Origin of the sequence: Dermacoccus sp. Tok2021 (assembly GCF_019895135.1) — a bacterium.
Lineage (GTDB): Bacteria > Actinomycetota > Actinomycetes > Actinomycetales > Dermatophilaceae > Dermacoccus > Dermacoccus abyssi.
Map to the genome: position 1 here is coordinate 1 of NZ_JAGTHU010000023.1, position 53,271 is coordinate 53,271.

Sequence of the window (53,271 nt, forward strand, 5' to 3'; positions counted from 1 at the left end):
CCCTGAACCAAGACGGTCACGTCATGTGCAGTGTTCCTCGAAGCCCCCATCAATCGGGTTGGCTCGGAGCACACAACATGACCAGTCAGGTTCAGGGCCTTCCGCATACCCAAAAGCAAATCCTCGATCCGTGTACGTCGAGAACAGCTCCCGTCGACTTGCTCAGCTCGAGAAGTGGGTAGCAGAAAGGGGCTCTTCACAGATGAGGGTGTAGTGCCTATCGGCGCGTCGATGCCGGGATAGGCGTCGAGGCCTTCCGAAGATGGAAGTTCTTGAAGCTCACCATCTGGAAGACCTCGACGTGCCTGACGCTACCTTCACTGCCCCTGACCTGACGACCTTCGCCCGCCTGGACGAGCTCGGGTTGGAGGTGACCGGGCAGCGCCTCGAACCCGACCGTGCGGTGCTGGCCTGCCGCGTGCTCGAACCTGACGAGTGGTGCCGGCGATGCGGCTGCGAAGGCATCCCGCGTGACACCGTCACCCGCGAGCTGGCGCACGAACCGCTGGGCTGGCGCCCCACGACGCTGGCGGTCACAGTCCGCCGGTACCGGTGCACTGGATGCCCGCACGTGTGGCGCCAGGACACCACGCTGGCAGCCGAACCGCGGGCGAAGCTCTCCCGGCGGGGACTGCGGTGGGCCCTGGCCGGGATTGTCTGCCAACACCTGTCCATCGCCCGCGTCGCCGCCGGGCTCGGGGTCGCGTGGAACACCGCCAACGACGCCGTCCTCGCTGAGGGCAAGCGGATCCTGATCGACGACGAGCACCGCTTCGACGGCGTGGAAGTGATCGGCGTCGATGAGCACGTCTGGCGGCACACCCGCCGCGGGGACAAGTACGTCACCGTCATCATCGACCTGACCCCCATCCGCGACGGCAACGGCCCGGCACGACTGCTGGACATGATCGAAGGCCGCTCGAAGAAGACCTTCAAGACCTGGCTGGCGAGCCGGCCGAAGGACTGGCGCGAACGGGTCGACGTCGTCGCGATGGACGGCTTCACCGGCTACAAGTCCGCTGCCACCGAGGAACTGCCGGAGGCGACCACGGTCATGGACCCCTTCCACGTGGTGCGTCTGGGCGGTGAGGCACTCGACTCGTGCCGGCGGCGGGTCCAGCGGGCCACCAAGGCACGACGAGGCCGTAAGGGCGACCCGCTCTATCGCTCCCGGCGCACGCTGCACACCGGAACGAGTCTGCTCACCCACAAGCAAGCCCAGCGCCTGGATGACCTCTTCGCCGACGAGAGACACCTGCCTGTGGAGGTCACGTGGGATGTCTACCAGCGCATGATCGCCGCCTACCGCGAGTCCGACCGCAGCAAGGGGCGGGCGGTGATGGCCGAGCTGATCGACTCCCTCGCCCGGGGCGTACCCGACGGCCTGAGCGAGGTCGTCACCCTGGGCCGGACCCTGAACAAGCGCGCCGTGGACGTGCTGGCCTACTTCGAGCGTCCCGGCACATCGAATGGGCCTACCGAGGCGATCAACGGTCGACTGGAGCACCTGCGCGGACTGGCACTGGGCTTTCGGAACCTGACCAACTACATCGCCAGATCCCTGCTCGCGGCCGGCGGATTCAGACCCCAACTACACCCTCATCTGTGAAGAGCCCAGAAAGGCCCCCGTCGCCGACGGGGGCCTTTGCTGCGTTCCGGAGGGGGGAGCGTCAAGCAGATGTCACGCGTGGGCGTGCTGCGGGGGAGCGTCCGTCGACGTGCCCTGGACGAGAGTGAACGAATGCTCACGGTTCTCCCGCGTACCTGCCAGAGCGGATGTCACCATGTCCGCAATAGTGCGGCCCTTCTCCTGGCCACGCTGGTCGATCGTGGTAAGGGTGCCCACCAGCCAAGGAAGGTCGATGCCGTCGAAGCCGGCCACACTGATGTCGGCTGGTGTGGAGAGGCCGTGTGCGCCGATGCTTCGGATCGCTCCCACGGCCATGAGGTCGGACTGCGCCGCGATAGCTGTGAAGGGGTGAATGTCGGAGAACAGGCGTTCGCTGGCCTCGTAGCCACCCTCGATGGAACTCTCGCCCGCTGTGATGACGACGGCTTCGGGGAACACCTCGAGGAAGCCTGCAGTGCGATCGAGCGCCTCGGGGTTCATGACGTCCCGCTGAGCGTTGGGCCCCGCGCCGGGAAGCTGGAGGAGTGCGACGTCACGATGCCCGAGGTCATAGAGGTGCTGCGCGATCGCCCGAGCGGCTCCGCGCTCGTCCATGTGGAGGTGCAGGACGTCGTCTGCCTCGGGGTAACCGGTGCCCACGAGCGGGATGCGACGGTGACGCAGATGCTCGAGGAGCGCGGAGGAGACATACCCGCCGAGCGGGAAGACCACGGCGTCGAGCGGGATGCCCGCTGTGCGCCGCACGAGTTCGTCCTGGCCGGCGCCCTGTGCCGGCATGAGCAGGATGCCGGCGGAGTTCTGCCCGAGGTGCTGAGCCAGGCCGTCGAGGATGCTGACGGCGAAGGGGTCGCTGAAGGAGTTCATCAGACGTCCCTCGGCGAAGACGCCAATGATGCCCGAGCGTCCCTGTCGCAGTGACGACGTGAGCGCGAGGGGGTTGGGCCCGCCTTAGTCCAGGTCGGCCGCGGCCTTCAGCACACGCTCGCGCGTGGGCTCGGCCACGGGACGCTTACCGCTGAACACGAGCGAAGCCGTCGAGATGGCGACACCTGCGCGATCGGCGACATCTTTGAGCGTGTATCGAGGCTCGAGAGGGGCTGGCATACTCACGTTTCTTCAGGTTGGGAGCGGTGCTTCGCCCAGACGGACGTTCGGCAAGCGCATGTGTGGGGCTCGTCGTCCTCTGCAGTACCCGGCTATGGCAATTTCCATGAAGTTCGAGTACGCCGCTGCTTTGTTACTTCCGCGTAGGTAGGGTTTACGCCAGACCCCGACTCGAGGAACAAGGAAGTGATTTGCGTGTCGACGCGTCGCCGAGTGACTGTGCTGGACATGGCCCGCGGGATGGCCCGCATGACGCCCGAGCTGGGGCAGGTAGCTCGCAACGCCCCTGGTCTGCTCGTGCGGCGGCCGACGACGAAGTCCTCCATCGGTGCCGTCTTCCAGGATCTTGCGGGCAAGCAGCCCGAGCGCACCTTCGTCATCGCCGACGAGGGCCGCCTCACCTACGGCGAGGCCAACGAACGCGTCAACCGGTACGCGTCTGTGCTGCGCGACGCCGGGGTGAAGCGCGGGGACGTCGTGGGGCTGCTCTCCCACAACTCCATCGACATGCTGCTCGTCATGCTCGCGACGGTGAAGCTCGGCGCGGTGAGCGGCCTGCTCAACTACAACCAGCGCGGGGACGTACTCGACCACAGCCTCGGCATTCTCGACGCCCGCGTCGTCGTCCTTGAGGCGTCGCTGCGCGAGAGCCTCGAGACCGCGCCCTCCGCGGGGCAGCAGAACGTCATGACGCTCGACGAGATGCGCGCCGCCGCCGATGGTGCGCCCGCACCTGCCGCGCAGAACCCGTCCGAGTGCGCCGAGACGCGTGGCCACGAGAAGGCCTACTACATCTTCACGTCGGGCACGACGGGCATGCCCAAGGCCTCGATCATGAGCCACCACCGCTGGCTCAAGTCCTACTCCGGTCTCGGCGGTCTCGGCGTGCGCCTGCGACCGGACGACACGCTCTACTGCTGCCTCCCGCTGTACCACAACAACGCCGTGACGGTCGCGCTCGGTGCGGTGCTCAACGGCGGCGCGTCCATGGCCATTGCGAGCAAGTTCTCGGTCTCGAACTTCTGGAACGACATCGTCCGCTTCGACGCGAGCTCGTTCGTCTACATCGGTGAACTGTGTCGCTACCTGCTCGGCCAGCCCGAGCGTCCGATCGAGCGTCATCACCGCGTGCGTGTCATCGTCGGCAACGGTCTGCGCACCGACATCTGGCGCGAGTTCCAGGAACGGTTCGGCATCGAGCGCATCGCCGAGTTCTACGGCGCCAGCGAGTGCAACATCGCGTTCATCAACGCCTACAACCTCGACGAGACCGCCGGCACGTGCCCGCTGCCGCACAAGGTCGTCCGCTACGACCCGGACACCGGCGACGCGCTGCGCAACGCGAAGGGCCGCCTCGAGCAGGTCAAGACCGGCGAAGCCGGCCTCCTACTCGCCAAGGTGACCTCCGGCCAGCCGTTCGACGGCTACACCGACGAGGGTGAGACCGAGAAGAAGCTGCTGCGTGACGGCTTCCGCAAGGGTGACTGCTGGTTCGTCACCGGCGACCTCGTGCGCCGTCAGGGCTTCCAACACGTGGCCTTCGTCGACCGCCTCGGCGACACCTTCCGCTGGAAGGGTGAGAACGTCGCGACGACCGAGGTCGAGGCTGCGCTCGAGCGACTCCCGCAGGTGCAGGACTGTGCCGTCTACGGCGTCGAGGTTCCGGGGAGCGACGGCCGTGCGGGCATGGCTGCCGTCGTCCTGCGCGAGGACTTCGACTCCAGTGACGTGGCCGGCCGCCTCGCCGAGATGCTGCCCAAGTACGCCGTGCCATTGTTCGTGCGTGAGGTCGAGTCGCTCGAGCAGACGTCGACGTTCAAGTCGCGCAAGGTCGAACTGCGCGACGCGGGCTACGCCGGTGCGGGCGACGACCGCGTCTGGGTGCTGACGAAGGAGGGCTACGTGCCGTTCTACGAGGGCTACCCCGAGGACGTCGCCGGCGCGCGTCAGCCCTGAGGCACGTCCAGCGGCTGCGCCTGGGCGTGCTCCTGACGTAGGTCACGCTTGAGGATCTTGCCGCTCGCGTTCTTCGGTAGCGCATCGACGATGACGATGACGGTCGGGGTCTTGAAGCCCGCCAGCCGTTCGCGGCAGTAGGCGCGCAACTCCTCGACCGTCACGTCGTGGCCCTCCTTGGGCGTGACGGCAGCGGCGACGGTCTCGATCCACGTCGGGTGCGGCACACCGAACACCGCGACCTCCGCGACGGCCGGGTGGGTGTAGATGGCTTCCTCGACCTCGCGGCTCGCGACGTTCTCGCCGCCGGTCTTGATCATGTCCTTCTTGCGGTCGACGATCGTGATGTAGCCCTCGTCGTCACGCGTGCCGAGATCGCCCGAGTGGAACCAGTCGCCCTCGAAGGCTGCGGCCGTCTTCTCCTCGTCGTTCCAGTATCCCCACGTCGCGTGCGGGCTGCGGTGGACGATCTCGCCCACCTCTCCGGGGGCCACGTCGTCGCCGGCGTCGTCGATCAGGCGCGTCTCGACGTAGATCGCCGCACGACCGGCGGATCCCGGCTTGCGCAGTTGGTCCTCCGGGCCGAGGACGAGGGCGAGTGCACTCATCTCCGTCTGGCCGTAGAAATTGAACAGGTCGATGTTCGGCAGCCGCTTGCTCAGCTCCTTGACGATCTCAACCGGCATGATCGATGCGCCGTAGTACCCACGCTTGAGCGACGACAGGTCACGCGTGTCGAAATCCGGGTGACGCAGGAGCGAGATCCAGACGGTCGGCGGGCAGAACAGGCTCGTGGCGCCGTGCCGCTCGATCGCCTCGAGCAGCGCGCCCGGCTCCGGGCCGTCGAGGACGACGTTCGTCGCGCCGAGGGAGGCGTACGGCGTCAGCATGCAGTGCTGTGCGGCCACGTGGAAGAGCGGCAACGCGTGCAGGGCGACGTCGTCACGCGAGAAGCGCCCTTCGACGATGCAGCTCACGTACTGCGCAAGCAGGCTGCGGCTCGTCATGATCGTGCCCTTGGGGCGCGATTCGGTGCCGCTCGTGTACATGAGCTGCAGCGGGTCGTCGTCGGCGATGTCGACGACGGGTTCGCTCGTGTCCTCGTGGGCGAGCAGCGTGTCGCTCGCCTCCCAACCCTCGGGAGCCGCGGCGCCGATGACGACGCGTAGGCCGATGTCGGTGCTCGCCTTGCCCATGGCGCGCTCCGCCGTCCGCACGAGAGCGTCCTCGACGATGAGGCCGCGGGCGCCCGAGTGCTCGAGGATGTAGGCGACCTCGTCGGCGTTGAGCATGAAGTTGACCGGAACGCAGATGGCGCCGAGCTTGGCGAGCGCGAACGTCACGACGACGAACCCGGCGTTGTTGTGCGACAGCAGGGCGACGCGCTGGCCCTTCGTCACACCGCGTTCGGCCAAGGCGTTCGCGCACGCGTTGACACGCTCGTTCAGCTCGGCGTAGGTGTAGCTCGTGTCGCGGTGGACGAGCGCGAGCTTGTTCGGCTCACGCGCAGCGCTGCGCCGCAGCACGTCTCCGAGGGCGTTGCGACGGGCGGTGGCGACGGACTCGGACACGGCGGCGCTGAACATGGCGGACCTCTCCACGGGGACGTGACCCGAGTCACATTACCGAGCGGCCTCGCCGTGCGGGCACCCACGCCGCAACCGTCTCAGAACGAGGCGGAGGCCAGCTTGATGGCGAAGAGGCAGAAGGCCGTTCCGGCGACGAGGTGAGCGCCGATCACCAGGCCCGGGCGGCCGCTCGCGCGGTGACCCAGTCGCGCACTCACCGCGATGACGTTGGCGAGGTAGGCGGCGCTGATGCACTGCATGATGACGGCCAGCACGCCGAAGTTGCTCCACAGGTGCGGATCGTCGGGGTGGACGAACTGCACGAAGAACGCCGCGAAGAAAAGGATCGCCTTGGGGTTGAGCAGGCTCGTCGCGAGCGAACGGCGGAACGGGGAGTAGCGCGCGTCGTGCATCGTGAGCGTCGTCTCCGTCGGCTCTGCTCCTGTCGCCGCGGCAGAAGGGCGAGCTTCGCGGCGCAGGGCGATGCCCTGGCGGATGAGACCGAAACCCAGCCACGCGAGGTAGGCGCCACCTGCGAGCGTCAGGAGGCGGAAGAAGACCGACCCGCCGGCCAGCAGCGTGCCGGCGCCGAGCACGGCCAGCACCATGAGCACGCCGTCACCGATGAAGACGCCGAGAGCGGCACGCCATCCCGCGGCGCGGGAAACCTTTGCGGCCGTCGTCGCGACGAAAAGGGAGTTCGGGCCGGGCAGCAGGACGATGAGAACCGCCCCGAGCGTGAACTGTGCGAGCTGCGTCAGGGTGAGCGTCATGGACGCTCGAGCGACGCCTCGCCGGCGCCCAACTCCTGAATGGCCGCACGGCGTGCCAGGCGGTGCTCGCGACGCAGTTCGGCTGCGCGGTAGCGGCGGCGGTCCTCGTCGGTCTCCGGCACGAGTTCGGGCACGGTGCGCGGCGCTCCGTTCTCGTCGACCGCCACCATGACGAGGAAGGCCGTGGCGACGTGGACGGGTGCGGTGAGTTCGTCCCAGCGTGTCGTCTCGACGCGCACGCCCACCTCGACGGAGGTGCGGCCCGCCCAGTTGACCTGCGCCTTCACGGTAAGGAGATCACCGACGCGAACCGGCGCGAGGAACACCATCTCGTCCATCGCGGCCGTCACGGCGGGGCCGCCGCTGAACCGGGCCGCCGTGGAGCCAGCGGCCTCGTCGACGAACTTCATGACGTTGCCGCCGTGCACCGTTCCGAGAAGGTTCGTCTGCTGCGTCCCCATCATCTGGGTGAGCTGGAGCTGGGTCGTCGACGGTGCGGTCATGCCGCCATTGTCGCGCACCCGAACCTGGGCTCGGACAGGGCGTTCACCGCTCAGCGGTTCGTCACGAGATCCGGGCCGTCGAGGTGGGTGAACTCGTTGAACGTGAGCACGTGCGGGCCGTGACGGTCGATCGTGATGCGGGTGACGCCGGTGTTGACCGCCGCGAGGGTGAACTGCTTCCACGCGTCGAGGCTGTCGGCCGCAGCGAGGTGCGCCATCGTCCAGCACACCGGACCCGCCGACGTCACGACGACGACGTGCTCTTCGGTGCCGTCGACGATCGAGCCGAGAGCATCGTTGATGCGCGTCGCGAACTCGGTGAAGCTCTCCGGGTAGTCGTGGTCGAAGTCGCCGCTGCTCCAGCGGTCGACGGCCTTGGCGAAGGTGTCCTCGAAGGCGATGCGGGGGCGCAGCGTGCGCACCATGTCGGCCTTGAGCACGAGCATGTTCTTGTACGCCGGCTTGTAGGCCGTGAGCAGTGCGCGGTGGTCGAGCTCGTTCCACCGCTCGTCGAGGCGCCGACGAAGAACGGGCGGGGCGTGCGTGACGCTGATGTCGGCACCGAGGTCGGGAACGTCCGTCGTGGCGGACTTGGCCCTGTCGGCTTTGTCCTTCTTGGTCGTGTCACCCTTGGCCGATGCTTCGGCCGTCTCGGTGTCGTCCGTGACGTCGGTGAGCGTCCACCCTGCGCCGGCGGCGATCTCCGCGAGCGTCTGGCGATGTCTCTTCATGGATCCGCTCACGAGCAGGGACGGCGTGATGCCGCGGCGGGCGAAGTCCTTGCCGAGCAGGTAGGCCTGCTCGTGCCCGGCCTCGGAGAGGTTGTCGTAGTCGGACTTGCCGAACGACGCCTGCCCGTGGCGCACGAGCCACAACGAACGCGTTTCCATGACCCAATCTTGTCTCATGCCATGTGACTCGTCGGTAATGTTCGGCGAGTGAAGCTGGAATGGGCGCCCGGAGAGCACGTCGAGGTCACGTTCACCCCCGCCGAGGACGAGGCCGCACCGCTGCTCGTCGTCTGGCCGGCGTTCGGAACGCCCGCTCGCTTCTACCGTCATCTGGCGCCGGCGCTTGCCGCCGCGGGCCTCGCGAACGTCGTTGTCGAGTACCCGGGCCGGGAGACTCCGCGCGGCGTCGGGCGTCATTCCTCGTACGGGTACGACGCGCTCGCGACGAAGGTTCACGAAGCAGTGATGACGTACGCGCACCGGGAGCGCCCCGAGGCACCCGTCTACATCCTCGGTCATAGCCTGGGTGCCCACATCGCACTGTTCGCAGCGGCGATACACGCCGGCGACGACGCCACCCGGGCCGGCTTCTCGCCGCGTGGCCTCGCCCTGGTCGCGACGGGCAGCCCCTACTGGCGAGGCTTCGAGCGCAACGGGTTTCTGCGCTCCTACCTGGGCACGGGTTTCATGGCGTTCGTGGCGCGCACCGTGGGGTACTGGCCCGGCGACCGACTCAAGTTCTGGGGGCGCCAGTCGGGCGTTCTCGTCGCGGATTGGGCCCGGCTGGCCCGAACGGGGCACGTGCGGCCCAAGGGCGCCGAGCGCAGCTACGACGATGCCCTCGCCGCCTACACCGGTGACGTGCTGGCCATCTCGTTGCCCGAGGACCCACTCGCGCCCGTCACGGCGCTCGAGGAATTGTTGAAACTCGTGCCGCGAGCCCGGGTGACGCGCCGTCACGCCGCCATCCGCGTCGGGCACATCCAGTGGGTGCGCCGACACGAGGAGATCGTCGGACTCACCGCCGAGTGGGTGCACACCCAGGAAGCCGAGCAGAGTCCGAACGCTCGGGCAACGACGGGCGTCGACGCGCAGGCCTGAACCGCGTCGCCCGATCCGCCATTCGCGCGGTCTTGTCCTCGCCGGAGTCAAGGATTCGAACGACCCGTGCTCGATACGATCGCGTCAGAAGGGGCGTGGTCAGAAATGGAATTCAGACTCGAAGAGCGGTGGTTCGTCATCTCGGATCCGGGCGGCGAGCCAGGCATACAGGAAGTACCAGCGCATACAGAAATTGCGCAAAGTATATCACTCCAGCAAGGGAAAGGTCCGGCAGCCACGGAAACCGCAAAACAATATTCGAAAGGGTAAAAAGTACCGAGTTTACGAAGTTCGCTTTTCTTGGAGGTATCGCGCCACCGGAACATGGAAGTTTGGAATGACCGAACAGTCCGGAAATACGAGACCTAACGATGGTGTGAGAATTTGCCAGAGAAGGACCGGAATGTCTTGTTATCTCAGATGGATTGCAGTCACCGACAGCTGGTATCGAGCTCGTCAGATCGAGGCAGGCAGGATTCGGGGGTATGTGAAGTTCTATGGCCACTGCCCTCCCGGGCATTCTCAACGCGCGGGGCGGTTGCTATTAACATGGCCATAGAACGCGAAAGGATTTCCATGACCGTCCCTAGGAAGCGAGACGTCCGTGCTTGATGACGAGTACTACCGAATTGGCAAAGAGCGCCTTGGGTTTGAACACCCTCAATTCGAATCCCACTTTACACATCGCATTTACAATGATCCGGGAGACGACTTCGCCCCCTTCGGGAGCGATGAGGGTTCAGACGTCCTTGCCAGATGGACGAGAAGGCGCGACGAACTTACAACGGCTAGCCGAGTGCGGGATCTTTACGAATCGGACGAGGAGTGGAACGATGCTGTTCTGGCTGTCGAGTCGTCATTTGACGATGCCATTGAAGAAGCAATCTTGATTCTTGCCCACGCTTTCACTCTATTGCGCCTCACCGGTTACATTGACCCAGAGGGGAGACAGGCGGCACTCCAGAGTATCGACCGCATTCTTCTCGATACAGATAATGCTCCGGAGTACTTACAGCAAAAGTTTGACCTCGAATCCTGGCAAAATCCTGCTCCGAGCACAGAGCAATGTCCTTGAGACGTCGGGCAGCGCGAACCGCACAACGACGACAACGTATGACGCTGCGGGACGCGAGGTCCTCGAGAAGGCGACAGGCACGATTCCCGGCGCAACTACAGTGCCTGCATCATTCACGCACTACAACGCAGCTGGTCTGGTCGATTACACCGGAGATGCGAACGCCGCTGGCGATGACGCGACGGCTAACCGCATCACCACCGGCTACGACATCTGGGGCCGCGAGATCTCATATCGAATGGGAAGAACCATGACAGGCCAACGTCAGCTCAAGGGTGCGGGGGCCTCGAGTCACGGGCTCAGGTCGGCCCCATCAGAGTTCGCCCTCTCCCTCGTGTGTTCAGGGGGAGGGCGAACTCTGATTCTGGCGGTTAGGCCGTGAACGTGTCTCGGGCGTGGGGTTCTGGCCAGGCGGTGATGTCGTAGGCCTCCGGCAGTGTCGGGTCTTCGCGTGCGGCCCATCGTCCCCGGGCGAGGACTCGGATGCGCATCCACCCGACGTGGTCCAACAGAGGCTGACCATCGAACAGAGCGGAGTGGTTGGCTGGTTCGAGAATCAGGGGCGGGGCGAGGGGGTTAATGGATACTTCCATGGCCTCGTCCCAGCCGTCGGGAACGGTGGTGAGGGGTTCGGGTGCGGCGTCGAGGCCGGTACAGTTCACGGTTGGGTCGCCCTGTTGCGCTCCGCAGATGACAACTGCTGAGTCCTGAGGGGACATGGGGAGGCACAACTCATCGCTGCCAGTCGCGAATGTTGACTCGGCCAGAGTGCTCCCGGCGATGATGAAGTAACCGTTGTATACGGGAACCGTTCCCTGGAATGTCATGCGCTCACCTTAAATGCGTCATTGACCAAGACACGCTGTCCGAGGTAAAAGGCGTTGAGGTCGATGCCTGCCGACTGGTTGTCGTTTGTCGGGATGTAGCACTGGCTCCAGCCGGTCGAGCCGGTGACGTTCTTGGGCAGCATGTCCATCTGGCATCCGGTGAAGGTACGGACGCTCTCATCCGGCAACTCCCGAACAGCAACATCGAGCGCTACCTGCCCGGGCGCGGTGTGTGGGTGCCTCGTCAGGAGATGGCCGATTACCTGTTCGGTGAGCCCGGAGCGCGCCAGGTACTGCCGGAGAACTGGGAACTCGCGAAGAAGATTCCCACGCTGGTCGACAGTGTGGATCCCGACGCCGAGCCGAGCGAGAGCCTCGCGCCGGCGCCGCAGTCGAACCTCGCCCCCGAGTTCGTCGACGAGCGCGGGAGCGCGACCTCAGGTGGGAATGTCCATCCGAACGCGCAGTCGCTCGGGGAGATGGAGTCGGGGCCGCAGTCCGCGGACGAGGGCGGATTCAGCGAGGAGTACATGCGTGTCATCAGCGGGGACATGACGCACGAGGAGTACACCGAGTGGTACGAGTCGACGCGTCGAGACTGACGCGCGTCCCCGCCTGACGCGGCGGGTCCCGCCGACCCGCGTCCTGCCCTCGGGGGCGAGCAGGGGCGCGAGCCGGCGGGGGCCGGTGAACGTCAGGCAGCGGCCTGTTCCGGGGCGTGAGCTGCCTTCGGCGACAGCGTGTTCGACGCCTTCTTCGCCGGCTTTGGCGTGTTCGGCTTCGCGTGGTGCTTGCCACCGTGCGCGTGCGGCGCGTGCTTGTTCGCGTCCTTGCCGTGCGGCTTCGCAGCCTTCTTCGCGGGGGCGTGGGCGTGCTTGGCCCCCGGCTTCTGGGCCTTCGGGGCGTGCGGCTTCGCGGCCTTGCCCGTTTGCGTCGTCGGCGAGGTGGACGACGTGGAGGAGGCCGCGGTCGTGCCCGTGGTCGCAGCGGTCGATGCGCTGGAGGCCGCAGTGGTGTTCGCGCTCGCGGTCGTGCTCGTCGACGACGTGGTCGGCGCGCTCGTCATGCTCGACCAGCAACTGCTGCTCGCGGCCCAGGGCGAGGTGCCCATCTGGGCGTAGAGCTCCTGAGCCGCAGCGTCCTGCACGGAGGCAGGCGCCGACGCGGCCGTCGAGTAGCCGGACGCGGCCGAGAGGCTGCGCCACGTCGAGTCGAGGAATTGGTAGGCGCCGGACGCGCCGCTCGAGGCGTTCACGGCCTGGTAGTTGCCGCCGCTCTCGCAGTACTTGATCTTGGCGAGCGTGGAACTCGCGGACGACGTGGTGGCGGCGTTCGCGGTGCCGGCGAGGCCGGCTCCGGTTGCACCGAGCAGGGCGATACCACCGGAGACCGTCATGGCTCGAACTCGCATGGGCTTCTTCATGGGGGACATCTGGTGTTCCTTTCATCGGTTGACGTCATCAACCGTGACGAGGCTTCGTTGCCCCCGCCTGACGTCCGGATGTCGCCGCCGACACGCTGTGTGCCTTCTGTGAGCAGCCGCGCGGCAGCGGGAGTGTGGCCGAAGTGGAGATGAAACCCGTTGATCCGCAGTGATTTACGTGGGAAGGGCGCCGTCCGAGTGACGCCTTCGCAGCCCCGCCTCGCCGCCCGACGGCGCCCCTCAGCGCGGCGACCGTTCTTATCGAACTCAAAGCCGTGCTCCCTACGTTCTGCGGCATGAAAGCACTCATCGTGGACGAAGGCGGCCGTGTGGCCGAACGACTGCATCCAGCCCTCGAGCAGGAGGGGTACGTCGTCGAGTCGGCGCAGGCGCGGGGCGAGGCGTTGTGGCTGGCGGGCGAGTCCGACGTCGACGTGGTCGTCGTCTGCTCCTCACGCCCGGGAGTTCACGACGTGCCCACGATTGCGGCGCTGCGCGAGGAGGGCGAGAGTGCGCCGATTCTCGTCATGGCTCGCCGCGGCAGCAGCAACGAGACGGTCGCGGCCCTCGATTCCGGCGCCGACGATGTCGTCGTCTCACCCGTGCCATTCGCGGAGGTGGCGGCACGCCTGCGAGCTCTGACGCGCCGCCCGCCGACGCTTCTGCCGGACGACCTCACCCTGGGCGACCTTCGCCTCGATCGCGCGGCACGCTGTGCCGTCCGCGAGGATAAGGGGGAGCCCGTGACGATCGCGCTGTCGGCGCGTGAGTTCGCCCTGCTCGAACTCCTCATGCGTCATCCCGGCCAGGTCATCTCGCGCGCTCGGATCGCCGATCACGTATGGGGCGCGGGCCACGAAGCGGGTTCCAACGTCGTCGACCAGGTCGTCAGTCACCTGCGTGCGAAGCTAGACCGTCCCTTCGGGCGCCGCGACATCGTGACGGTGCGTGGCGCGGGATACCGCATGACGAACGGCGCCCATCCCGCATCGGGGATGAGCGCCGCATCGTGAAGCGAGGGCTTTACTTGGCCCAGCAGCTGCTGCTGGCAGCCCAGGGCGAGGTGCCCATCTCGTTGTAGAGCTCGAGAGCAGCGGCGTCCTGCACCGAGGCCGGCGCGAACTTGGCGCGGGAGTACCCGGCCGAGGCGTCGAGGCTCTGCCACGTGGTGTCGAGGAACTGGTAGGCGCCCGAGGCGGTGCTCGTCGGGTTCTGTGCCTGGTAGTTGTTGGAGCTCTCGCAGAACTTGATGGCGTCAAGCGTCGGCTTGGCCTGGCTCCACGTAGCGGCGTTCGCGCCGCTCGCGAGACCCATGCCCGCCGTGCCGAGGAGGGCAAGGCCTCCGGCGACTCCGGCTGCGCGCTGACGAAGGTTTCGGCTCGAGTGGAACATGGGTCACCTCTCGTGTCGACGATGGGGGGTGGGAGGGCACGTTCGCCCTCCCGGCTGATCTTCCTTCCTAACAAGGGCGCGGGGCGTGATGCAAAGGCAACCGCTACCCGAACAGCCACCACACCCCGTGAGAACCCCGCCCTGGTGCGGCAAACACAAAGTGGCGCCCGGCCGAAGCCGGACGCCACTTGCTCGCCTGGAGCGATCGATCAGCGCATCGCGCGACGGCGGCGTGCGACGAGGACGACGCCGGCACCTGCGATGAGCGCTGCCGCGGAGCCCGTGGCGGTCAGGGCGGTGGCGTTGGACGACTGCGTGACGACGCGGTCGGTCTGGACAATGGGGCCGGCGGCCGGCGGGGCCGTCTCGGCGGGCTGCGACGGGGTGGCGCCGGGCACGCTCGGCATCTCCCCTTCCATGCCGATGAGTTTGGTGAACCAGGCCTCCCACTCGGCTTCGGAAGCGTCCATGGAGGGCAGAGCCGGCAGACCGAACATCTTCGCGACCTTGTTCGCCCACGCCTCGAACTCGGCGTCGGAGGCGTTCATAGCGGGCAGGGCCGGCAGGCCGAACATCTTCACGACAGCGTTGACGAAGGCGTAAGCCTCGGCCTCTGTGGCGTCGGCACCCGGGAAGGCCGGCAGACCCATGGTCTTGGCGGCCTGCGTCAACCACGCCTCGATCTCGGCGTCCGTGGCGTTCTCATCCGGGAACGGGGGAAGCTTCGTGGCGGCCTGGGCGACGGCCGGAGGCACCGTGGGCGTCGGCGTCGGAGCAGCGACGGCGGGGGCGGCGAAGGAGAGGGCCACAGCAGCGGTGCCGAGGCCCGCGAGCGCACGGGTCTTGAGCGACATGGGAGTCAACTTTCGTCGGGGCCCATATCGTTCCGATCGGAGCATGCGGGCGTGATACAGGTCATTATGCGGTACGCCACAGGAATCGTGCGATTCCTGTGGCGCGCCGATCGGGGAACTCAGGCAGCCCGGTAGGCGGCCCACTCCTCGCGGGTCGGCACGGCGAGCACGCAGATGTTCTTCCACGTCGAACCGAGCTGACGGCCGAAGCGTCCGGTGTTGTAGGGAAGCCCGTAGCGGCGGCAGATGTCGCGCACCTTCGGGGCCACCTCGATGTAGCGGTTGCTCGGCAGGTCCGGGAAGAGGTGGTGCTCGATCTGGTGGCTGAGGTTGCCGGTGAGGGTGTGGAAGACGCGGGTGCCGTCGATGTTGGCCGAGCCGAGCATCTGACGCACGTACCAGTCACCGCGCGTCTCTCCGTCGATCATCTCCTCCTCGAAGGTGTCGACGCCGTCGGGGAAGTGCCCGCAGAAGATGACCGAGTGCGCCCACACGTTGCGCAGCGCGTTGGCGGCAACCGTGCCCCCGAGGGCACGTGCGGCGATCGACGCGAACCGTGCGGGGCGTCCGAACGCCTTGCCGACGACGGCGCCGACCGCTGCTGCCGCGAGCGGCGTCGCGATGTAGTCCTTGAGCACCATGCCGACGGCCTTGTCGCGCAGGTCGCGCAGGTCGGACATCATCTGCTCGCGGGTCTTGTACCCGGCCTTGTATTGATCCCATTCGATGTCGTAGCTCGCGATGCCCCACTCGAACGTGGGCGCGAGCAGCGCGTTGACGAGTGGGTTGAAGACGTCGCGCGGCTTCCATGGCTGGTCGTCGGAGACACGCAGGATGTTGTAGCCCACGTCGCGGTCCTTGCCGATGACGTTGGTCCACGTGTGGTGCAGGTCGTTGTGCGTGTGTTGCCAGCCCTTGGCCGGCGCCACGAAATCCCACTCCCACGTCGTGGAGTGGATGTCGGGGTCGCGCATCCAATCCCACTGCCCGTGCAGGATGTTGTGGCCGAGTTCCATGTTGTCGAGCACCTTGCCGAGCGCGATGAGCCCGACGCCCGCGCTCCACGCGATGCGGCTGCGCGCACCGATCATGGCGACTCGGCCGGCGAGCTCTGTGACGCGCTGGATCTTGACCATCTTCTTGATGTAGGCCGCGTCCTTGGCGCCGCGCTGGGCGAGAACCTCGTCACGGGTGGCGTCGAGTTCGGCGCCCAGGCGCTCGACGTCCTCGTCGGACAGGTGCGCCGCCGTCGGCGGGCGGACGGCGACGTGGCCGCTCGTGGGCAGAACGCCGGTACGACGTTCGGGGTTCGCCGCGGCGCGACCCGTTTTGCGGTCGAACGCCCCGGCCTTGGGCTGGGTGGTCGTGGCAGTCATGACAACTCCTGAACTTACGCGTCGAGGTGCACAGGCCCAACGGCTGCGCTGATGCAGGTCTGGATGAGTTCACCTTCGTCGGAACACAGTTCGCCCGAAGCAAGGTTACGGACGGTGCCGCTGACGAGCGGCGTGAGGCACGTGCGGCAGATGCCCATGCGGCACCCGGAGGGAAGCAGGACGCCGGCGTCCTCGCCGACCTCGAGGAGGGAGGTGTTGCCCTCTGCCGTGGCTTCCTTGTCGGACTTCTCGAACGTGACGAGGCCGCCGCGCGCGTTGGGGTCGGCGAACAGCGTCGGCATGAAGCGCTCGACCGTGAGCTCGTGCGGCAACTCTTCGGTGTGCCAGAGCTTCTCGGCGTCGTCGAGCATGGCTTGCGGGCCGCAGACGAACGTCTTGCGGGAGCGCCAGTCAGGGCACAGCTCGTCGAGCTCGTGCGTCGTCGCGAGATCGAGACGCCCCTCGTGTGCGGTGAAGCGGTGCACGAGCGTCAGGCTGTGGTGCTCGTCGTTCATGCGCTTCAACTCGTCGAGGAACAGCGTCTCGTCCGGCGTGCGTGAGGAGTGAACGACGACGACGTCCGCGTCGTGCCGCTTCGGCAGCAGGGTGCGCAGCATCGACATGACGGGCGTGAGGCCACTGCCGGCCGTCAGCATGAGGAGCGGACGCGGGCCGCTGGGCAGAAGGAAGTCGCCCTGCGGCGGTGCGAGGAAGAGCACATCACCGCGCTTCGTCGTGCGGACGAGGTGCGTCGACACGCGACCCACCGCGGTGACGGTGATGGCCGGGTCGTGGCCCTCGGCCGTGACGAGGGAGTAGGAGCGCCAGTTACGGGCACCGTCGATCTCGACGCCGATGCGCGCGTATTGACCGGCCTTGTGCGGATCCCACCCGCCGCCCGGCTTGAACTCGATGGTGGCGGAGTTCGGCGTCTCGTGACGTACGGCCGTGACGACGCCGCGCAGCTGGCGGCTCGAGACGAGCGGGTTGAACAACCGCGCGAACTCCTGCGGCGGTACCGGCGAGGTGAAGACCTCGGCGGCACGCCAAGCGGCCCGCCGGAAGCGGGCAGGCTGCTGCGAAGCCGAAGGAGTCACTGAACCATTGTCCAGTACGTCAGGATCAAATTCCTCCGAGGAGGGGGTAAAACGCACTGGGCTTTTCCTCCCTTGAGGACAACCGGGGTCAGCGTCCGGTGCGTGCTCGCCACTCACGCCGCGTCTCACCGGGCCGAGGCCGGTCATCGGAGGAGACGTCGGTTTCACCCTCGCTCGCACTGTTGTCGTGGCTCTCCGAGAAGCCCGACTCAGGACCCGCAGGGGCATCGGTCGGCGGGGGAGCGCTCGACGTGCTCTGACCCTCGACGGTTTCGGGAGCCTCGGGGTCGACCTCGAATTCGGGCACCTCACGGCGGGCATCGAACTCGTCCTCGGGGGAGGCGGGGTCGCGGGTGTCACCAGAGACGCCTGCCGGCGGGCGGGAACCCGCCTCGGTGTCACCGCCCTTCCAGGCGCGGTGTTCCTCGTCGGTCCGCACGACGCCGTCCTCGCCGAGCACGAGGCCCTCGGGCAGGTCTTCGTCAGCAGGCGGCAGGTCGGAGGGAATCTCGGGCTCTTCGTCGCGGAAGGTGGGGCCGACTCGCTCGTCGGGTGCCTGGTAGCTCGAGGTGTCTGCGACGCCGAACGGCGGGAACCCCGCGAGCAGTTCGACCTGACCCACGACGACGGACCCCGGCGTCGGGGCGCCTTCGAGAGGCAGCGGGGTGCACAGGTCGACCTCACCGCACACCGTGGCGATGCGCGAGACGAGGAACTCGTGGCCCGTGAGGGAGTTCTTCTGCACCTCGGCGAACTGGACGGTGCCGCTCAACGTGGCGAGCGCGTCATCCGCGTTGTCGCTCGGGAGGAAGGTCTCGATCTCCATCGTGGGCGGCCACGCGAGCCCGAACTGCTTGACCTCGGCGGGCGGTTCGCCCTCGAAGCCGGGTAGTGCGCTGCGGGGCGAGTCGAAGAAGTCCTCGGCCGTCGGGAAGAACTCGGTGTCGATACCCATGGCCACGAGCGCCACACGTCCGACGGGCGCCCAGCCGACGGTGTAGCGGTTGTTGGGCACAACCGTGAACGGGTCGAGCTCGAAGCCCGAGACATCGGTGAAGACGACCTGCGCGAGGCCGTTCTCCATCGGCGTGATGCCGCGGTACGGCGTGCGAACGGGCGTTGAGAAGCCGGGGCGCGCGTACTGCGCGTTGCGGTCGAGGAACAGCGTTGCGCCGCTGGAGTCGACCCAGAGGTTGGTGCTCGACAGCTCGTGCACCGGCTCGCCCTTCTCACGGACGATGCTCGCCAACGACGAAGGGTCGGTGAAACCGATGCACGCGACTGTGGAACTCATGATCCAAAGGTAGGCGAGCGCCGTGCCCGGTGCCACCTATCGAGGCGCGATCAGTCGAGTCGCAGGGTGCGCCGGTCGGTGTCAGGCGACGGTGGAGAGGCGCTTGGCGTTCTCTGCTGAGGTGACGACGACGCCGTCCTCGTCGCTCCACAGGTGATCGCCCGGGGTGAACGTGGCGCCGCCGAAGCTGACGGGTACGTCCTTCTCGCCCTCGCCGGCCTTGGCCGACTTGCGCGGGTTGGTGCCGAGCGCCTTGACGCCGAGGTCGAGCTCGTCGACGGCAACGCTGTCGCGGATGGCTCCGTTGATGACGACGCCCGCCCAGCCGTTCTTCACCGCGGCCTCGGCGATCATGTCGCCCATGAGGGCGCTCTCGACGTTGGCGTCGCCGTCGACGACGAGCACCTTGCCCTCGCCGGGGGAGTTGAGGGTCTCCTTGACGATCTGGTTGTCGCGGAAGCAGCGGACCGTGACGATCGTGCCGTGGAAGCGGGCCTTGCGTCCGAAGCGGCGGAACTGCGTCGAGCACGAGTCGAGGGCGTCCTCGAGTTCGTCGTAGAGGTCAGCGGTCGTGATTCCGGCGTTCGTCTCGGACATGGGTGCCTCTCGTGTGGGTGCGGCCTGACGTGGGTACCACCCTAGAAGTCGAGCGCTCGTGATGGGGCGCAGTGCGCGCGGTCGGTCAGGATGGTGACGTGACCCACTCGTCCGACGCACAGCTGCGTGCCCAACTCTTCGCTTCCGGCGTCCCGATGTTCGTGCGGCCGAAGGACCGGCTTCGGGGGCTGTCCGGGCGTTGCGCCGCGCCCTTGCTCACCGTGCTCGTCGTCCTAGTTGCTCTTGGACACCTCGTGGGCGTGGCGGAGGGTCTCGGGTCGACGCCTGTCGAGCAGGTCGCGGGGAGCACGCAGGCCGACATCCTCGTGACCATGAGCGTTCTCGTGCTTTCGCCTGTGTGGCTCGCCGTGTTCGCCTGGGTGGCTTCCTTCCCCGAACGGCTCGTCCTCGTGATCCTTGTTGTGCTCGCCGCCTACGTCGGAGCCGGCGCCGTCGGCCTGTGGGCCCTGCGATGCGTGGGGCGCGAGCTCGGCACCCTCGGGACGATGGTCGGACGCGTCCTTCCGGTGATGACGCTCACGACGCTCTTCATGTTCTGCAACGCCGAGGTGTGGCAGGTCGTCCGCCACCTCTCGATGGGCAGGACGTGGCTGTTGGCGCACGTCGGCAACGGATTGGGCGTGGTGTTCGCACTGTTCGTCTCACGCGACGTGCTCGGTGACCTTCAGGACCGTTTCGCGCGAGCCGAGCCCGGCGCCCCGCGCCTGCGTCCCGGCGAGCGAATCGACGTGCTCGTCCTCGGTTCGTCGTGACACTCGTACAGAACGTCCTGCTCGCTGCCGTCGTCTTCTGCTTCTTCATCGGCATCGGGTGGCTCGCGGTGCCCGACGCGACGGCCACGGCCTGGATGGGGTCCGCGCCCGTGTCCTTCACCGGCACGTGGTCGGTGCTGCCGGTCAGTCAGAGTCTCGTGCAGGTGAGCCTCATCATGGCTGCAGTCAGTGGGCTGAACTTCACCGCCGTCTCCACGAGCGATGCGACGTACCGTCGCACGTTCGTCGACCCCGCCTTCGAGGAGGTCGAGGAGGCCCTGCGGGTGCGTCACGCCTATCTCACGACGGGCCGCGACGACACCCCCGGCGCCCCCGACAACCCGGACAACATGGCCGAGAACTCGACGTCGTGACGCCCGTTCGGCGTCACATGGACTTGCGGTAACGGCCCGGCGGGATGCCGACGAGGCGGGTGAACGTACGGCTGAACCCCGCCTGGTCGGCGTAGCCGCAGAGGTCGGCGATCTGGGCGAGCGGCATGTCGGAGCCGGTGAGCAGCCCGCGGGCCACGTCGATGCGCGTCGAGAGGATGAGTTGGCCGGGCGAACGCCCGAACACCCGACGGCAGCGCCGCTCGAGGGTGTCGACCGAGCACCCCGCCACGCGGGCGAGATCCTGGGACGTGACGTTCTCGCCGAGATGGGCGCGGATGTGCGCGACGACGGCGCCGAGCGACGTCATCGTCCGGTCGTCCGCCGCACCCTCCCCGACGTCCTGCGACATGCTGACGACGCCCGTCACCCGCCCGTCCTCGTCACGCAGCGGCACCTTGGCGGTGACGTGCCAGCGGAACGGGCCGCCCGGTGCGCGGATGAGTTCCAACTCGTTGAACAGGGGGCGTCCGCTCGAGTGGACGCGGGCGTCCTGCTCCTCGTAGCGGTCGGCGAGTTCGGCGACGAACAGTTCACCGGCCCGGCGCCCGAGCACCTCGGCGCGGGAGCGCTTGTTCGTGCGTTTGACGAAGGTGGGGTTGACCGCGATGTAACGGCCGTCGGCGCCCTTGACGCAGAACATCGTGCCGGGAAGGTGGTCGACGAGTTCGAGCACCGCGGGCCCCAGAGCGCTTGCGAGGGCGCTGAGTTCGGGGCCGTCGGGCATGGATCAAGAATACGGGTGCTTCAGCCCGGGATTTTGTAGACGTTCCGCGCTGTATACGACGCCGAATGTCTACAGAATCACCCGGACGCGACGCGCTCAGGGGACGAGGCCGGCGCGGCGGGCCGCAATGGCGGCCTGAACCCGGGTGGTGCACCCCAGCTTCGTCAGGATGCGCGAGACGTGGGTCTTCACCGTCGACTCGGCGATGAAGAGCGACGACGCGATGTCGGCGTTCGACAATCCCTCGCCCAGCGCTGCGAGGATCTCGCGCTCGCGGTCGGTGAGATCGCTTGACAATGTTGATCGTTCGTCAACTGTAGGCGGGCGCTCGGTCGCGACGAAGCCCGTGATGACGCGGCGCGTCACCTCAGGTGAGAGCACGGCTTCACCGGCGGCGACGCGACGCACCGCGTCGGCGAGAGGGCCGGCGTCGATCGTCTTGACGAGATAGCCGTCGGCGCCGGCGCCGAGGGCTCCGACGACGTACTCGTCGATCTCGAAACTCGTGAGCACGAGAACGCGTGACCAACCGTTCGCGACGATCTCGCGGGTCGCCGCGATGCCATCCGTGCCCGGCATTCGCACGTCCATGAGCGTGACGTCGGGGCGCAGGCTGCGCGCCTGCGCGATGGCGACGGCGCCGTCGCGCGCCTCGCCGACGACCTCGATGCCGTCGCATCCGTCGAGGATGAGGCGCAGCCCGGAGCGGATCGCCGTGTGGTCGTCGGCGAGCAGGACGCGAATGTCGGTCATGCCACCACCTCACCAGAGTCGAGCGGAATGACGGCGTGAACGCGCCACCCTCCGTCGTGCGGACCGGCCTCGAAAACGCCGCCGAGCGAGGTGACACGCTCCGACATCGACGTGAGGCCGTACCCGCCGTCGCTCCTCGGACCGACTCCACACGGCGAGTCGACGGTGATGGTGAGGTCGCCGTCACGCGTCACGACGAGCTCGGTTTGCCCTCCGGGGCAGTGACGCTCGACGTTGGTCAGCGACTCCTGGACGACCCGGTAGGCCGCGTGCGCGACCTGGGGTGGCAGATCGCCGAGAAGTGCCGGCTCGTACCGGGCATCGATCTCGAGGCCGCGACCGCGGGCTGCGTCCACCGCATCCTCGAGGTTCGACGGTGGCATCGCCGGGCCGCCGTCAGGCCGCAGAACGGCGAGCATCGAGCGCAGTTCGCCCATGGCCTGCTTCGACGTCGTCCGGACCACCTGCAGAGCCTGCGGTGCGACCTCCGGATTCGCGAGGCCCGCCTCGGCGTGGATCGTGATGGCCGCGAGGTTGCCCGACAGTGCGTCGTGAATCTCGCCGGCCATCGCCTCGCGCTCGCCTCGACGGGCCTGCTCCTCGCGAAGCGCCGCCATGCGCGCCAGATCCTCGGCGCGAGCTCGTTCGGCCTCGACGAGGTCGGCCTGCTGCTTCGCCGACTCGCCCCACCAGTACGACGTGCCGAGGACCGCGAAGACAGTGAGCGCCGCCATGATGGCGACGCGTAGGTCGCGGGTCGCCACGAGCGTCAGCACACCGACGGCTGCGATGACGGCGACGATGACGTGGGCGAGGCGGTCGGCGATCCGGCCTCGTCCGTAACGCCCGGCCGCGTGGACGAGTTCGATGAACACGAGCAACGACGCGAGGCTCCCGCCGAAGAACCCCTCGGCGACGAAGACGAGAACGCCGACGCCGAGCGCGGTGAGCGGGCGCCAACGCCGAACGGCCATGAGCGCACAGAGCACCGCGAGGGGTGCGAGATGCCACCACCGTTCGAGCGTCCACGGCGTGTCCGTCCACGTCTCGACAAGACCGATCGGCACGAGGGCGACACCCAGCGCGAACATGCCGAATGCGCCGCGCAGGTCACGGCTCGTCACGGGAGCGGATTCAGGTTCGGCGGGTGCCACGTCAGTCATTGCAGCATGCCGCGGGGCGCGGTGCGTCCCTCGAAAGGATGACGCCGGTGTGCGCGAACGGCACTTCCTGCCGACGCGCGAGTACGGCGCGCGCGAGCACGCTGAGCGCATGGACCTCGAACTCGCTCTCACCCTCGTGGTGCTCGCGCTCGTCGACGCGACGAGTCTCGGTACCCTCGTCATCCCGGTGTGGTTTCTCCTCATGCCCGGACGGCCACGCGTGGGTCGGATGCTCACCTACCTTGCGGCCGTCGTCGGCTCCTACGTCGTGCTCGGTTTCGCGTTGCTCGCCGGTGCCCTCGTCTTCCTCGAACGGATCTCGGCCTGGTTCGCAGGGTCGAGCGGAGCCCACGTTCTGCTCGCCGTCGGAGCCGTCATGTTTCTCGTCGGCGTGTGCATGCCGACGAAGAAGGACGCCGAACCGGGCCGCCTCATGCGCAGGATCACCACCTGGCGCGACCGGGCGATGGGCGCCGACGGCGACGCCGGCGTCAAGGCCGTCGTGGCGCTCGCCGTGGTGGCCGTCCTCGTCGAAGCGGGGTCGATGGTGCCCTATCTCGCGGCGATCGGTCTGCTCTCGGCGGCACCGATGTCGACGCCGGAGCGCGGCCTCGCGCTCGTCGCGTACTGCCTCGTCATGGTGGTGCCCGCCCTCCTGTGCCTGGCGGCGAGGCTCATCCTGCACGAGCGCATCGAGCGACCGCTCCAGCGCTTCGGGGCCTGGATCGAACGCACGAGCCACGAGAACCTCGCCTGGGCGCTCGCGATCATCGGGTTCCTCCTCGTGCGCCACGCGTGGATGGCCGGCGCCCGCCCGCCCTGGATGTGACCGGAACATTCGCTTCTGCCCCGTCATTGCGCGCAATCCGCGGCCACGCTGCGGCATTCGGGCAAGACATACGGACCGGTAGGGCGAACACTGACGGTATGAGCCAGATCACTGACGCGCCGCACACCCCCGCGGTGCCCGACACCGACCCCACCGCCGTCCTGCGCGAGCTCACGGACGAAGCCGTCGCCCTCGCCAAGAAGTGGGGCGACGCCACCGAAGCCGGCCAGACGAAGGCCGAGAAGCGCACGAGCGATCAGCTCGGCGCGCTGCTGCGTGACGAGAAGGGCCTCGACCTCGCGGTGAAGTTCGTCGACCGCGTCGCCCGCCCCGAGGACAACACGGCGGCCGCACGCGAACTCGCGCGCCTGTCCTCCAACGAGGCCACCGGGTTCATGGGCCGCATCGACGCCGCGCTCATGGGCATCGGCTCGCGCGTCGCCACCCTCGCGCCGCCCGTCGTCGTGCCCGCCGCGCGTAAGCGCCTGCGTCAGCTCGTCGGCCACCTCGTCGTCGACGCGAGCGACCCGACGCTGGGCAAGCACCTCGCCAAGGCGCAGGCGGACGGGTTCCGCCTCAACATCAACCTGCTCGGCGAAGCCGTGCTCGGTGAGGCCGAGGCCGCTCGTCGCACCGAGTCGACCCGCAAGCTGCTCGCGCGCGACGACGTCGACTACGTCTCGATCAAGATCAGCTGCCTCGTCTCGCAGATCTCGACCTGGGACACGGAGGGAACGGTCGAGCGCGCCCTCGAGCGCCTGCGCCCGATCTACCGGGTGGCGAACGAGGCCTCGCCCAAGAAGTTCGTCAACCTCGACATGGAGGAGTACCGCGACCTCGACCTGACGATCGAGCTGTTCACGCGACTCCTTTCCGAGCCCGAGTTCCATGACCTCGAGGCCGGCATCGTGCTGCAGGCCTACCTGCCCGACGCCGTGCCCGCGCTCGAGCGACTCATCGACTTCGCGAAGAAGCGCAAGGCGGCCGGTGGCGCCGGCATCAAGGTGCGTCTCGTCAAGGGGGCCAACCTCGCGATGGAGCGCGTCGAGGCCGAGGTGCACGACTGGGAGCAGGCACCGTACACCTCCAAGGAGGACGTGGACGCCAACTACCTCGCCTTCATCGAGCGCGCCACGCGCCCCGACGCGATGGAGGTCTGCCGACTCGGTGTCGCCTCGCACAACCTCTTCGACGTCGCCGTCGCGCACCTGCTGTCGGAGAAGCGTGGCGTGAGCGACCACCTCGACGTCGAGATGCTGCAGGGCATGGCGCCCTCGCAGGCGCGCGCCGTCAAGGCCGACGTGGGCACGGTGCTGCTCTACACGCCGGTCGTGAAGTCGGAGGACTTCGACGTCGCCGTCTCCTACCTCATCCGCCGTCTCGAGGAGAACGCGGCCGAGCAGAACTTCCTGCACGCCATGTTCAGCCACGACGACGAGGCCGACGACAAGTACAAGTACGTGCGCGACGGCCTCACCGGCACCGGTCGCCTCACGCCCATGGAGGATCAGGAGCGTCGTTTCCGCGAGTCCGTGGACGCTCTGGCCTCGACGCCCGTCGGGCCGCGCCGCAGCGCCGAGCGCAAGCCGATCGGCGACTACTTCGAGAACACCGCCGACTCCGACCCGGCGCTGCCGGCCGTGCGTGAGTGGGCGCTCGCGGCAGTGACGCGTGAACCTGCGCCGCTGACCTCGCCCGAACTCACGTCGCTCGAGGCCGTCGACGAGGTCGTGAGCCGTGGCGTCGGCGCGCACGAGGCCTGGTCCGCTCGCCCCAACGCGGAGCGTGCCGCGCTGCTGCGCGAGGCCGCACGCGAACTCGAGAAGCGTCGTGGTGACCTCATCACCGTCGCGGCCGCCGAGGGTGGCAAGACGATCGATCAGGTCGACCCCGAGGTCTCCGAAGCCATCGACTTCGCGCGCTACTACGCCGACAGGTGCGAAGACCTCGTCAGCGGAATGGCCTCGGACGGAGCGCGATTCGAGCCTCACAAGCTGACGCTGGTCACGCCGCCGTGGAACTTCCCCGTCGCCATTCCTATCGGTTCCGTGCTCGCGGCGCTCGCGAGCGGATCGGCCGTCATCATCAAGCCGGCGCCGCAGACGGTCGGCTGCGTCGAGGTCGCGATGGAGGCCCTGTGGGCCGCCGGCATCCCGCGCGAGGTGGCCCAGGTCGTGCGCGTCGAGGAGAACGAGAACGGCAAGGCGCTCGTGTCCCACGAGGACGTCGACACCGTCATCCTCACCGGCTCGATCGAGACGGGGCGCCTGTTCGCCGGCTGGCGTTCGCGTCACGCCGGTGGCCCGCGCGTGTTCGGCGAGACGAGCGGTAAGAACGCCCTCGTCGTCACGCCTGCGGCGGACCTCGACCTCGCGGCCGCCGACCTCATGAAGTCGGCGTTCGGCCACGCCGGGCAGAAGTGTTCGGCGGCCTCGCTCGGTATCCTCGTCGGCTCGGTCGGCTCCTCGCGTCGTTTCCGCGAGCAGCTCATCGACGCCGTGGAGTCGCTGCGCGTCGGCTGGCCGAGCGACCTCGGCACGACGATGGGCCCGGTCATCGAGCCGCCGTCGGGCAAGTTGCTCAAGGCGCTCACGACCCTCGAGGAGGGCGAGACGTGGCTCGTCGAGCCGAAGCAGCTCGACGAGACGGGTCGCCTGTGGTCGCCCGGCCTCAAGGACGGCGTGAAGCCCGGCTCCTTCTTCCACATGACCGAGGTCTTCGGGCCCGTGCTCGGCCTCATGCACGCCGACTCCCTCGAGGAGGCGCTCGAACTGCAGAACGCGACGCAGTTCGGCCTCACGGCAGGCATTCACAGCCTCGACGAGGACGAGATCGAGTACTGGCGCGAGCACGTCGAGGCCGGCAACGGCTACGTCAACCGGCACATCACCGGCGCCATCGTGCAGCGTCAGAGCTTCGGTGGCTGGAAGGAATCGGTCATGGGCCCGGGCGCCAAGGCCGGTGGCCCCAACTACGTCGCACAGTTCGGTACGTGGGTGGCGGACGGCGTTGCCCGTCAGGGCGCGCCGGTCATGCCCCGCGTGCGGGACCTGCAGGAGATCCTCGCGCCCCTCGCGCGCACCGAGGACGATGCTGCGTGGCTGCTCGCGTCGCTGCGTTCGGACGCCTACGCGTGGCGTGAGGAGCTCGGCATCGAGTCCGACCCGTCGTCGCTGCGCGCGGAGAGCAACATCTTCCGTTACCGCCCGCAGCCGCGCGTCGTCGTGCGCGCGGAACTCAGCGAGGGTCTCGACGCCGATGACCGGGCAGCCGACCGCACCCTCGTCGAGGTGGCGCGTCTCGTGCTGGCCGCGCACCTCGTCGGTTCGTCGGTTCGCCTGTCGTGGGACATCGCCCTGCAGCCGGCGCTCAAGCGACTCGAGGAGACGGGTGAGGGCCGCCAGGCGCTCGCGTGGCTCGACCGCGTCGGCGAGGTGGAGAGCTCCGCGCAGTTCGTGTCGTGGGCTCGCGCGCAGGCGCTCGACGGCGAGTCGCTGCGTATCCGCATGGTCGGCGCGGACGCCGACGGTGAGACCGCTGCGGCGCTCGCCGAGGCACCTGCTGACGACCAGGGCGCCAGCATCACGCCGCTGTTCGGCGAGGTGCTCTCGACCGGCCGTCGTGAGCTGCTGACGTTCCTGCGCGAGCAGGCGATCAGCCGCACCCTGCACCGCTTCGGTCACGTGCCGCCGGAGCTCGTGCGCTGATCGACGCCACGAGAGGACGCGCCTCGCAGCCGACGCTGTGGGGCGCGTTCTCGTGTCATCGCCCCGGTGTCGCGGCGTCGGGGAGTGACGGTGGCAGCCGCGCGGCCACCATCTCGTGTCGGGAATCGGGCACCATGAAACCGTGGCACTTCTTCAATCGGACGTTCTCGTCATCGACCAGGTCACGAGCTTCATGGGTAACGACTTCGCCATCATGGACGCCGGCGGGCAGCCGATCGGGCGCATCCGCACCGACGGTGGTGCGCTGAAGCGCTTCGCCCTCGGCAACCGTGAACTCACCATTCTGGACACCGACGGCTCCCTGTTCATGCGCATCGACGACATGATGAACTTCGGGCGCGACCGCTACGTGCTCTTAGACCCAAGCGGTCAGCAGTTCGGCGAGGTGGTCAAGGAGTTCACGTTGTTCTCCAAGCGGCTCACCGTGAACCTCCCGGACGCGACGCTGCAGTTGTCGGGCAGCTTCTTCGAGCGCGAGTTCGAGGTGGTCGGCCCCGGTGGACCGGTGGCTCGCGTGTCGCGCCGGTGGCCGGGCATCGGCGCGGCGTTCCTCGGCAAGGAGCGTTACGTCCTCGGGTTCACGCCGGGGGTTCCCGGCCCGACTCGCGCCGCGACTCTGGGCGCGGTCGTCGCGCTCGACCTCATCCGAGCCAAGGGCCAACAGGGTTAATCCGGCTTCTCCTCGGCTGAACCGGGTGAGCGTCCCCCGGGCGCCGGGTCAGGCGTCTCAGTCGAGGCCGGGCTTGCGACGCTGCTGCTTCGTCACGCTGCGCTGCTTCTTCGCCTCGAGGCGCCGCCGCTTCGAACCGCGCGTCGGCTTCGTCGGCCGGCGAGGCACCGGTGGGGCGAGCGCCTCACGCAGGAGGGCAGCCAGGCGCTCGCGGGCGGCTGTGCGGTTGCGGCGTTGCGAGCGGTGCTCGGCTGCGGTCACCGTGAGCACCCCGGCCGCGAGCCGCGCGTCGAGGGCTGCGAGCACGCGGGCGCGCTGGGTGTCGTCGAGCGCGCTCGTCGTCGTGAGGTCGAGGCTGAGCTGCACGCGCGAGTCGGTGGTGTTGACGCCCTGACCGCCCGGGCCGGAGGCGTGGGAGAACTGCTCCTGCAGCTCGGCGGCGGGGACGCGCAGGCCACGCGGGGCGCCAGGCCCCGGCATCACCGACAGATCGTCCACGTCAGAAGTCAGTGCTTCTCGACGAAGGCGACGAGGTCGGCGAGTTCTGGCTTTTCCCGGGCTGATTCGAGCGAGGCGGCGAGGACACGGTCGTGCGTGGGGCGGGCCTTCTCGTAGGCGGCGCGACCTTCCGGCGTCAGCTCCGTGTAGATGCCGCGCCGGTCGTCCGCGCAGATGATGCGCGTGAGGTAACCGCGGTCTTCGAGTCGGTTGACGAGCCTCGTCGTCGCGGAGGGGGAGAGGGCTGCTGCGCGCGCCACCTGCGCCATGCGGAGGTGGAACGTGCCGTCCTGGCGCGACAGGGCGTCGAGCACCGTGTACTCCACGACGGTCAGGCCGTGGCCCGCGACGAGCTCCTTCTCTAGGCAGGTCTCGATGTGTCCGTGGAGTGCGGCGAGCGTGCGCCAGCCCGAGGCGCGGACCTCGACGGCGGTGTCAGCGATACCCATGAATTTAGTGTACGCCGCTTGCAATAGAGCGCGTGTGCAACTAACGTCACGCAAGTTAGTTGCACGCGCGGTATGTTGTCGCATGGAATGAACCTCGAAAGGGTGCACTCATGCCTGTCGGACTGCTCGCCCTGGCCCTCGGTGGCTTCGGCATCGGGCTCACCGAATTCGTCATCGCGGGCCTGCTCACCCCGGTCGCGAACGACCTCGGGGTCTCCGTGCCCACGGCCGGCTACCTCGTGAGCGGTTACGCCCTCGCGGTCGTCTTCGGTGCGCTGGCGCTGCCGCCGCTCCTCGTGAAGTGGGCGCCGAAGCGTGCGCTGCTGCTCCTCATGGTGCTGTTCGTCGTGGGCAACGCGATCTCGGCACTGGCACCCGGCTACGCCGCGCTCCTCGCCGGACGTGTCGTCGCGGCCCTCGCGCACGGCGCCTTCTTCGGCATCGGGTCCGTGCTCGCCTCGGCCCTCGTGGCCAAGGAGAAGCAGGCCGGCGCCATCAGCATCATGTTCGGTGGGCTGACGCTTGCCAACGTCCTCGGCGTGCCGATGGGCACCTTCGTCGGTCAACAGTGGGGCTGGCGGGCGACGTTCGCCACCATTGCCGTCGTCGGAGTCGTCTCCTTCGCCGGCATTGCAGCGCTCGTTCCGGACGCCCACGCCGAGTCGTCCGAACGTAGCCTCCGGGCCGAACTGGCCGTCTTCTCCCGGGCCCAGGTCTGGTACTCCCTCGGCATGACAGTGCTCGTCTTCGGCGGCATGTTCGGTGCGTTCATGTACATCGAGCCGCTGCTGACTCGCGTCACCGGTTTCGACGACGGCGCAGTGCCGTGGCTCCTCGTCCTCTTCGGCGTCGGGCTCTTCGGCGGCAATCTCCTCGGTGGGCGCCTCGCCGACGCAGCCCTGCGCCGCACCCTGACGACGTGGACGCTCGCGCTCGGCATCGTTCTCGTGGTCTTTGCGCTCGTCCCGGGCAACAAGGTGGCGGCGGCAGCACTCCTGCTCGCCATGGGCTTCTTCGGGTTCGGCACGGTGCCCGGCCTACAGATGCGTGTCATGCGCTACGCCGACGAAGCGCCGACGCTCGCGAGCAGCGCGAACATCGCCGCGTTCAACGTCGGCAACTTCCTCGGCGTGTGGATCGGCGGCCTCGCCATCGCGGCCGGCCACGGCTTCGGTTCGCCGCTCTGGGTCGGCGCAGGCTTCGCGTTCGCGGGCCTCGGGGTGCTCCTGTTCGCCGACGCCCGCAGCAGCGCCCGGTCGACGGCAGCGCCGGCAGTGGCCTGCTGACCGCCGAGTTGGCGCCTACTGGCGGCGAAGCTTGCCCTCGGCGAGTGCAATGCTCTGATGATCCTGCGGCGAACAGCGCTGCGCTCTCAGCTCGAGCACGAGGCTGCGCACCCCCGTGACGTCGAGCGAGAGTGCTTTCGCCTTTTCGCTCGAGAAGTTCACGGTCTGCTTCGTGTCGCCGTCCAGGCGCACGACGACGGCGCCGGTGTCCCCCGAGGGGTTGGGGCGCGCGTTGAAGCCGGCGAGCAACTCCATCTGAGTGAACTCACCGTCGAGGGTGAAACGCACCGGACGGGTGCAGGTGGGGGGCGTGAGATCGCGGGCGACGACGGCGTCGTCGAAGTCACGCCCGTCGATCGTGGCGCTATTCTTCTCCGCCTCCGAGCCGGCGAGACGACTGGACAGCGGAACCACCGTCGGTTGCGCCCGTGTCGTCGACGAGGAGGTGGTGGCCGATGGTTTCGCCTTCGTCTGCTCCGAGCCGGTGTCGCGCAACAACAGCCACGCGACGAGCGCGACGAGGCACAGCCCGACGACGAGCCCGACGCCGAGCGCGATGCTGCGACGGTGCGACGTGCTCTCGTCGTCATCGTCGGAGACGGTCTCGGGAGAGCTTCCGGAGGTCGGCAGTGCCGACCCGATGAGTCGCGTGGGGGGAGAGGCGTGCAGGGGAGCGGGGGCCGGCATCCCGGCGAAGCGCGGCACCATGTCGGCCAGCTGCGCCGCGACGGCGGAGGCGTCGTCGGGCCTGTCTCCCGGGTTCTTCGCCATGAGCGCCGCGACGAGGTGCCACAGCTCGTCCGGCATGCCGTCCGGGCGTCCGGGCGCGTGGTCGGCGTGCATCCGCAGGAGCGCGACCGGCGAATCAGAGCTGAACGGCACGATGCCGCACGCCATTTCGTACAGCGTGATGCCGAGGGCGTAGAGGTCGCTGGCACGCCCGCTCGGCAACCCGTCGCCGAGCTCGGGCGCGAGGTACTGCGGGGTGCCGATGACGTTCGCCGTGCCGACGTGCCCAGTCGCCGTCACGGCGAGCGAGGCGATGCCGAAGTCCGCCAACTTCGGCTCGAGGCCGTTCGGGGTTTCGTCGAGAAGCACGTTCTCGGGCTTGAGGTCGCGGTGCAGGACGCCCGCGCCGTGCACCGCTGCGAGGCCGGCCGCGATCCGCGAACCGAGGGACGCCACCTCCGCAGGCGGAAGATTGCCGCGCTGCTGGAGCAGGCCGCGCAACGACGGCCCGCCGATGTAATCCATGACGATGGCGAGGCGCGGGCCCTCGACGACGAGGTCGTGCACGCGGATGACGTGAGGGCTGCGCAGATTGACGAGCAGGTTGCGTTCCTGGAGGAAACGCGCGACGACGGTGGGGTCGTCAGCCATCTCGGGGCGCAACAGCTTGAACGCGAGGGGGCGGCCGTCGACATCGCGACCGGCCCACACCTGACCCATCGCGCCCGCGCCGATTCGACGTTCGAGCACGTACCGGCTGCCCAGCTGCCAACGCTCCGACACGTGGTTTCCCTCCCTGCCCCGATCGCCTCGATCTTATGGTCTGCCCGGTGTCACTGGTGGCGAGTAGGCTCGAAGGCATGGCGATTTTCGCGGTCTCCTACCGCTACAGCGACGACGTCGCCGCGCGCGACACCCACCGCCCCGAGCATCGCGAGTTCCTCGCGCAGTGCGAGGGCCTCCTGCTCTCCGGGCCGCTCACCGACCCGGCCGGCGCGCTGCTGCTCGTCGCAGCCGACAGCGCCGAGCAGGTCGAGCAGCGTCTCGACGGCGACCCGTTCCGCCGTGAAGGGGTCATCGTCGAACGCGTCGTCCGCTCCTACGACCCGGTGCTCGGCAGCCTCGCGGACGCCGTCGCCGCCCACCGCTGATGGCCACCCCCGACATCGAGGTGGGCAAGGTCCACACCGCGCGTGACGGTGAGGCGATGCGCGTGCTCGTCGACCGGTTGTGGCCCCGCGGAGTCTCGAAGGAACGAGCAGACCTCGACGAGTGGGCGAAGGACGCCTCCCCGAGCACGGACCTGCGCAAGGAGTTCCACGGCGGAGATCTGAGCTTCGAGCAGTTCGCCGACCGCTACCGAGCCGAGCTGGCCGACGGTGACGGTGCCGACGGGCTGGAGAAGCTCGCCGAGACTGTTTGCGGCGCCGACGGGCGCGTCCTCCTCCTCATCGCCGGTGACCCGACCGGTGACAACCACGCTCAGGTGCTCGCGCAGGCGCTGCGAGAGCAGATCGGAGAGAGCTCGTGAGTCCCGCCTCAGAAAACGAACCGGGCAACTCGAGCGCAGCCCTGGCCGCCGACGTCGACGTTCTCGACGCTGCCGCGGCCGAGGCGCTGCTCGCCGAGTCTCTCGCCACGAACGTCGACGAACCCGAACCCGACCTGCCGCCCATCACGACCGTCGAGGTCGACGGCGTCACGGTGCATCACCGCGACAGCGGCCACAACGTCTCGGGGCCCACCTACGTCCTCGTCCACGGTCTCGGCGGGAGCCTCGCGAACTGGGAGCCCGTCTGGCCCTACCTCGCGCGCCTCGGGCGGGTACTGACACCCGACCTCGCCGGCTTCGGGCGCACCGAGGCCGACGCCGGCCGTTCCGCGGTCGGCGACAACGTCGACCTGTTGAGCGCCTACCTCGACGTCGTGGACGCGCGAAACGTCGTGCTCGTCGGCAACTCGATGGGCGGGATGATCTCGCTGCTGCTCGCCGCGAAGGGCCACCCGCAGCTCGAGCGGCTCGTGCTCGTTGACGCGGTCGTGCCGTTCGGCCCCAAGGTGCGTCCGAACCCCCGGGTCGGTCTCACCTTCGCGCTCTACATGTGCCCGCCCCTCGCGCGCTTCGTCGTGCCGCGCTACGTCCAGCGTCGCGGCACCGACCAGATGGGCCTCGACGGCGTACTCGTCGTCGTGGCCGACCGTCGTCGCGTGCCGCGCTGGGTGTGGCGCCGGGCCGTCGAGGAGGCGCGGGCACTCACCGAGATCCAGAGCGCGGTGCCCTCCCTTGTGCGTGCTGCGCAGTCGATCGTCATCGCAGGAGCGTCGCGAAGCTACCGCCGCGCGCTGGCCGAGGTGACGGTGCCCGTCACGTTCCTCCAGGGAGACGCGGACGCGCTCGTGCCTGCCCGCGGCGTGCGCGCGGCGCTCGCGAGGGTTCCGGAGTGGAACTACGTCGAGGCCGAGGGCGTCGGCCACGTGCCGATGTTCGAGGCTGCGACCTGGACGGCTGCCGTCATTGCGGGCCGGATTCGCGGAAACATCACGAATATGTAACGGTAGGTGACTCGTGGGCGATGAACCCATGACCGACCGAGAGGCCAGAACCACGGGCCCGACGAGAGGAAAACCGTGCACCACCACGCTTTCACCCGAACTCGCCGCATCCTGCCGGCAACCGCGGCGAGCCTCGGGCTCGCGGTGACGATGGCCGCCTGCGGCAGTGCGAACAGCGACGACGCCAGCCCCACTGTCACGACCTCCAGTGCGACGACGAACGCGGGCAAGCCCGGCGCGACGCCGGCCCTGCGCGCAGCCTGCATCGACACGAACAAGAAGGTCGTCTCGGCCAACTCCACCTGGAACAAGGCTGTCGACTCGCGCAAGGCGGCCGACCTCAGCAAGGCGTCGACCTCGATGGGCAAGCTCGCGGACGAACTGCGCGAGCAGGGCAAGAAGTCCGGTAACGCCAGCTTCAAGCAGAAGGCGGACGCCGTCGCCAAGAAGGTCGGCACGCTGACGAAGGCCAAGGCGCCCTCGAAGACCGTCGACACGAACACCTACAACGACGCGGTAGACGACCTCACGTCCTACTGCGGCCAGATGTTCCCGTCGGCGACGAAGAAGTCGGCCTGACGCACTTCATCGGGCAGGGTCGAGCTGCCCGATTCCCGGGCTCCTCACCTCTCGTCGAGGGCTCTGACGCGAGTCTCCGCCGCCGCGAGGGCGGCCTGTGCGCTGTCACGGGCCGCCTTCGCGGCGTCATAAGCGTCTACCGCAGCGCTCAACCGGCGGCGGGCCCGCTCGACCTCCTGCATCGCCGTGCGACGTTCGGCGTCCCGCGCGGCAGCCTCTCGCTCGGCCTCCCGGTCGGCTGAGTCGGTGTCCACGATGCGAAGAGCGGCACGGCCGCGCGCGGCTGCGTCCCGATGTGCGAGCGCGTCCGACAGGTCAACCTCACCCCACCCCGAATAGCGCAGGCCCCGCACCAGGGTGCGGCTCGCGACGGCGGCCTCGGCGCTGGGGTCGGCTGTCGCGGCGAGCAGCGTGCAGCGAACCTCGTCGCGCACCGCCGGTGAGACGGAGACGGTTGCGAGGACGGCGTCGAGCAGGCGGTGACGTTCGGACGTGAGGCGTTTCATCTCGTCGGTGTCGAGGCGCGTCTGAGCAGCCCGTAGGGCGGTGCCGACGGCGAGGAGTTCACCGAGCGGCTGATCCTCAAGGTGATTGACGGTCTCCGCGGCCACCGTGGGTTTGCGCAGCGCCGTGATCGCGCGGGCGACATCGGCGGCGCCCTCACTCTTCGCCCGAGCCGCGAGTTCCTTGCGGACCCTCACGAAATCGGCTGCCGGTCCGTCGTAGAGGCGACGGACGGCGTCATCGAGGCTGATCGGCGCGGGCATGCTCACCATTGTGCGGCCCATGAGTTACGTTTGCTGTCTCGTCCCCGTCGCCTGACGAAAGTTACCCATGCCCGCGTTGCCCTCGGCGCAGGAGCGCCCCGCGATCGATCGCGTGCTCGTGCTCCTGCCGACTTACGACGAGCGCGAGAACCTTCCCCGGATCCTCGAGCGCGTCCATGCCGCTGTTCCGCATGCGGACATCCTCGTCATCGATGACAACTCGCCCGACGGCACCGGTGAGATGGCCGACGATTTCGCCGCCTCGAGCGGGCACATCCACGTGCTGCACCGTCGGGGCAAGGAGGGGCTCGGGAAGGCGTACCTCGCAGGATTCGCCTGGGGTCTCGAACGCGGTTACGACGCTCTTGTCGAGATCGATGCCGACGGCTCGCACCCCGCAGAGGAACTACCGGCGATGCTCGAGCTGGCTCGCCAAGCCGACCTCGTCATCGGCTCGCGCTGGATCAAGGGCGGGTCGGTGGTCAACTGGCCCAAGCAGCGCGAGGTCCTCAGCCGAGGAGCCAACCTCTACGTGCGCGCGTTGCTCGGTACGCACGTCCACGACGCCACGGCCGGGTACCGCGTGTACCGCGCCCCGATGTTGCGGGCCATCGACCTCGACGGGATCACGACGAGCGGATACGGCTTCCAGGTCGACCTCACCCTGCGTGTCCTTGAGGCCGGCGGCGTCGTCGTCGAGCACCCGATCCGCTTCGCGGAGCGAGAGTTCGGCGTCTCGAAGATGTCGCGCGACATCATCGCCGAGGCCTTCACGCTCGTGACGACGAGCGGTCTGCAGCATCGAGCCCGTCAGATGAAGGCGCTCCTGCCGGGACGCTGATCGCGGTCGCCGGGTGCAGGTAGCGGCTGCGTCGCGGCTACTTCTCGTGTGCGTCGCGGTGCGTGGGCGGTGCACCCTGTTCGGCGGCCTTGCCGAAGACGACCGTGCGGTAGAGCACGAACCGCATGAGCGTGCCCAGGCCGATGCCCAGAACCACGTGCACGTTGACCCAGAACGGCTTCGTCACGTCGAGGACGTAGTGGGCGAACGCGACCCACGCCGAGGTGACCGCGAGCGCGACGCCGTTGACGCCGAAGAACAGGGCCACCTCGTGATGGACCGGGCGCCCCTCGCGTTCGCGGAACGTCCAGTACCGGTTGCCGAGCCAGGCGAAGACGGTGGCGACGGCACCCGAGAGGATCTTCGCCGTCGTGTACTTGTCGCTCAGCGCACCGTGGATGAGGACGTTGAACAGGCCGAGGTCGATGACGGCGGCGAAGGCGCCGACGAAACCGAACGTGCTTACCTCGCGCCAGAACGTCGACAAGGTGGACGACGAGGGCTCCTGTTCCGCTTCGGGTTTCGAAGCCGCGGTGTCCTGGGTCGTCATGGTGCCCGAGTCTAGCGGCGCCCCCTCGGCTCGACGGTAAACGGCCCGGGTGACAGGAGGCCTCAATTATCGTGACGGCAACGATGCAGAGGGAGTGATGGGGCATGACTGAACGAACGTTCGACACGATCGTCGTGGGAGCAGGGCTCGCCGGTCTCGTGGCGGCCGCGGAGCTGACGGCGCGAGGGCGCCGCGTCGCCGTCGTCGAGCAGGAGAACCGGGCGAACCTCGGTGGGCAGGCTCACTGGTCCTTCGGCGGTCTCTTCCTCGTCGACTCTCCTGAGCAGCGTCGCCTGCGTGTGCGCGACAGCCTCGAGCTGGCGTGGGCCGACTGGTGCAACAGTGCTCAGTGGGACCGCCTCGACGGCGAGAACGCCGAGGACACGTGGGGGCGCGCCTGGGCTCGTGCCTACGTCGAGTGGGCGGCCGGCGGCAAGCGCGAGTGGCTGCGCGAGAACGGCATCAACCTCACGCCGATGGTCGGCTGGGCCGAGCGCGGTGACGGGCGTGCCGACGGCCACGGCAACTCGGTGCCGCGCTTCCACATCGCCTGGGGGACGGGCACGGGCGTCAGCGGGCCCTTCGTCGAGAAGGCGCTCGACGCCGAGAAGCGCGGGCTGCTCACCTTCTTCCACCGCCACCGCGTCGACGAGCTCGTGACGACGAGCGGCGCCCTCACCGGTGTGCGCGGCACGGTGCTGGCGCCGGACGACGCCGAGCGCGGCGTCGCCTCGAACCGCGATGCCGAAGGTGACTTCGAGCTCGAAGCACCCTCTGTGATCGTGGCGAGCGGCGGAATCGGTGGCAATCACGACCTCGTGCGTCGCTGGTGGCCCGAGAGCCTCGGCACCCCGCCGTCGTCGATGATCACCGGCGTGCCGGAATACGTGGACGGACGCATGCTCGACGTGGCCGAGAGTGCCGGCGCGCGCCTCGTCAACCGTGACCGCATGTGGCACTACACCGAGGGCATCCGCAACTGGAACCCCGTGTGGCCGCAGCACGCCATCCGTATCCTGCCCGGCCCGTCGCCGTTGTGGTTCGACGCGATCGGCCGACGCATGCCGCAGCCCTGCCTGCCCGGTTTCGACACGCTCGGCACGCTGCGCCACCTGCGTACCGACCCTGCGATCAGCGCGTTCGACCACTCCTGGTTCATCGTGACGAGCAAGATGCTGGAGAAGGAATTCGCGCTCTCGGGTTCGGAGCAGAATCTCGACCTCACCTCGGGCAGTCGCAAGGAAGTCGTCAAGGCCCGCCTGGCCTCCGGCGCGCCGAAGGCCGTGGCCGACTTCGTCGAACACGGCGCCGATTTCGTCGTCGCCGACACGATCGACGAACTCGTGGCGAAGATGAACACACTCGCGGACGAACCGCTGCTCGACGCCGACGCTGTGCGCACGCAGATCGAGGAGCGGGACCGGCAAATGGGCAACCCGTACTCCAAGGACGTTCAGGTCATGACGATCCACAACGCCCGCAACTACCTCGGTGACAAGCTCGCCCGGGTGAGTTCGCCGCACCGGGTTCTCGACCCGAAGGCCGGCCCACTTGTCGGTATCAAGCTGCACGTCCTGACCCGCAAGAGCCTCGGCGGCATCCAGACCGACCTGCAGTCTCGCGTGTTGGACGCCGACGGGAACGCCGTCCCGGGTCTCTTCGCGGCCGGTGAAGCCGCTGGGTTCGGAGGTGGAGGCGTGCACGGATACAACGCACTCGAGGGGACGTTCCTCGGCGGCTGCCTGTTTTCCGGGCGCGCGGCCGGGCAAGCGGCGGCGGGGTGATTCGGCCTTCGGCCTAATAATCCACTTCGAGACGAAGGAAGAAGTCGCCGACGCGGTACTTGCGGCCCACGGAGATTGGATGGTGAAGGCCGCCGAGTCGGTGCCCGGACGCGGCGCGCAGAAGCTGATCAATCTCGGTTATGTCGTGTGCGACGCCCTGGCCACGGATGTCCTTTCAGGCCACGGCCCGGCTCGCCGTCGAGCGTGAAACCTACAGCGAGGGACGCCCGGCGTCCTTCCACATGTGGGAGTCGATGGCGCGCCACATGATCGAGAGCCTGGACTGCGACGGCGCTTTTGCCAAGAGGATCGACGCCGAACGCATGGCGCGGATGCTCACCGGGGCCCTGCTCGGGTTGCACCTCACGTGGCAGGCCACCGGGCACGAGCAGGGCCTGCACGAGGAAGTGGAGTACTTCTGGCGAACCATCGCCCCGGTGCTCATTGCCCCCTCCGAGTACGAGGCCCTCGAACTGAGCCGTCCGGCCTGAGCGCTCGACGTGGGAAACTGGCCCGATGAACGAGCCGGTTTCCCCTGACAAGGCGCGCGCGAGCGTCCCCTTCGGCATCCGCCTCGCGGGTGCCTGGTCGGGTTACCTCCTGCTCGTCGCAGCCGCAGTGGCGCTCGTGTTCTGGGCCCTGGCAAAGCTCGGCCTCGTGACCGTTGCGCTCGTCACCGGCATCATGGTGGCGGCGCTCCTGCAGCCGCTCGTGGCGTGGCTCGTGCGCCGAGGCCTCGGGCGCGGGCTCTCGGCCGTCATCTCCTTCTTCGTCGGATTCGGGTTCATCGCGCTGCTCGTGTGGTTCGTCTGGGCCCAGGTGGCCGGTTCCAGCGGCGAGTTCGCGAGTCAGTTCGGCGGCGCCCAGCGCGGTGCGCGTGACTGGTTGGTCGACGGTCCGCTCGGCCTCGACCCGGCCACTGCGAACACCTACACCGTCGATCTGGCCAAAACGGTGAGCGAGCACTCCGGCGACATCACCGCACAGGCCGGTGGCTATCTCGGTCAGGCGGTAGGCGCGCTGTCGGGTTTCGTCCTGACGCTTTTCTGTGTTCTCTTCCTTCTCGCCGACGATGGCTCCATCTGGCGCTGGTGCGTGCGGGTGCTCCCGCGCCCCGCCCACAACTATGCGGATCTCGCCGGCGCGGCAGCATGGAGGACGCTCGTCGTCTACATGCGATCGCTCGTCCTGCTCGCCGTACTCAACGCCGGGGCGATGCTGCCGGTCATGTGGATCGCCGGTGTCCCACTGGCCGTCCCCCTCACCGTGGCGCTGTTCCTCGGCTCCCTGGTGCCGCTTGTCGGCGTGCTCGTCGCGGCGGTCCTGCTGTTCGTCATCGCTCTCGTCAGCAAGGGCATCGTCACCGCGATCGTGATGATGGTGGCGCTCGCCCTCGTCATCCAGCTGTTCGGCAATCTCGTCAACCCGATCATTCTGGGTAAGTTCGTCGATCTCCACCCGCTCGTCATCCTGCTCGGCGTCACCGCCGGCACCGTGCTCGGAGGGGCTTTCGGGGCCTTCACCGGGGTGCCGCTGATCGCCGTCGTCAACAACATGGTCAAGGTGATGCGCCGCTACCACGTCTCGGGAGAGGTGGACGAGGACCTCGACCACGTCCCGGAGGCGCGCCTTGAGAACCTCGTCGAGGAGTCACTGTGAACGCTGCGAACCCTTCACCCCTGCGGATGGCGGCGCTGCGCCTCTACAAGTGGCTGCCGGTCGGCATCAGCCACCGCATCGTCCACGCGATCCAGCCGACGTTCACGGCGGGTGCCGTTGCGATCATCGAGTACGACGGTCGGGTGCTCGCGCTGCGTCAGGTGCACCGCAAGGGCTGGTCGCTGCCCGGCGGGCTCATCGACGGCGGTGAACAGCCGCGCGAGGCCGTCATCCGTGAGGTGCGCGAGGAGACCGGCCTGACGATCGAACCGGGTGGCGCGATGGCCACGTACTTCGTGCCGGAGATTCGGCACATCGACGTCATCTTCCGCGTCCACTGCGAAACGAAACCGCACGTCGAGGTGGCCAGTGAGGCCCTCGAATCGGGCTGGTTCGCCCTCGAGGAACTGCCCGAACCCGACGACTCGACGCGCCGCATCCAACACGCCGTGAAACTCGCGCGCGTGGCTCCGCAGCCGGGTCACCTCGTCGACCCCTCCTGAACTGACATGGTGATTGCCTCACCACACCGAATTCCGTCAGCGCAGGATGCCGGCAGTGCGGGCCTTGGCGACGGCGTCCGTGCGGGAGGTGGCCCCGAGCTTCTCGTTGATGTGCACGAGGTGGGTCTTCACGGTGGCCTCGGAGACGAAGAGTGCCTTGGCGATCGCGCGGTTCGTCGCGCCGTCGGCGACCCGTTCCAGAACGTCCACCTCGCGCGCCGTGAGAGAGGCTGTCGGCTGCGCGAGGCGGGTGACGAGGCGCTGCGCTACGGCCGGTGCGAGCACCGTCTCGCCGCGTGCCGCGCGGTGGACGGCGTCGACGAGGTTCTCCGGTGGGGCGTCCTTGAGCAGGTAGCCGCCGGCGCCCGCCTCGACGGCGCGCAGGATGTCGGTGTCCGTGTCGTAGGTCGTGAGGATGAGCACCGCGGGGGCGCATCCGCGGCCACGGATGGCCGCCGTCGCACTCACACCGTCCATGCCGTCGCCCATCTGCAGGTCCATGAGGACGACGTCGGGCGGTGTTCCGGTGGCCGTGAGCCGATCGAGTTCGGCGATTGCCTCCGCGCCGTCACTCGCTTCGGCGAGAACGTCGATGCCCGACGCCACGAGCAGGGCCCGCAGGCCGGCTCGAACCACGGGATGGTCGTCGGTGAGCAGCACCGTGGTCACAGGGCGCCTCCGTTCGTCGTGACGGGCGATGGTGCGGCAGGCGAGGTGGCCGTCGGGATCCTGACGAAGAGCGCCGCCCCTTCACCGGGGGCCGACTCGACCTCGAGCTGCCCGCCGAGTTCGACGAGGCGCTCGCGGATGGCACGCAGGCCGAATCCGCTGCCACCGAGCGGGGCGCGCTCGACGGCGGCCTCGTCGAAGCCGACACCGTCGTCGATGATCTCGAGCGTCACGTCGGTGGGCGAGTAGGCCAGCGTCACCCCGGCGCGCGAAGCCTGGGCGTGAATGCGCACGTTGGCGAGACCGCTCTGTGCGATGCGCAGCAACGCGACCTCGACGGGGGACGGCAGCGGGCGGGCGTCCCCGTCGCACGTCGTGGACACCGCGATGCCGGTCTGTTCGCCGAGGCGCTCGGCGAGGCGGCGGAGGGCAGCGAACAGGGGAGCGTCGGCGAGTTCCGTCGGCGCGAGGGCGTGGACGACCTCGCGGGACTGCGTCAGCCCTTCCGCGGCCTGTTCCTCGATCTGACGCAACAGCGTGCCCTCGCCGTCCTCGCGCGCCAGCCCGGCACGCGAGAGGAGCAGGATGCTGGAGAAGCCCTGGGCGAGGGTGTCGTGGATGTCGCGGGCGAGGCGCTCGCGCTCGGCGAGGACCCCGGCGCGGTGCTGCGCGTGCGCCAGTTCCTCCTGGGCGGCGAGGACGTCGTCCTGCGCAGCGACGAGCTGGTCGACGAGGAGGTTGCGGGCGTCGTTCTCCCGCCGCAGTTGGACATAGACCCACGCGATGCCGAGGGCGACGAGCATGCCCATGAACGGGCCGATGAGGCTGCCCGGTCCCCGCGTCGAGTTCGAGCTCGCGAGAGCGACGACGCTCGCAACGAGCACGACAGCGACCAGGGCCGCGGCGAGCGCGCGTCGCGCGACGTAGAGGACGAGGAAGTAGAACGCGAACGCCAGCCACGCGAAGTCGGCAGCCACGGCGAGCAGCGCGATCCACGCCACGACGAGCGCTGAGATCCACACCTGGGCGAGCTGTTCGCGGCGCGCGTCGGAGACCGGACGGCGCTCCAGCGTGAGGCCGAAACAGTAGAGGCCCATGAACAGCGCCGACGCGACGAACAGGAGCGCGAGGTGCGGTGCCGTCATCGTCTGCGTGAGAAGGGCACGCGCAAGCCCGACGACGAAGAGCAGGACGAAGAGCACGTGCATGGCGGCCTGCATGGCGCGGATTGCGCGCGCCGTCTCGGGGCGTCGGGCTGTGGCGGACGGCGGCGGGTGGGCACTCATCGTCCCTTCATTCTGCCTTGGCAAGGCGCGCGGCGGTATCAACCAAACGGTTGAGGTGGGCCTCGCCGAGCGGTCGATGTGTGCGCGCGGGAACCGCGATGGAATGGAGATATTCACTCCCGCACCTCTTGTTCGGAAAGGCTGAGATGTTTCTCGGATCCCGCGACCTGCGCCACGCCAAGGGCAGGTTCGCGCTCATCGGCGGCGTGGTCGCTCTCATCACGCTGCTCGTCGTCATGCTGACGGGGCTCGCGGCGGGCCTCGGGCGTGAGAGCGTTGCCGCCGTCTCGACGATGCCGGATCGCGGCGTCTCCCAGATCGCCTTCTCGCAGCCGGCCCAGGGGCAGAAGGTCGGCTTCGACTCCTCTCGCGTCGCGTCGTCCGCGGTGAAGGACGCGGCCGACCAGCCCGTCGTCACGGAGGCGACGTCACTGGCGATCGCGCAGAGCCGCGTCAGCGTCGACGGTGTCCGCTCGGCCGTGACGGTCTTCGTCGTCGAGGACGGATCGTTCGCCGCGCCGTCGGGCGTTCGTCCCGGCTCGGTCGTCGTCGGTTCGGGCCTCGGCAAGGACGCGAACGTGGCGGCCGGTGACTCGATCACGTTCGGCGACAAGTCGGTTCGCGTGCAGGCGCTGAGCGACGACGCCTCCTACCAGCACGTTCCCGTCGTCTGGATGACGCAGACCGACGCCAAGGCCGGGGGCGTCCAGACCGCGGGCGGCACCTCGCTCGCCCTGCTGAAGACGGACGGTTCGTTCGACGCGGCAGCGTTCGAGAAGCAGAGCGACCTCGTGGCGATGACACCGAACGATTCCCTGTCCACCATCTCCGCCTACCAGGCCGAGAACGGTTCGCTCACGCTGATGCGCGTCATGCTCATGCTCGTCTCGGCCCTCGTCGTGGGAGCGTTCTTCACGATCTGGACCATCCAGCGCACGCCGGACCTCGCCGTGCTCAAGGCGATGGGTGCCCGCACGAGCTACCTCGTGCGTGACGCCCTCGGCCAGGCCGCGATTCTCCTCCTCATCGGTGGTGGCCTCGGCACGCTCATCGCGACCGTCGGCGGGTTGCTCGCCCGAGACGTCGTCCCCTTCGTCGTCAGCCCGACGACGACCCTCGTCCCCCTCGTCCTTCTCATGGTTCTCGGTCTGCTCGGCGCGCTCGTCAGCCTGCGCCGCATCGCGACCGTCGACCCCAACTCAGCGCTAGGAGCTGCACGATGAGCCTCATCGTCGATGACGCCGTTCTCACCTTCCCCGACGGCGCCGGCCGCATCACCGCGGTCGACCACGTCAGCCTCAGCGTCGAACCCGGCGAGTTCGCCGCCGTCACCGGCCCGTCCGGTTCGGGTAAGTCGTCGCTCCTCGCCGTGGCGGGTCTGCTGCAGACGCCGGACTCGGGCAGCGTCGCGATCGGTGGCCGTGTCGTCTCGGGCCTGTCGCGCAAGGACGCGGCCGCGGTGCGCCTGTCGTCGATCGGCTTCGTCTTCCAGCAGAGCAACCTCATCGCATCGCTCACCGCCGCGGAACAACTCGAAGCCGTGGCCCGCCTCGACGGGCGCAAGGGCAAGGCCGTCCAGGATCGCGCGATGGAACTGCTCGAGGCAGTCGACCTCAAGGACGCCGCGAGCCGTCGTCCGGCGCAGCTGTCGGGCGGTCAGCGTCAGCGCGTGGGTATCGCCCGGGCGCTCATGAACTCACCCGAGCTGCTCCTCGTCGACGAACCGACGTCGGCGCTCGACTCCGAGCGCAGCTCTGCCGTCATGCGCCTCATCGGCGACGTGACGCGTGACTCCGGCGTCGCGACGCTCATGGTGACGCACGACCTGCCGACGCTCACCGCCGTCGACTCCGTGTACGAGATGGTCGACGGTCGGCTGAGCCGCTCCGAGCGGGCCGAGGCCGCCTGACGTACGACGAGTTCACAGGCGCACCGTACGCGCGGGAAGCGATCGTCGCTTCTCGCGCGTTCGTGCATCGGTCGGGAACACGTCGGGATCTCGCCCACCTCGTGGGCGCCGAGTGCCATCCTGGCGGCATGCAGCAGGTTGGCTTCGCCGAGGGATACTTCGACGCCGTGAGCGTCGGCACGAAGGCCACCACCGTGCGATGGAAGGAGAACATCGCACCCGGCGCTGCCCGGTTCGCCTTCGGTGCTCGCAGTCTTCGTGGCCGGGTCGAGTCGGTCACGAGCCACGCGGCAGCGACCCTCACGGCCGAGCAGGCGGACGCTCCGCCCGGCACCGACATGCGGGAGTTCGTGGAAGCTCTGCGACGTAACTACTACGCCGAGATGCCGGACGACGCGGTGGTCGAGGTCGTACGGTTCGTCGTCGAGAGGGACGACGAGAACTCCGGGTAGTGCGTCAGCTGCGGCGCGCGAGCCCGACCGCGAGCACCTCGTCGAGGCCGGTGGCCACCGTGGTGGAGTCGACGACCTGCGTCGAGATCGGCGGCAGATCGTGGATGAGGCGCGTGAGGCGGGCGCTCATCGCTTCGGCGTCGAGCAGCTTGAGTGGGTCCGCGGTCCAGCACGCGGCGAGCGTCACGTAGGACGTGGAGTTGAGGCTGGCCTCCACCTCCTCCCACGTTCCGAGGGTGTGCGGCAGATCGGTGGCCGCCATCGCGAGCACGTGGTCGGCCTCGAGCTGTTCGAAGACGAGATCCCGCCGGGCGGCGACGCCCCGGTCCGAATCCTGCTGGCCGTCGGCCATGAGCACGAGCACGCGCTGAAGCGCTCGCAGCGAGCGGCGGAACTGCCTGCGCACCAAACGGATCGGCAGACGTCGCGCGAACGCCCACAAGATTACAACACAGATGGCGCACGAGAGCGCCGTCTCGAAGACGCGGTCGAGCATCAACTCGGTCGTCGGTGCGTGCGACGAGCCGACGGAGGCCACGAGCAACGCCATCGGTGTGATGAACATCGAACCGAGCGCGTAGTTGCTCACGACCGACCACTGCAGGAGGAAGACGCACACGAGCGCGATGACGATGACCCACCAGTCGGTCGGTCCGGCCAGACTGACGAGGAAGAACAGGCCGACGCCGACGACGGTGCCGACGAAGCGGTGGCCGGCGCGGTGCGTCAGCGAGAGTCGGTCACCGTTGAGGGAGACGAGCAGCGCCGTTGTCATGACGGCCCAGTACGGGTGTGAGACGCCGAGGGCGTACGCGATGACGCAGGTGGCGAGCACCGCGAGCGCGGCCCGGCGCGCGATGAGCGAGGGCAGGGAAGAGCGGGACAGCCCCCACTCGAGCAGGTAACGCCGCGGCGGACGCCCGAGGTAGCGCGCCTGGAGCATCGTCGGGACGGCGATGTCGGCGTCGGGCAGGCGGGTGGCGGCGGTGCGTTGGACGACGGCGATGTGCATCTTGCGCACCTGCGCCGTGAGATCACGCAGGTGCGGGTTGCGGTTGCGGCGTCCTGCGGCCAACGCGACGGCCCACGCGGCGTTGAAGATCGAGCCGTATGCGGCGTCGCGCAGGCGGCCCGTCTCGACGAAGTCGCCGTCGGGGTCGGTGGCGAAGTATTCGTCACACGCCTCTTGCGCATCCTCGACGGCTTCGTCCTCGGGAGTGTGCCGGAACGGCCACTGCAGGGCGAGGCTGAGCACGCTCGACATCACGGCGCCGAGCGACGCGGCCAGGACGAACGTCGAACCGGCCACGCCCGTGGTGGGCAGGTAGGTGCCGATGGCCGGGCCGATCGTGAGGAACACCGGCCCGGGCGGGTCGCCGACGAGCGCATGGTAGAGCAACACACTGACGCCCGCGATCGCCGTCAGGGCGAGGGTGGTGAGAAGCGCGTTGCCCGCGACGCTCACGCCGATGGTCAGGGCGAGGGCGTAGGCGAGTGTCATCGAGGCGAGGATCGTGACGCGGTGGCGCCACGTGCGTCGCACGCTGACGGTGCACAGGAACGTTCCGGTGAGGCCGAGCAATCCCATCTTGGGACCGAAGATCAGCGACAGCGTGAGCACGGTGAGCGTCACGCAGGTCGTGATGTGCGCAGCCACCTTCCAGCGTCCCGGAGAGGGCTTCACCTCGACGAAGGTGTGTAGCTCGTCGGCCACGCGCCTCTTCGTCACGCCACGGCGTCGCGCGACGCGCCGCACCTCGGGCGGGACGAGGAGCATGGTCAGCCGGGACATGACTCCTATTTTGTCGGCCCGGCGCCGTGCACGGCCACCGAGCGTGCGACGGATACCGAACACACGAACGCGGGCCCGGTGTGACCCGGACCCGCGCACGGTGTGGTTCGCGCAGGGGTCAGCTGCGCGCCAGTCGCTCCTCGACGTAATCGAGCCAGCGCAGTTCGGCCTCGTCGGCGAAGATGAGCGACTCGAGGACGAGCTCGTCGGCGCCCACACCAGGCGGGGTCTCACCGAACGACCGGCGCGGTTTCGAGCGGTTGAGTTCGCGCAGGTGCGTCAACGTCGCCGCCCGTTGCGCCGAGACGATAGCCCGAACGTCGACGCCCGGCATCGTCACGGCGAGGGCCAACTTGATGGCCAGTTCGTTGCGGGGCGTGACGTCCCGCGGCACCGCCTGATCCCACCAGCCGAGCACCTCGGCGCGGCCGGCGTCGGTGAGCCGGTAGGGGATGCGCCCGTCGGCGTCCGGCGTACCGGCGCCCTCGACGAGACCGTCGCGCTCGAGGCGCCCCAACCTCGTGTAGACCTGACCGATGTTCAGCGGCCACTGACCGCCGGTGCGAGCCTCGAACTCGGCCTTGAGCTGGGCGCCGTACATCGGTTGGGAGTCGAGAAGGGCGAGAAGACTGTTGCGAACACTCATGACAGCCTCCTCATGCTTCGCGCCGGGTCAGCGGCGGCGTGCGCCGGGCGAACGTCATCGAGATCGCCGCGGCGAGCAGGGGCACGCCGACGAGCAGGATGAGCAGCAGCCACCAGGGAACCACATAGGTTCCGGGGACGCTCGTGGCGCCGGTCTCGGTGTAAGCCGTTCCGGTGGCGTCCCGCGCCAGGATGTGTTGAGGGGGGCGCAAGGGCGACACGCGCGGGCCCACGGCGAGCAATGCGCTCGTCGTGGGCTCGGTCAACGGAGTGGCTGTGCGATCAGACGGTGAGGAGCACCTTGCCGATGTGCTGCGAGGCGGCGAGCTCGCGGTGGGCGTCGGCCGCCCGGGTGAGGGGGTAGGTGGCGTGCACGATCGGACGCACCGCGCCGGATTCGACGAGCGGCCAGACGTTTTCGCGCACGTGCGCGACGATGGCGGCCTTCTCCTCGCGCGGGCGTGAGCGCAGACCCGTCGCGGTGATCTGCGCACGTTTGGCGAGCAGCTTCGACAGGTCGAGTTCGGCCTTCGTCCCGCCCTGCATGCCGATGACGACGAGCCGCCCGCTTGGCGCGAGAGCCGCGATGTTGCGTTCGAGGTACTTGGCTCCGACGACATCGAGGATGACGTTCGCACCGCCTTCGGCGTCCATCGCGTCGACGAAGTCGTCCTCGCGATAGTTGATGAGAATGTCTGCTCCGAGCGCCTTGCAGGCGGCGAGCTTCTCCGCCGAGCCGGCCGTCACGGCGACGCGGGCGCCGGACGCCTTGGCGAGCTGGATGGCCATCGTGCCGATGCCACTGCCGCCGCCGTGGACGAGGACGAGTTCGCCGGGTTGGAGGTCGGCCGTGAGGAAGACGTTCGACCAGACGGTGGAGGCAACCTCCGGGAGCGCTGCTGCGGTGACGAGGTCAATGCCGTGGGGGACCGGCAGGATCTGGCCGACCGGGGCCACGACGTACTCGGCGTAACCGCCTCCGGCAAGGAGCGCGCAGACCTCGTCGCCGACCTTCCACCCCAGCGTGTCGGTTCCGACGGCCTCGATCGTGCCGGAGACCTCGAGGCCCGGAAGCTCCGATTCGCCGGGCGGCGGCGGGTAGAAACCCTGGCGCTGCATGAGGTCCGCGCGGTTGACGCCTGTAGCCGCGACGCGGATGAGCACCTCGTCGCCGGCGAGGTCTGCGGGGCTGGGCGTGTCGACGTCGGCGGGAGTGAGGACGCTCTCGTCACCGAACTCGGGCAGCGTGATAGCGAGCATGTTTCGAGCCTATGTGACGAAGCTCCGCGCGGGACGGGGCGGTTGGTCAGGCTTGCCTCGTCTCACCTGCGCCACGCCGAATGAAGTGGCACGATGCAGATATGAAGCTCAGCGCAGATCTCGAAAAGGCATTCAACGACCAGATCACCCTCGAGTTCGAGGCCTCGATCGTCTGCCGCCAGCTCGCCATCGAGCTCGACGCTATGGACCTCCCGGGCATGGCTGCGTGGCTGCGGCACCAGGCGGACGAGGAGATCGTCCACGCCAACAAGTTCATCGACCACTTGCTCGACCGCGACAACCACCCGAAGATCGGCTCCCAGATGGCTCCGAGCGTCGAGGTTTCGACCGTGCTCGACGCCTTCGAAGCGGCCTACGCGCACGAGAAGAAGGTCTCGGAATCGATCCGCGAGCTGTACCGCTCCGCCGATTCCGAGGGTGACCTCGACTCGCGTCCGCTGCTCAACTGGTTCCTCACCGAGCAGATCGAGGAAGAAGCGACGGTCAGCGAGATCGTCGGTCGCGTCGAACTCATCAAGGACGACGGCCCTGGCCTCCTGCGCCTCGACGAGGAGCTCGGCCAGCGCCCCACGCGTTCGACCGAGGGCTGATCCGAGGTTCCTCCGGACGCAGAAAGCGGCCGGTACCTGCTCATCCGAGCGGGTACCGGCCGCTTTTCACGTGCCGGAGAGGCGTCAGGCCGTGGCAGCCACGTGCACGCGGGGAAGCGTGCGTGCCTGATCGATGAGGTGGTGCTCGACGGTGTCGAGCGATGCAGCCGTGCGGGCTGCGCGTGCCACGGTCGTGGCACCGTTGAGGGAGCAGAAGGCGAGGGTGGCGAAGGAGCGGGCAGCCTCGGGCTCGACGCCGCACTCGCGGAGGCCGTCGCTCAGGGCGTCGACGAACGTGGCGAAGACCACGGCGCATCGGTCGAGCTGTTCGGTGTTCTCCGCTGCGACGGTGACGGCGGTGGCGGCGCAACCCACTTCGAATTCGCCGTCGACAACGTACGCGCGGTAGCCGTCGAGCACCGAACGAACGAACTGCTCGGGGTTGACGCGGCAGATGGAGCCGATCCACTCCACGAAGGACTCCGCGTTTGCATCGAGAGCAGCAAGGACGAGTTCCTGCTTTCCCCCGGGGAAGTGGTGGTAGATCGAGCCGCGCGGGGTGCGCGTTGCCTGGGTGACCTCCGCGAACGAGGTGGATTGGAGGCCGCGTCGCGACAACAGGTCGCAAGCGCCCACGATCATGCGCTGACGCACGTTCTTGGCCATGAAACATCCTCCTGTGGGGCTTGCAGTGCGGTCGTGCCGCCTGCGAGCGATCATGCTGACTGGTGGTCCCACGCCGAGTGCCGTTGGCATGGCACACGATACGCGAATATTTGGACGGTCGTCCGAATCCCTGTCGGGTCCTGGGCCCTGGTCGAACAATGGGTGGCAGCCCGATCGCAAGGCTCTGAAGAAACCAGATGGTTGATTGTTGGTCAATATACCGGACGCCCCCGGGTTGGCGGGCGGAAGAGAGTACAGTGACTTCTTGCTGAGATCGCCCGGATGCGCTGCGAAACGGGTTCCGCTCGCGGAGTTGGAAAATCGTCCAACTGTGGTGAGGTGGCCCGTTTTGCCCGTCACGTCGGGGGATTGTCGGCCCCGAGTGCGCGCAAAGCGGCGTGACGGGACCTTGGTCCCCACTTTTCGATCTGGTGGAAATGAGGGGCACTTTGGGGTGTGTGGCCCCTCCCTATGGGTGGAGGGTGCGTCCTCAGTGGCTGGAGTGGGCGTCATCGGTCCGTCGAGTGGTCCGATCGACAGGCGGTGGGCCCTCTCCCTCTTGCTTCATCGGACAGAAAAGGACCCCTCCGGGCGACTTTGTCGCTGATCCGGAGGGGTCCTTCTCTGTCTGGCGGTGGCGGTGGGAGCCGTCGTGACGCGCGGGGCTCGCTGTCGCTCGCTCGCGCGTCACTCCTCCCAAATCCCCCGTGCTTCATCAGATACGAATGGACCCCCGCCCAGGGCGACTTCGTCGCTGGTCCTGGGCGGGGGTCCATTCGTATCTGGCGGTGGCGGTGGGATTTGAACCCACGGTGGAGTCACCCCCACACACGCTTTCGAGGCGTGCTCCTTAGGCCGCTCGGACACGCCACCGCCAGAAAGATTACAACAGTGGGTCACTGAGTCAAAAACGGGATGACCGGGGCGTGAGGAATGTCGTAAGCCCGCTGGTGATCAGGAGCAGCTGGGTGAGGCGGACGGCTTCTCCGCGGCCTTCTCGAGCGTCGGGAACTGCGGGCCGACGACAACATCGACACCAGCGCCGTCGCGCCCGTCCTGGACGAGCCTCGCGCCCGGGACGCGTGGCTCGACGTACTTCTTGGCGTTCTGGGCTCCGCCCGGACCGAACCGAATCTCGCCCACGTTGGAGATCTTCTTCTTGTACGGGTCGTTGCTCACCGTGCCGACATTGAACTCGTACGTGCGCAAGGCGTCGGCGGCGTCACCGGCAGCGCCCTTCGGCCCGCCCGCGTTGTAGACGTTGACGGGGAACGTGGCCTGAGGCGGCAGCGATGTCGTCGTGCCGCTGGGGCACTCGCCGGCCTTCGGCTTGCTCGGCTGGGACATGAATGTGGCGGCGAAGACGACGGAGCCGATGACCAGGAGGGCGCAGAGCGTCAGGATCGCCAACGAGCGCCGCTCGCGCCGACGGCGGGCACGCTCGAGACCGTTGTCGCGGACGTAGCTCACAGCGAAAGCACCCTGGCGTGGAACGTGGAACGCTGCTGCAACGCGGCGCGCAGGGCGCGGTGCAGGCCGTCCTCGAGGTACAGCTCGCCGCTGTAGGCGACGACGTGCGCGAAGATGTCCCCGTAGAAGGTCGAATCCTGCGAAAGCAGCGCCGAGAGATCGAGCGTGGCGCGGGTGGTCGTCAGATCTGCGAGGCGGACGACACGCGGCGTGATCGGCGACCAGTCCTTGGGCGTCACGAGGCCGTGGTCGGGGTAGGGGCGCGAGTCGCCGACGGCCTTGAAGATCACGGCCTCATTTTATGCGCGTCGTCTACTGCGCGTGCACACACGCGCCGGATATTGTCGCCGCGTGAGCGAAAACAATCAGCTTGAAGCCATCCGCACGGGTTACGCCTTCGAGGGCGGCTCGCTCGACCTCGGGGCTGCCGTCGACGCAGGCACGGCAGCACCAGACGTCCAGGTGCGTCTGCCGCTCGCGATGATGAACCGTCACGGACTCATCGCGGGAGCCACCGGTACCGGTAAGACCAAGACCCTCCAGCTCATGGCCGAGCAGCTCGCCACGAACGGCGTGCCCGTCTTCATGGCCGACATCAAGGGCGACCTCTCGGGTCTGGCCGAGCCAGGCGAGTCGAACGACAAGGTCGCGCAGCGTGCGTCCGACGTGGGTCAGACGTGGGAGGCGAAGGGCTTCGAGGTCGAGTACCTCGCGCTGGGCGGTCAGGGCAAGGGCGTGCCGGTTCGTGCCACGGTCACATCGTTCGGCCCGACGCTGCTGTCTAAGGTGCTGGGCCTCAACTCGACCCAGGAGTCGAGCCTCGGGCTGATCTTCCACTATGCCGACAGCCAGGGTCTCGCACTGCTCGACCTCAAGGATCTGCGCGCCGTCATCACTCACCTCACGTCAGACGAGGGGAAGGCCGACCTCAAGGAACTGGGCGGTCTCTCGTCAGCCACGGCCGGAGTCATCCTGCGCAATCTCATCGCTTTCGCCGACGGCGGCGCCGAGGCGTTCTTTGGTGAGCCGGAGTTCGAGACCTCGGACCTGCTGCGTACTGGCGCCGACGGTCGCGGCATCATCACCTGCCTCGAACTGCCGAGCGTCCAGGAGCAGCCGACGCTGTTCTCCACGTTCCTCATGTGGATGCTCGCCGACCTGTTCCAGGAGCTCCCGGAAGCCGGCGACCTCGACAAGCCGAAGCTCGTCTTCTTCTTCGACGAGGCGCACCTGCTCTTCGACGAGGCGAGCAAGGCGTTCGTCGACCAGATCGAGCAGACCGTTCGTCTCATCCGCTCCAAGGGCGTCGGTGTCTTCTTCGTCACGCAGACCCCGAAGGATGTCCCCGCCGGCGTTCTCGGTCAGCTCGGTAACCGGGTGCAGCACGCGCTGCGCGCGTTCACGCCGGATGATCAGAAGGCGCTCAACGCCACCGTACGTACCTTCCCGAAGAGTGGGTACGACCTCGAGGAGCTCCTCACGACGCTCGGCACCGGCGAGGCCGTCGTCACGGTGCTCTCCGAGAAGGGCGCGCCGACGCCCGTCGCGTGGACCCGCATGCTCGCACCGACGTCGAAGATGGCCCCGGCGAGCGAGGAGACGATGGACCGCGTCATCGGCGCCTCCGCCATCGCCTCGAAGTACTCCGAGGCCGTCGACCGCGAATCCGCGTACGAGCGTCTTCAGAACAAGTTCGCACAGGCTCCCGCCGAGAGCGACAACGCCGAGGAAAAGCCCAAGGCCGCTCCGAGGGAAGCAGCGAAGCCGAAGGAGGAGCCCGGCATGGTGAGCCAGGTCGTGCGCTCCAGCGCGTTCAAGTCGTTCATGCGCTCCGCGGGCACACAGATCGGCCGCGAGATCACCCGCAGTCTGTTCGGTACGGGCCGCCGTCGCTGACGCGCCTTCCCCACGGACGAAGCGGGCCGCACGGCAGCACAGCTCGTGGCCGACGGCGTGCAGCCCGGCGCCCTGGCGCTT

58 protein-coding genes and 1 tRNA gene are annotated in these 53,271 nt (G+C 68.3%); 26 read left to right on the plus strand and 33 right to left on the minus strand.

Annotation, left to right across the window (positions count from 1 at the left end):
• Positions 1-301 precede the first annotated feature (301 nt).
• Positions 302-1,609, plus strand: coding sequence for an ISL3 family transposase (locus K9D12_RS12320; protein ID WP_129666940.1), 1,308 nt, complete (start codon positions 302-304; stop codon positions 1,607-1,609).
• Positions 1,610-1,681: 72 nt separating this feature from the next.
• Here K9D12_RS12320 and K9D12_RS12325 read toward each other — a convergent pair whose 3' ends face one another.
• Both K9D12_RS12325 and K9D12_RS12330 read right to left on the minus strand, forming a co-directional pair.
• Complete coding sequence (locus K9D12_RS12325; protein ID WP_223060379.1) at positions 1,682-2,494, minus strand: substrate-binding domain-containing protein; 813 nt, start codon at positions 2,492-2,494, stop codon at positions 1,682-1,684.
• Between the two features lie 84 nt (positions 2,495-2,578).
• On the minus strand, positions 2,579-2,734 hold the full coding sequence (locus K9D12_RS12330) for a LacI family DNA-binding transcriptional regulator (RefSeq protein ID WP_223060380.1): 156 nt from the start codon (positions 2,732-2,734) through the stop codon (positions 2,579-2,581).
• A 213-nt stretch (positions 2,735-2,947) separates the two neighbouring features.
• Here K9D12_RS12330 and K9D12_RS12335 point away from each other — a divergent pair, with 213 nt between their 5' ends.
• Positions 2,948-4,690, plus strand: a complete 1,743-nt coding sequence (locus K9D12_RS12335) for a long-chain-acyl-CoA synthetase (protein ID WP_370633513.1) — start codon at positions 2,948-2,950, stop codon at positions 4,688-4,690.
• Here K9D12_RS12335 and K9D12_RS12340 read toward each other — a convergent pair.
• The 4 genes from K9D12_RS12340 to K9D12_RS12355 all read right to left on the minus strand — a co-directional run bounded on the left by K9D12_RS12340 (position 4,681) and on the right by K9D12_RS12355 (position 8,424).
• Positions 4,681-6,276, minus strand: a complete 1,596-nt coding sequence (locus tag K9D12_RS12340; RefSeq protein ID WP_047313013.1) for a fatty acyl-CoA synthetase — start codon at positions 6,274-6,276, stop codon at positions 4,681-4,683. The two genes, K9D12_RS12335 and K9D12_RS12340, sit on opposite strands and share 10 nt — an antisense overlap.
• 80 nt (positions 6,277-6,356) lie before the next feature.
• Entirely contained in the window at positions 6,357-7,031 is a 675-nt protein-coding gene (gene leuE / locus K9D12_RS12345) for a leucine efflux protein LeuE (protein ID WP_223060381.1), read from the minus strand.
• Entirely contained in the window at positions 7,028-7,534 is a 507-nt protein-coding gene (locus K9D12_RS12350) for an acyl-CoA thioesterase (RefSeq protein WP_047313015.1), read from the minus strand. The genes leuE and K9D12_RS12350 overlap by 4 nt, the downstream gene beginning before the upstream one ends.
• Before the next feature lie 50 nt (positions 7,535-7,584).
• Positions 7,585-8,424 carry a histidine phosphatase family protein gene (locus K9D12_RS12355; RefSeq protein ID WP_223060382.1) on the minus strand — a complete coding sequence of 280 codons (840 nt, stop codon included), beginning with the start codon at positions 8,422-8,424 and terminating at the stop codon, positions 7,585-7,587.
• Between the two features lie 48 nt (positions 8,425-8,472).
• Between K9D12_RS12355 and K9D12_RS12360 the strand changes: the two genes are divergently transcribed.
• Entirely contained in the window at positions 8,473-9,366 is an 894-nt protein-coding gene (locus K9D12_RS12360; RefSeq protein ID WP_223060383.1) for an alpha/beta fold hydrolase, read from the plus strand.
• Between the two features lie 604 nt (positions 9,367-9,970).
• Positions 9,971-10,441 (plus strand): hypothetical protein, encoded by a 471-nt coding sequence (locus K9D12_RS12365; RefSeq protein ID WP_223060384.1) that lies wholly within the window; start codon positions 9,971-9,973, stop codon positions 10,439-10,441.
• A gap of 371 nt (positions 10,442-10,812) precedes the next feature.
• Here K9D12_RS12365 and K9D12_RS12370 read toward each other — a convergent pair whose 3' ends face one another.
• Complete coding sequence (locus tag K9D12_RS12370; RefSeq protein ID WP_223060385.1) at positions 10,813-11,268, minus strand: hypothetical protein; 456 nt, start codon at positions 11,266-11,268, stop codon at positions 10,813-10,815.
• Entirely contained in the window at positions 11,265-11,417 is a 153-nt protein-coding gene (locus K9D12_RS12375; protein WP_223060386.1) for a hypothetical protein, read from the minus strand. Before K9D12_RS12375 ends, K9D12_RS12370 begins: the two co-directional genes overlap by 4 nt.
• Positions 11,418-11,519: 102 nt before the next feature.
• Between K9D12_RS12375 and K9D12_RS12380 the strand changes: the two genes are divergently transcribed.
• Positions 11,520-11,870 (plus strand): hypothetical protein, encoded by a 351-nt coding sequence (locus tag K9D12_RS12380; protein ID WP_223060387.1) that lies wholly within the window; start codon positions 11,520-11,522, stop codon positions 11,868-11,870.
• Positions 11,871-11,962: 92 nt separating this feature from the next.
• On the opposite strand, the gene K9D12_RS15110 is transcribed toward K9D12_RS12380, so the two are convergent.
• Positions 11,963-12,700: a transglycosylase family protein gene (locus K9D12_RS15110; protein ID WP_187037049.1), complete on the minus strand. Its 738-nt coding sequence runs from the start codon at positions 12,698-12,700 to the stop codon at positions 11,963-11,965.
• A 287-nt stretch (positions 12,701-12,987) separates the two neighbouring features.
• Between K9D12_RS15110 and K9D12_RS12390 the strand changes: the two genes are divergently transcribed.
• Positions 12,988-13,704 carry a response regulator transcription factor gene (locus K9D12_RS12390; protein WP_129666936.1) on the plus strand — a complete coding sequence of 239 codons (717 nt, stop codon included), beginning with the start codon at positions 12,988-12,990 and terminating at the stop codon, positions 13,702-13,704.
• Between the two features lie 10 nt (positions 13,705-13,714).
• On the opposite strand, the gene K9D12_RS14960 is transcribed toward K9D12_RS12390, so the two are convergent.
• The 6 genes from K9D12_RS14960 to rraA all read right to left on the minus strand — a co-directional run bounded on the left by K9D12_RS14960 (position 13,715) and on the right by rraA (position 19,301).
• Complete coding sequence (locus tag K9D12_RS14960) at positions 13,715-14,083, minus strand: transglycosylase family protein (protein WP_052947189.1); 369 nt, start codon at positions 14,081-14,083, stop codon at positions 13,715-13,717.
• Positions 14,084-14,292: 209 nt separating this feature from the next.
• Positions 14,293-14,937, minus strand: a complete 645-nt coding sequence (locus tag K9D12_RS12400; RefSeq protein ID WP_047313019.1) for a hypothetical protein — start codon at positions 14,935-14,937, stop codon at positions 14,293-14,295.
• Between the two features lie 119 nt (positions 14,938-15,056).
• Positions 15,057-16,313, minus strand: coding sequence for an acyl-CoA desaturase (locus tag K9D12_RS12405; RefSeq protein ID WP_223060388.1), 1,257 nt, complete (start codon positions 16,311-16,313; stop codon positions 15,057-15,059).
• Between the two features lie 14 nt (positions 16,314-16,327).
• On the minus strand, positions 16,328-17,410 hold the full coding sequence (locus K9D12_RS12410; protein ID WP_047312557.1) for a ferredoxin reductase: 1,083 nt from the start codon (positions 17,408-17,410) through the stop codon (positions 16,328-16,330).
• An 88-nt stretch (positions 17,411-17,498) separates the two neighbouring features.
• The gene (locus K9D12_RS12415; protein WP_223060389.1) at positions 17,499-18,704 is read right to left on the minus strand and encodes a hypothetical protein; all 1,206 of its coding nucleotides are present in this window, start codon (positions 18,702-18,704) and stop codon (positions 17,499-17,501) included.
• Positions 18,705-18,785: 81 nt separating this feature from the next.
• Positions 18,786-19,301: a ribonuclease E activity regulator RraA gene (gene rraA, locus K9D12_RS12420; RefSeq protein ID WP_047312555.1), complete on the minus strand. Its 516-nt coding sequence runs from the start codon at positions 19,299-19,301 to the stop codon at positions 18,786-18,788.
• Between the two features lie 98 nt (positions 19,302-19,399).
• Between rraA and K9D12_RS12425 the strand changes: the two genes are divergently transcribed.
• Both K9D12_RS12425 and K9D12_RS12430 read left to right on the plus strand, forming a co-directional pair.
• Positions 19,400-20,074 carry a hypothetical protein gene (locus tag K9D12_RS12425; protein ID WP_223060390.1) on the plus strand — a complete coding sequence of 225 codons (675 nt, stop codon included), beginning with the start codon at positions 19,400-19,402 and terminating at the stop codon, positions 20,072-20,074.
• Positions 20,071-20,448, plus strand: a complete 378-nt coding sequence (locus K9D12_RS12430; RefSeq protein WP_223060391.1) for a hypothetical protein — start codon at positions 20,071-20,073, stop codon at positions 20,446-20,448. The genes K9D12_RS12425 and K9D12_RS12430 overlap by 4 nt, the downstream gene beginning before the upstream one ends.
• A 13-nt stretch (positions 20,449-20,461) precedes the next feature.
• Here K9D12_RS12430 and K9D12_RS12435 read toward each other — a convergent pair whose 3' ends face one another.
• From K9D12_RS12435 to K9D12_RS12445, 3 genes are all read right to left on the minus strand, one after another.
• Positions 20,462-21,193, minus strand: a complete 732-nt coding sequence (locus K9D12_RS12435) for an AraC family transcriptional regulator (protein WP_223060392.1) — start codon at positions 21,191-21,193, stop codon at positions 20,462-20,464.
• 96 nt (positions 21,194-21,289) lie between these two features.
• Positions 21,290-21,946, minus strand: coding sequence for a response regulator transcription factor (locus K9D12_RS12440; protein WP_223060393.1), 657 nt, complete (start codon positions 21,944-21,946; stop codon positions 21,290-21,292).
• A complete protein-coding gene (locus K9D12_RS12445) occupies positions 21,943-23,109 on the minus strand; it encodes a sensor histidine kinase (RefSeq protein ID WP_223060394.1) in 1,167 nt (388 codons plus the stop codon). Before K9D12_RS12445 ends, K9D12_RS12440 begins: the two co-directional genes overlap by 4 nt.
• Positions 23,110-23,158: 49 nt before the next feature.
• Here K9D12_RS12445 and K9D12_RS12450 point away from each other — a divergent pair, with 49 nt between their 5' ends.
• The 3 genes from K9D12_RS12450 to K9D12_RS12460 all read left to right on the plus strand — a co-directional run bounded on the left by K9D12_RS12450 (position 23,159) and on the right by K9D12_RS12460 (position 28,336).
• On the plus strand, positions 23,159-23,938 hold the full coding sequence (locus K9D12_RS12450; protein ID WP_223060395.1) for a GAP family protein: 780 nt from the start codon (positions 23,159-23,161) through the stop codon (positions 23,936-23,938).
• Between the two features lie 98 nt (positions 23,939-24,036).
• Positions 24,037-27,645, plus strand: coding sequence for a proline dehydrogenase family protein (locus K9D12_RS12455; RefSeq protein WP_223060396.1), 3,609 nt, complete (start codon positions 24,037-24,039; stop codon positions 27,643-27,645).
• Between the two features lie 142 nt (positions 27,646-27,787).
• Entirely contained in the window at positions 27,788-28,336 is a 549-nt protein-coding gene (locus K9D12_RS12460; RefSeq protein ID WP_223060397.1) for an LURP-one-related/scramblase family protein, read from the plus strand.
• Between the two features lie 57 nt (positions 28,337-28,393).
• Here K9D12_RS12460 and arfB read toward each other — a convergent pair whose 3' ends face one another.
• A complete protein-coding gene (gene arfB, locus K9D12_RS12465; protein WP_047312551.1) occupies positions 28,394-28,834 on the minus strand; it encodes an alternative ribosome rescue aminoacyl-tRNA hydrolase ArfB in 441 nt (146 codons plus the stop codon).
• A gap of 8 nt (positions 28,835-28,842) precedes the next feature.
• Positions 28,843-29,283, minus strand: coding sequence for a MarR family winged helix-turn-helix transcriptional regulator (locus K9D12_RS12470; RefSeq protein WP_047312550.1), 441 nt, complete (start codon positions 29,281-29,283; stop codon positions 28,843-28,845).
• 110 nt (positions 29,284-29,393) lie between these two features.
• Between K9D12_RS12470 and K9D12_RS12475 the strand changes: the two genes are divergently transcribed.
• Entirely contained in the window at positions 29,394-30,569 is a 1,176-nt protein-coding gene (locus tag K9D12_RS12475; RefSeq protein WP_223060398.1) for an MFS transporter, read from the plus strand.
• Positions 30,570-30,584: 15 nt separating this feature from the next.
• Here the strand turns inward: K9D12_RS12475 and K9D12_RS12480 are convergent, their stop codons facing one another.
• The gene (locus K9D12_RS12480) at positions 30,585-32,081 is read right to left on the minus strand and encodes a serine/threonine-protein kinase (RefSeq protein WP_223060399.1); all 1,497 of its coding nucleotides are present in this window, start codon (positions 32,079-32,081) and stop codon (positions 30,585-30,587) included.
• 77 nt (positions 32,082-32,158) lie between these two features.
• Here K9D12_RS12480 and K9D12_RS12485 point away from each other — a divergent pair, with 77 nt between their 5' ends.
• The 4 genes from K9D12_RS12485 to K9D12_RS12500 all read left to right on the plus strand — a co-directional run bounded on the left by K9D12_RS12485 (position 32,159) and on the right by K9D12_RS12500 (position 34,430).
• Entirely contained in the window at positions 32,159-32,449 is a 291-nt protein-coding gene (locus K9D12_RS12485) for a YciI family protein (protein ID WP_047312549.1), read from the plus strand.
• The gene (locus K9D12_RS12490) at positions 32,449-32,829 is read left to right on the plus strand and encodes a DUF488 domain-containing protein (protein WP_047312548.1); all 381 of its coding nucleotides are present in this window, start codon (positions 32,449-32,451) and stop codon (positions 32,827-32,829) included. Before K9D12_RS12485 ends, K9D12_RS12490 begins: the two co-directional genes overlap by 1 nt.
• Entirely contained in the window at positions 32,826-33,851 is a 1,026-nt protein-coding gene (locus tag K9D12_RS12495; protein ID WP_223060400.1) for an alpha/beta fold hydrolase, read from the plus strand. The genes K9D12_RS12490 and K9D12_RS12495 overlap by 4 nt, the downstream gene beginning before the upstream one ends.
• A 75-nt stretch (positions 33,852-33,926) precedes the next feature.
• Positions 33,927-34,430: a hypothetical protein gene (locus tag K9D12_RS12500; protein WP_047312547.1), complete on the plus strand. Its 504-nt coding sequence runs from the start codon at positions 33,927-33,929 to the stop codon at positions 34,428-34,430.
• Positions 34,431-34,474: 44 nt separating this feature from the next.
• On the opposite strand, the gene K9D12_RS12505 is transcribed toward K9D12_RS12500, so the two are convergent.
• Positions 34,475-35,197 carry a hypothetical protein gene (locus tag K9D12_RS12505; RefSeq protein WP_156170395.1) on the minus strand — a complete coding sequence of 241 codons (723 nt, stop codon included), beginning with the start codon at positions 35,195-35,197 and terminating at the stop codon, positions 34,475-34,477.
• 67 nt (positions 35,198-35,264) lie between these two features.
• Here K9D12_RS12505 and K9D12_RS12510 point away from each other — a divergent pair, with 67 nt between their 5' ends.
• On the plus strand, positions 35,265-36,038 hold the full coding sequence (locus K9D12_RS12510; RefSeq protein ID WP_047312545.1) for a polyprenol monophosphomannose synthase: 774 nt from the start codon (positions 35,265-35,267) through the stop codon (positions 36,036-36,038).
• 37 nt (positions 36,039-36,075) lie between these two features.
• Here the strand turns inward: K9D12_RS12510 and K9D12_RS12515 are convergent, their stop codons facing one another.
• Positions 36,076-36,588: a GtrA family protein gene (locus K9D12_RS12515; protein WP_052947117.1), complete on the minus strand. Its 513-nt coding sequence runs from the start codon at positions 36,586-36,588 to the stop codon at positions 36,076-36,078.
• A gap of 104 nt (positions 36,589-36,692) precedes the next feature.
• On the opposite strand from K9D12_RS12515, the gene K9D12_RS12520 reads away from it, so the two are divergent.
• From K9D12_RS12520 to K9D12_RS12535, 4 genes are all read left to right on the plus strand, one after another.
• Positions 36,693-38,372 carry an FAD-binding dehydrogenase gene (locus tag K9D12_RS12520; protein WP_223060401.1) on the plus strand — a complete coding sequence of 560 codons (1,680 nt, stop codon included), beginning with the start codon at positions 36,693-36,695 and terminating at the stop codon, positions 38,370-38,372.
• Positions 38,373-38,539: 167 nt separating this feature from the next.
• Complete coding sequence (locus K9D12_RS12525) at positions 38,540-38,863, plus strand: hypothetical protein (protein WP_223060402.1); 324 nt, start codon at positions 38,540-38,542, stop codon at positions 38,861-38,863.
• A gap of 25 nt (positions 38,864-38,888) precedes the next feature.
• Positions 38,889-40,031: an AI-2E family transporter gene (locus K9D12_RS12530; RefSeq protein WP_223060403.1), complete on the plus strand. Its 1,143-nt coding sequence runs from the start codon at positions 38,889-38,891 to the stop codon at positions 40,029-40,031.
• Positions 40,028-40,534: an NUDIX domain-containing protein gene (locus tag K9D12_RS12535; RefSeq protein WP_223060404.1), complete on the plus strand. Its 507-nt coding sequence runs from the start codon at positions 40,028-40,030 to the stop codon at positions 40,532-40,534. The genes K9D12_RS12530 and K9D12_RS12535 overlap by 4 nt, the downstream gene beginning before the upstream one ends.
• A 36-nt stretch (positions 40,535-40,570) precedes the next feature.
• Here the strand turns inward: K9D12_RS12535 and K9D12_RS12540 are convergent, their stop codons facing one another.
• On the minus strand, positions 40,571-41,203 hold the full coding sequence (locus K9D12_RS12540; RefSeq protein WP_223060405.1) for a response regulator transcription factor: 633 nt from the start codon (positions 41,201-41,203) through the stop codon (positions 40,571-40,573).
• Entirely contained in the window at positions 41,200-42,489 is a 1,290-nt protein-coding gene (locus K9D12_RS12545) for a sensor histidine kinase (RefSeq protein WP_223060406.1), read from the minus strand. The genes K9D12_RS12540 and K9D12_RS12545 overlap by 4 nt, the downstream gene beginning before the upstream one ends.
• 146 nt (positions 42,490-42,635) lie before the next feature.
• Between K9D12_RS12545 and K9D12_RS12550 the strand changes: the two genes are divergently transcribed.
• The 3 genes from K9D12_RS12550 to K9D12_RS12560 all read left to right on the plus strand — a co-directional run bounded on the left by K9D12_RS12550 (position 42,636) and on the right by K9D12_RS12560 (position 44,850).
• Positions 42,636-43,712 carry an FtsX-like permease family protein gene (locus K9D12_RS12550; protein ID WP_223060407.1) on the plus strand — a complete coding sequence of 359 codons (1,077 nt, stop codon included), beginning with the start codon at positions 42,636-42,638 and terminating at the stop codon, positions 43,710-43,712.
• The gene (locus K9D12_RS12555; RefSeq protein WP_129666777.1) at positions 43,709-44,398 is read left to right on the plus strand and encodes an ABC transporter ATP-binding protein; all 690 of its coding nucleotides are present in this window, start codon (positions 43,709-43,711) and stop codon (positions 44,396-44,398) included. The genes K9D12_RS12550 and K9D12_RS12555 overlap by 4 nt, the downstream gene beginning before the upstream one ends.
• A gap of 128 nt (positions 44,399-44,526) precedes the next feature.
• Positions 44,527-44,850: an ASCH domain-containing protein gene (locus K9D12_RS12560; protein WP_223060408.1), complete on the plus strand. Its 324-nt coding sequence runs from the start codon at positions 44,527-44,529 to the stop codon at positions 44,848-44,850.
• A gap of 4 nt (positions 44,851-44,854) precedes the next feature.
• Here K9D12_RS12560 and K9D12_RS12565 read toward each other — a convergent pair whose 3' ends face one another.
• From K9D12_RS12565 to K9D12_RS12580, 4 genes are all read right to left on the minus strand, one after another.
• On the minus strand, positions 44,855-46,642 hold the full coding sequence (locus K9D12_RS12565; RefSeq protein ID WP_047312536.1) for an FUSC family protein: 1,788 nt from the start codon (positions 46,640-46,642) through the stop codon (positions 44,855-44,857).
• Between the two features lie 118 nt (positions 46,643-46,760).
• Positions 46,761-47,288 carry a PadR family transcriptional regulator gene (locus K9D12_RS12570; protein WP_129666786.1) on the minus strand — a complete coding sequence of 176 codons (528 nt, stop codon included), beginning with the start codon at positions 47,286-47,288 and terminating at the stop codon, positions 46,761-46,763.
• 10 nt (positions 47,289-47,298) lie between these two features.
• Positions 47,299-47,553 (minus strand): hypothetical protein, encoded by a 255-nt coding sequence (locus K9D12_RS12575; RefSeq protein ID WP_223060409.1) that lies wholly within the window; start codon positions 47,551-47,553, stop codon positions 47,299-47,301.
• A 16-nt stretch (positions 47,554-47,569) separates the two neighbouring features.
• Positions 47,570-48,547 (minus strand): NAD(P)H-quinone oxidoreductase, encoded by a 978-nt coding sequence (locus tag K9D12_RS12580; protein ID WP_223060410.1) that lies wholly within the window; start codon positions 48,545-48,547, stop codon positions 47,570-47,572.
• Between the two features lie 101 nt (positions 48,548-48,648).
• Here K9D12_RS12580 and K9D12_RS12585 point away from each other — a divergent pair, with 101 nt between their 5' ends.
• Positions 48,649-49,158, plus strand: a complete 510-nt coding sequence (locus K9D12_RS12585; protein WP_223060411.1) for a ferritin — start codon at positions 48,649-48,651, stop codon at positions 49,156-49,158.
• A gap of 84 nt (positions 49,159-49,242) precedes the next feature.
• On the opposite strand, the gene K9D12_RS12590 is transcribed toward K9D12_RS12585, so the two are convergent.
• From K9D12_RS12590 to K9D12_RS12605, 4 genes are all read right to left on the minus strand, one after another.
• Positions 49,243-49,824, minus strand: coding sequence for a TetR/AcrR family transcriptional regulator (locus K9D12_RS12590; RefSeq protein ID WP_223060412.1), 582 nt, complete (start codon positions 49,822-49,824; stop codon positions 49,243-49,245).
• Between the two features lie 783 nt (positions 49,825-50,607).
• Positions 50,608-50,697: transfer RNA gene (locus tag K9D12_RS12595), tRNA-Ser, on the minus strand.
• 81 nt (positions 50,698-50,778) lie between these two features.
• Complete coding sequence (locus tag K9D12_RS12600; protein ID WP_223060413.1) at positions 50,779-51,294, minus strand: LytR C-terminal domain-containing protein; 516 nt, start codon at positions 51,292-51,294, stop codon at positions 50,779-50,781.
• Entirely contained in the window at positions 51,291-51,584 is a 294-nt protein-coding gene (locus K9D12_RS12605; RefSeq protein ID WP_047312530.1) for a type II toxin-antitoxin system VapB family antitoxin, read from the minus strand. The genes K9D12_RS12600 and K9D12_RS12605 overlap by 4 nt, the downstream gene beginning before the upstream one ends.
• Before the next feature lie 61 nt (positions 51,585-51,645).
• Here K9D12_RS12605 and K9D12_RS12610 point away from each other — a divergent pair, with 61 nt between their 5' ends.
• Positions 51,646-53,190: a helicase HerA-like domain-containing protein gene (locus K9D12_RS12610; protein ID WP_223060414.1), complete on the plus strand. Its 1,545-nt coding sequence runs from the start codon at positions 51,646-51,648 to the stop codon at positions 53,188-53,190.
• Positions 53,191-53,271 lie beyond the last annotated feature (81 nt).

What these genes read in the sequence shown, in the direction of transcription:
- K9D12_RS12380 (WP_223060387.1), top strand. Translation starts at nt 11,520, where the DNA reads ATGGCCGATTACCTGTTCGGTGAGCCCGGAGCGCGCCAGGTACTGCCG.
- K9D12_RS12590 (WP_223060412.1), bottom strand. Translation starts at nt 49,824, where the DNA reads ATGGCCAAGAACGTGCGTCAGCGCATGATCGTGGGCGCTTGCGACCTG.
- K9D12_RS12340 (WP_047313013.1), bottom strand. Translation starts at nt 6,276, where the DNA reads ATGTTCAGCGCCGCCGTGTCCGAGTCCGTCGCCACCGCCCGTCGCAAC.
- K9D12_RS12510 (WP_047312545.1), top strand. Translation starts at nt 35,265, where the DNA reads ATGCCCGCGTTGCCCTCGGCGCAGGAGCGCCCCGCGATCGATCGCGTG.
- K9D12_RS12470 (WP_047312550.1), bottom strand. Translation starts at nt 29,283, where the DNA reads ATGGGTATCGCTGACACCGCCGTCGAGGTCCGCGCCTCGGGCTGGCGC.
- K9D12_RS12545 (WP_223060406.1), bottom strand. Translation starts at nt 42,489, where the DNA reads ATGAGTGCCCACCCGCCGCCGTCCGCCACAGCCCGACGCCCCGAGACG.
- K9D12_RS12555 (WP_129666777.1), top strand. Translation starts at nt 43,709, where the DNA reads ATGAGCCTCATCGTCGATGACGCCGTTCTCACCTTCCCCGACGGCGCC.
- K9D12_RS12375 (WP_223060386.1), bottom strand. Translation starts at nt 11,417, where the DNA reads ATGGACATGCTGCCCAAGAACGTCACCGGCTCGACCGGCTGGAGCCAG.
- K9D12_RS12370 (WP_223060385.1), bottom strand. Translation starts at nt 11,268, where the DNA reads ATGACATTCCAGGGAACGGTTCCCGTATACAACGGTTACTTCATCATC.
- K9D12_RS12525 (WP_223060402.1), top strand. Translation starts at nt 38,540, where the DNA reads ATGTCCTTTCAGGCCACGGCCCGGCTCGCCGTCGAGCGTGAAACCTAC.
- rraA (WP_047312555.1), bottom strand. Translation starts at nt 19,301, where the DNA reads ATGTCCGAGACGAACGCCGGAATCACGACCGCTGACCTCTACGACGAA.
- K9D12_RS12570 (WP_129666786.1), bottom strand. Translation starts at nt 47,288, where the DNA reads ATGAGTGTTCGCAACAGTCTTCTCGCCCTTCTCGACTCCCAACCGATG.
- K9D12_RS12415 (WP_223060389.1), bottom strand. Translation starts at nt 18,704, where the DNA reads ATGAGTTCCACAGTCGCGTGCATCGGTTTCACCGACCCTTCGTCGTTG.
- K9D12_RS12550 (WP_223060407.1), top strand. Translation starts at nt 42,636, where the DNA reads ATGTTTCTCGGATCCCGCGACCTGCGCCACGCCAAGGGCAGGTTCGCG.
- K9D12_RS15110 (WP_187037049.1), bottom strand. Translation starts at nt 12,700, where the DNA reads ATGTCCCCCATGAAGAAGCCCATGCGAGTTCGAGCCATGACGGTCTCC.
- K9D12_RS12530 (WP_223060403.1), top strand. Translation starts at nt 38,889, where the DNA reads ATGAACGAGCCGGTTTCCCCTGACAAGGCGCGCGCGAGCGTCCCCTTC.
- K9D12_RS12435 (WP_223060392.1), bottom strand. Translation starts at nt 21,193, where the DNA reads ATGCCCGACGGCCCCGAACTCAGCGCCCTCGCAAGCGCTCTGGGGCCC.
- K9D12_RS12580 (WP_223060410.1), bottom strand. Translation starts at nt 48,547, where the DNA reads ATGCTCGCTATCACGCTGCCCGAGTTCGGTGACGAGAGCGTCCTCACT.
- K9D12_RS12350 (WP_047313015.1), bottom strand. Translation starts at nt 7,534, where the DNA reads ATGACCGCACCGTCGACGACCCAGCTCCAGCTCACCCAGATGATGGGG.
- K9D12_RS12520 (WP_223060401.1), top strand. Translation starts at nt 36,693, where the DNA reads ATGACTGAACGAACGTTCGACACGATCGTCGTGGGAGCAGGGCTCGCC.
- K9D12_RS12455 (WP_223060396.1), top strand. Translation starts at nt 24,037, where the DNA reads ATGAGCCAGATCACTGACGCGCCGCACACCCCCGCGGTGCCCGACACC.
- leuE (WP_223060381.1), bottom strand. Translation starts at nt 7,031, where the DNA reads ATGACGCTCACCCTGACGCAGCTCGCACAGTTCACGCTCGGGGCGGTT.
- K9D12_RS12490 (WP_047312548.1), top strand. Translation starts at nt 32,449, where the DNA reads ATGGCCACCCCCGACATCGAGGTGGGCAAGGTCCACACCGCGCGTGAC.
- K9D12_RS12400 (WP_047313019.1), bottom strand. Translation starts at nt 14,937, where the DNA reads ATGTCGCTCAAGACCCGTGCGCTCGCGGGCCTCGGCACCGCTGCTGTG.
- K9D12_RS12585 (WP_223060411.1), top strand. Translation starts at nt 48,649, where the DNA reads ATGAAGCTCAGCGCAGATCTCGAAAAGGCATTCAACGACCAGATCACC.
- K9D12_RS12405 (WP_223060388.1), bottom strand. Translation starts at nt 16,313, where the DNA reads ATGACTGCCACGACCACCCAGCCCAAGGCCGGGGCGTTCGACCGCAAA.
- K9D12_RS14960 (WP_052947189.1), bottom strand. Translation starts at nt 14,083, where the DNA reads ATGTTCCACTCGAGCCGAAACCTTCGTCAGCGCGCAGCCGGAGTCGCC.
- K9D12_RS12445 (WP_223060394.1), bottom strand. Translation starts at nt 23,109, where the DNA reads ATGACTGACGTGGCACCCGCCGAACCTGAATCCGCTCCCGTGACGAGC.
- K9D12_RS12485 (WP_047312549.1), top strand. Translation starts at nt 32,159, where the DNA reads ATGGCGATTTTCGCGGTCTCCTACCGCTACAGCGACGACGTCGCCGCG.
- K9D12_RS12505 (WP_156170395.1), bottom strand. Translation starts at nt 35,197, where the DNA reads ATGCCCGCGCCGATCAGCCTCGATGACGCCGTCCGTCGCCTCTACGAC.
- K9D12_RS12565 (WP_047312536.1), bottom strand. Translation starts at nt 46,642, where the DNA reads ATGTCCCGGCTGACCATGCTCCTCGTCCCGCCCGAGGTGCGGCGCGTC.
- K9D12_RS12560 (WP_223060408.1), top strand. Translation starts at nt 44,527, where the DNA reads ATGCAGCAGGTTGGCTTCGCCGAGGGATACTTCGACGCCGTGAGCGTC.
- K9D12_RS12515 (WP_052947117.1), bottom strand. Translation starts at nt 36,588, where the DNA reads ATGACGACCCAGGACACCGCGGCTTCGAAACCCGAAGCGGAACAGGAG.
- K9D12_RS12325 (WP_223060379.1), bottom strand. Translation starts at nt 2,494, where the DNA reads ATGAACTCCTTCAGCGACCCCTTCGCCGTCAGCATCCTCGACGGCCTG.
- K9D12_RS12440 (WP_223060393.1), bottom strand. Translation starts at nt 21,946, where the DNA reads ATGACCGACATTCGCGTCCTGCTCGCCGACGACCACACGGCGATCCGC.
- K9D12_RS12355 (WP_223060382.1), bottom strand. Translation starts at nt 8,424, where the DNA reads ATGGAAACGCGTTCGTTGTGGCTCGTGCGCCACGGGCAGGCGTCGTTC.
- K9D12_RS12475 (WP_223060398.1), top strand. Translation starts at nt 29,394, where the DNA reads ATGCCTGTCGGACTGCTCGCCCTGGCCCTCGGTGGCTTCGGCATCGGG.
- K9D12_RS12390 (WP_129666936.1), top strand. Translation starts at nt 12,988, where the DNA reads ATGAAAGCACTCATCGTGGACGAAGGCGGCCGTGTGGCCGAACGACTG.
- K9D12_RS12330 (WP_223060380.1), bottom strand. Translation starts at nt 2,734, where the DNA reads ATGCCAGCCCCTCTCGAGCCTCGATACACGCTCAAAGATGTCGCCGAT.